Here is a 57,671-nt window from a genome sequence, read left to right as displayed (position 1 = left end):
ACGCCCTCGGCCGAGGCGGCCGCCCTCCGCGGACGGCGCCGGCGGGGGTGCTGGTGCCGGGCTCCGCAGCGATGACCTCCGGACGTCAACCCGGACCAGGCCGCCGCCCTCGCCCGGCGCCGTGACCCGGCCGTCCTCCTCGACCGGCACGTCCGCTTCAACTCGGACCAAGCCGCACGGCCTCTCCGGTCCGCCGCCGGAGCGGGCGGGCATGAGCCCTCGGGGGAGCCTCAGGTGGGTGGCGAGGCGGGGCAAGGTCGCGGGGAGTTCGGCGAGCGTCGTTGTGCGCACCGCAGGGCGGCCACTGCAGCCGGGGCGCGTGGCCATGGCTGTGATGCAGGCTGCTGTGGCCGCCAGCCCCGGCCCCGTCGCCTTCTCCGCCCGCTCCGCCCCCGCCCCGTGCCTCGACTGATCCGGTGAAATAAATAGCTTGCTGATCCGGTGGGCCTATGTCACTGTCCCACCTGGATATGCAGCCTGACAAGAGAATTGGCGCCATGGAGAATCAGTACGAGGATGAGTGCCGTCGGTCGTTGGCCGAAGAGCAGGCGAAGAGCCTTGCCGAGACCAACAACTGGGAGCACGTCGACAGGCCTCAGGTCCACCAGGACTGGGACGTTCTCTACCGAGAGATCGCGGCCTGCCTGGACGGGTCCCTGCCTGGGGATCCCCAGATCCAGGAGCTCGTCCGCCGGCATTTTGGCATAGCCTGCCGATTCTACGCCCCCAGCAGGCAGGCGTACGTCGGGATGGCACTCTTCTATGCCGAAGACGATGCCATGAGGGACTTTCACAACTCCTACCATCCCAGGATGGTGGAATTCCTGGGCGAGGCGATGAGGATATTCGCCGAACGGGGAGTCGGCTTCACCGCGTAGTACTCCAGACGCAGATCGTGATCTTGCCGGTTGAGGCATGGGGAGAGCCTCCGGAGCCGGCACACGTCAGGACAGCGGTCCTCGCCGGTCCCTCAGCCGCTCGGCGAACGCCCGCGCGGCCGGCAGGTCTCCGGCGTTCGGCCGCTGCTTGATCCTGCGAGCCGACGGCGGCGCGTTCTCGCCGAGGCGGGCGAGGAGGCAACCCGAGCAAGCGCCGTCGGAGAGAGGCAGGGCCTGATCGGCGAGGGCATCGGCGACGCCGAGCGACGGCCCCCTCGTACCCGGCGGCGACTGCCGCCCGCCCCCGTGCCCACACCCGTGCGCCCGGATTCGTCGGCGGTGGTGGCGGCCATCCGGTGCCGGCGTACGGCCGCGCCCGTCGGAGCCGGGGAACGTCTTCGCCCGGCGCTGGATGTCGGCCGTGCCCATGGACGTCGTGTCGGTCCCGTGCACCGCGAGCCGGTGTCACCCGTTGCGCAGAACCACCGGCCCCCGGGCGATCAGGACGTCGGCTTCACGGTGCCAGCCCAGGGAGGAGTAGAGGTGCTGGCCCTCCTCGCTGGCGATGAGGAGGCCGGTACGGGCGCCCTGGGCCACGGCGGCTTCCGCCAGTGCGCTCATCAGGGCACGGCCCAGGCCGCGACGGCGGTGCGCCGGGTCCGTCTCGATGCGGTCGGCGATCGCGTCGGCGCCGACCACGGCGATGGCGCCGCGCGCCGCAACCTCTCCGGAGGGGCCGTGGAGGGAGACGACCGTGACCGGTCCCTGCGTTCGGACCTCGCCCTCGTACGGCGCGGCGGGCGCGTGCCGCGGGTGCTCGGTCAGATCGGTCGTCATGAACCACTCGGACCGGTGGAGCAGCTCCAGTCCGGCCGTGGTGACGACGGCTTCGACGGCGCGCGGGCGCAGCGTGGCTACCGTGAGCCAGGTGGTCTGCCTCGCGGCGGCGACGGCTGCCGCCAGCCGTGCCAGGGACTCGGGCTCCTCGTCCGCGCGCAGTGCGAACACCTCGACCTCACGGCCGGGTTGGCCGCACCGGGACCGCAGGCCGTCCCCGGCGGACTCGACCGGCTCGGCCTCGGGCAGGGAGCGGGCCACGGTCCAGCCGCTCAGCCAGCGTCGTATCAGCTCTGATTCGATCTTCGCCATCCGGGGATTAGAACATGACCGGCAGCGGTGGACGGGCGAACAGCCCGATGTGGTGCTGTCCGCTACGGTGGCGGTTCGAGGTCTCGCCGCATCCCCCGTCGGTGAGACCTCGATCTCTCCGCCCGGCCTTCATCGGCCGGCCGAGGACGCCGGTCTTCCCGTGAACCCCGTTGGCAGGGGGCGGCGACTGTGCCGAGGCGTGGGGCTTGGGGGACTGCGTGCGACTGGTGCCCAGGGGAAAGATGTTCCGCCCCAGGTGGGGTGCGGGTTACTGCCCCTGTACGCACGATCCCTTGAGGCGGAGCACCACAGGCACGTCGTCGAATGTGAAGCCCGGCCTGGGTGCCCACTCGGTGTCACCAGCCCGGGCGGATACCGCGTGGGCTCTCCTGTGCGACGGGACGGTTGCCTTGCTGCGGCTCAGGGCGCGTCTACGGGCTCGTAGAGCACGTCGGTTCTGAGAATTGTTTTCGTACCCTCTAGAAGCGGGGCCGAGTCGTGGAGCGTCCGATGCCAGAAGAGGAGCGCATCGCCCGGTTCGGGGTGGTGGGCGCTCAATATTTCCTCAGGCTTCGCGAGCCGGGGCCAGTCCGAGAAGTCGCGTTGCGCAAAGGGAAGATCGTTCTGCTGATCGGCGATGAACCGAGTTTCTCCGCCCACTGCCTCGTACGACAGGTAGACGACGACCGTCAGGAGGGTTCGCCGTCCGTCGGGGGCAAAGTAGGGCGAATCGTAGTGCGGGACGATGAATCCGCCGTGTTCGTACGTGACGAAGCGCATGCGCGGATTGACGGCCGCCGGTTTCCAGGCTCTTCCGTCTGAATCCGTCGGAGCGTCCGAGCCCACTTCAGGCGACAGGAACGTCCGCAGCCTGCGGTAGAACTCTGCCGCCAAGGTTTCGGAGTCGGCGGTGGCGCGGAGATGCGCGACCGGATCTCCCTCCGCATAGTTGGCGGCAACCCCGTCCTGGCCCACCGGTGCAAAGCGCTGGGCAGCCAGTTCGGCCGCGAATGCCTTCACTTCGGCCGGAGTGAGGAAATGGCGAATCACCCTGGCGCCGACCTCTGGTATCTCCGACTTGATCGGGGCCCACGAGTCATCGGCGGATATTCGGCTCAGCGCTTCTTCGGAGAGCTCGAAGGGATTCACCGGCATTTCGAACATGCTCACTTCTCCGTCCCGAGGTCACCGTCGATACCGACGTGGCCGTGGACCCGACCGACCGGAACGGCCGGGGGCGGCACATTGAGGTGAACGGTGGGCGTGCGGGCCGCGTACTTGAGCGCGTCGGATCCGCGGAGGGGCTCGAGGTTCCTGGAGTCGATGTGTGCAGGGGGCGGAGACCACTGAGCTGTTATCGTCATGGTGACGATATTAGGTCGGGGCGAACCCACAAAGCAAGCAGGGCGTACCCAACGCGGCGGAGGGGGCCGGGAGACGGGGCGGGGACCGGCTCGTGGGACTACCGCTGCGCGGTGGTCCGACGCAGCGCTGGGCCGCTCCGTACCGGGTGACCGCACGTGCGGTGGGGGAACACCGCTCTTGACGCGGGGCCAAGCCGCCCGGCGCCGGGGCCTGCACCTGTCCAGCGTGCTCATGCCCGGCCATGACAACGACGCCACCGCGTGCGCCCAGGTCCTCGACGGAGCCGCATCCCACGCATCGCCAAAGGCCGCCCGCGCACGGCACTGGTGCGGGTCTGGGTGACAAGGCCTACTCCAGCAGGGCGATCCGGCACCTGCTGCGGCGTCAGGTATCGCCGTCACGATCCCCGAGTGTCGCGACCAAGCGGCCAACCGGCGCCGAGGGCGCCTCGGCGGCCGGCTGCCCGCCTTCGACAAGGAGATCCACCGCGACCACAACGTGGTCGAACGATGCTTCGCACGTCTCAAGCAGTTCTGCGCGATCGCGACCAGGCCGCAAGGCCCCGCTGACCGAGACCGGGCGACTTCGCCTGGCCCGCTGTGTCGTCGATGACGGCTGGCCCGTGCGGCGGGCCGCCGAGCGTTTCCAGGTCAGCCACACCACCGCGGCCCGCTGGGCCACCCGCTACCGAGAGCCCGGCGTCGCCGGAATGAGTGACCGCTCCAGGCGCCCGCACCACCAGCCCCGCAGGACTGCGGCCACCGTCGAGGAACAGGTACTGCGGCCGTGGCGCGAGCACCGGATCGGGCCGCTGCGGCCGGCCGCCCGCTGCGGCATCGGCCTCTCGCCCGCCCACCGCATCCTGGTCCGCCACGGCCTGCCGCCCCTGGCGTCCCTGGACCGGGCCACCGGCGAGCCCGTGCGCCGCTACGAACGCGCACGCCCGGGCGAGCCGCTCCTCGACCTTCATGAGTACGCCCTGGGGACGGTGTGCGCGGCCGTGCCCATCCGGACCGGCACCGACCCCGAGTGTGTGGCCCCGTCCCTTCCGACCCCGGACCCGCTCAAGCTCGCCCAGGCTGCCCGGGTCCTGCGCAACGAGGCGATCGCCGTCGTCCTGGCCCTCCTCGTCGGAGGCAGCGACCCGCCACCGCCCATCGCGCCGAACATCCCCTGCGTGGTGATCCCCCGATAGCCGGCAGGCCGCAGGCTCGCGCGGACAGGCGGGCGGGAGAACGCCGCCCGTCCGCGCGAAGCCAGACCAAGGCCGAGCCGTGAAGATGTCGGGGGCTAGCCCCCGGTTCAGCGGACTTCGGCCGTTCGTGCGCGCCAGCGGCCGCAGTCAGGCGATCGTCTGCCCGGGCCGGCGACCGCAGAACGGTGGGAGAGCCTCTTGGAGGACGACGAGACCCGGACGTCCGACGAGTACGGCACCTCGCGCGAGGGCCGAGTCGGGGTGCACCTCGCGGACATCCCACCAGGCCGTCTCCTCGGGCTCTCGCACCCGGACGGCGAGGTGGACGCGGTCAGCGGTCCTGGAGCAGGGCGACCGCTTCGGCGAAGTCGGCGTGCGCCGGTTCGAAGGTCCGCGCCGCGACGAGGAACATCGCCCGGTCCGTGAGGGCGCGGGCGAGGCGTGCGGGGTCGTCGGGCAGGCGGCGGCCGAGGGTCACGCCCTCGTCGAAGTACGGCCTGAGCCGCTCCTCGAACAGGTGGTGGTGGTCGCCGTGGCGGACGACCGCGCGGATGGCGATCCTGCGCAGGACGTCGACCAGCTCCGGCAACCGGTCGGCCCCGCGCAGTCCCGCCGCCTCCGCTTCGAGGCCGGGCAGCATGCCGTGAAAGCGGCCCCGCGCGTCGCCGGACCAACCGTGCTCCGTGCCGAACGGCGGCATCGGGGAGCCGGGGCTCGCGGCGGGCTCGGCGGCCCGCCCCGACAGGGTGAAGAGCGTGCTCCACCACCCGAGGATGCTGCTCCAGTTCTTCGGCTCGCCGGTCGTCGCGAGCTCCTCCAGGACGCCCAGGGCCTCGCGGCGGGCGGCCGCGGCACCCGCCCCGTCCCCGGCGGCCTCCCGCATCCGGGAGAAGTGGACCAACTCCCAGGTGAGTATCGACAGGGAGGTCCGCTGTTCGGCCGTCCTGCGCCGGGTCTCCTCCAGAAGCTCGCCGAAGACGGCCGCTGCGGCATCGGGCAGCCCGGCACCCTCCAGATTCGCCGCCCACCGGACCATGTCCCAGAAGGAGTGCTCCGGGACTCCGTTCCGGGCGGCCACTCGGTTGAGCTCCGCGGCCTCCCTGAACCGCCCCTCCTCGGCCAGGACGGTCGCCAGCGGCCCGCCCCAGCCGGCTTCGGCCAACTCCTCGCAGACCGCGCGCCCTTCCGCCCTGCGTCCGAGTGCGAACAAGGAAACCTGGAGGGCGTTCAGGGCCCGTCGCAACCGCTCCGCCCGGTCGGGCGCGTCGGTCTCCATCCTGCGGGCCGCCCGGGAAGCCTCGGCGGCCAGCGCGAGGTCCACCTCCGGATCCCGGCTCTCGTAGCCCAGCGAGAGCAGGGCGTCCACCAACTTCGGCCCGTACGCCTTCGGACTCGCCTCGGCCAGAACCCGGTACGCGCCCACCAGCTCGGCCCGGCTCTGCCGACCGGACCCCAGCAGCAGCACACGGGCCCGAAGCACCGCGTCGTGATCGATCGTCACCATTCCCCCTGTCTCCGGATGACGCACGAAGGAGATTCTGGGAGGCGGGGAACGGATCGGACAAGCCTCGCGAACTGTGCGTTCCGTCCTACGAAAAACGGCGCTGACCTGTCATGGTGGACATGCTTTCGTCCTGGATCCGCGAGCGGCCCGCGGGCCGTGGCCGGGACCCTCCGGCCGAACGGGCTGCTACCTTCGGCCGCATGAAAGCGCTGGTCTTCGACAACGCATTCCGCGAGCGCGCCCGGCGCAAGCAGGCCTGGGGATTCTCTCTGCTGGCCGCCTCCGCCGGCATCTGGCTCTGGATCGCCGCACAGCTGTTGCTGCCCTACTCCGTGACGGGACGCGACGCGGAGTGCCAGTCCCGGGTGTTCTACACGAAGGAGGCCGAACGGGGCCGCCCCTACCAGGGCTACGCCGACGCCGAGGGCACCCGCTGCGCCGCCGAACGCGACTGGGCGGGGCTCCTCGCCCTGCTGTTGCTCTCGCTCCCGACGGCCGTGGTGGGCACGGTCCTCTACACCTCGGGCGGTACCGGGCATCGACTCAGCGAACACGCGGCAGAGGTCAACCGGCTGAAGGAGTTCTCGGCCTAGCGCTTCAGGCGGCTGCGGACGGCCAGGGCGGCGAGTCCGAGGAGGGCCGGCTCGGTGAGGCGGGACGCCATCTCGGTGTAGGTGCCGGCCGTGGTCAGGTTCTGGCCGGAGGAGCGGAAGACCACCGAGTTGACGACCACCCGCAGGGACTTCTCGAACCGGTCGGTCGTCAGGCGTTCGCGGTAGCGGCCGTCCGGGTTGGCCGGGCCGGGTACGTCGGTGGTCATCGTGATGCTGCGGCCGGCCACCGTGCCGGTGGTCCTCGGCTTCGGGTCGTTCTGCGGCAGGCCCCACAGCATCATCGCCAGCACGGTGACGGTCATGGCCGCCAGGAGCCAGCCCAGGGCGCGCGAGGCCCGCTGCCCGTAGCCGGACAGCGCCCAGTACGCGGTGAGCAGGCTCCGCTCGGACCGGGGGATGTCGCCTGCGTGGCGGCGCATCTCCATCTCGCCGTAGTAGAAGTCGGCGGCACCCGGTTCGTGCTTGCCGTCCTCGAAGGCCTTGCGCAGCTGCCGGTACACCGGGGCCAGTGCGGCAGCCTCCTGCACCTCCTCCCCGGCCGGCGCGGGCGTCCAGCCGTCGGCTGCCCGGCCGCGGGTGGCCCGCCAGTGGTGCTCCTCGGCCAGCGTCCGGCGCGGGGTCCATCGCGCGGGCCGTATCCCCCGTCGGCGCAGGCCGGCGGGGGCGGCGGCGAAGGTGTACTTGCCTTCGAGCCGGAGCTGGTCGAGGTGGACGGTTCCGGCGAGCAGGCACTCGGTGAGGTCCACGCCGGTCAGCACCAGATGCGCGGCGTCCACTCCCCGTAACGACATGATCCGCACGCCAGGGTCCGGGCGGCCGGCTCCGCCCGGCCAACCCCGTTCGTCCACTTCCCCGCCGTCCACGGCGAACGGCCGGGCTCGGGCGGTGATGCTCAGCGGGCTCTCGACGACCGCGTCGCAGAGGTCCACGGCCGCGTACCGCAGCCGCAGCGCCGCCGTGGAGGTCCACCGCGTCCGCCGGCACCACAGCGTTGGCGCGGCGGCCTCCAGCGTCATGGCGGCCCCGAACACCGCCTCGGACAGGTCCAGCGTCCCCGCGCAGACCAGCGGGCCGACCCGTGCGGAGCCCTCGAAAGCCACCCCGGCGAACGACACCCGGCCGCTGGCCGTCAGCCCGCGGAGCGTGGTGGCGAGGTTGATCCTGGCCCGGTCGAAGTGGCCGTCACCGCCGATGCGGGCCCGGTCGAGGGAGAGGAAGCCGCCGACCTCCAGCCCCTTGAAATCCGCGTCCCGCCCGGTCCTCAGCCCGTCGAAGACGGCACGGCCGTCCACGCGCATCCGTTCGAACGAGGCACTGCCGCCAACCTGCGCTCCCTCGAACACGGCACGCCGGCGGACCGTCATCCGCTCGAAGCCGGCGTCCCCGCCGATCCTCACCTGCCGGAAGAGGGCGCGGCCGCCGATCTCGGCCCGGTCGAAGGAGACGTTGCCGGCGATCTCGGCCCCGTCGAACAGGGCGTCGCCGTCGATCCGCACCAGGTCGAAGCGCACGGCGCCGTGGAACAACGCCTCCTCGAAACGGGCCTGGCCGATGCGCGGCCCGGCCGTGGAGGGCTCCGTGAGCGCGGTGAGGAGCTCCCTGAGCAGCCCTTCGGTGAAGCGGGTGCCGCGGTGGTCAAGGTCGGCGCCGGGCCGGAGTCCCGCGAGGTGGGCGGCGCGTTCGGCGTCGGGGAGGTGGGCCAGGCATACGGCGTACGGCTCGACCCGCCGGCCCCTGCAACCGGCGCCGCCCGGCGGGGCTTCGGCGCAGTGCGGCCATGACGGTACGTCCGGTGCGGTGCGGCGGTACGGGGCAGCGGTCATGTCCATGAGACGTGGCACGGCAAGCGACCGGTTGCGGCAAGCCCGTGACGCGCCCACCGGGGGCCGGGGCCGGGGGCCGAGGACCAATGACCGCGGTCGGCCCCGTCGCCAGAACCGGGCACCGGAGTCCGAGCCGGAGCCGGGGGCCAGGGGGACCAGAGCCAGGGCCGGAGCCGGAGCCTGGGCCTGGGCCTGGGCGGGAGCCGGAATCGGAGCCGTGGCCGTGGCCTACGGGCACCCTCACCACAGCCGCCATCAGACGCTGTGGCCCGTGCTCGGCGGGCGTGGCCCGCTGGGCCCGGTCAGACCGGAACGGTGGGGGCGCCGATGGCAATGACCTCGTCGTCGGCGATGACGCGGATCGACACGTCGGTGAAGTCGCTGATGGTCGCGTCCTCGTAGCCGCACAGGAACGGAGACGTCACCGGAGCAGACGCCTGCGGGGCCGGCGTGGTCCCGGGAGGCCGGGCGCGCCCGGAGGCGAGGAGCAGGGGCCACGTCACTCCAACGGCCGAGCCCCGGGTGCCCGGGCCTGGGGCCGGAGGCAATCCTGGGGAGGCTGCCTGTCCGCCGGAAGGGGTACTGCCGTGATACCGAGGAACGAGCGCATCAGGCCCAGCTCCAGGACCAGGCCCCGCCACGCGTACACGCACGTGCACGTCACCGTGACGCGGAGGCCGTCGGCCACTCGGATCGAGGGTGAGCACCCGGGCCTGTGCGACGTCGACGGGGGCGCGGGAGACGTCTCGTTCGCGTTCAGTCTTCCCCATGCCCCGGAAGCGGTTCCCGTAGTGGGGCCGGACGCACGAGGCGCGGACCTGGTGCTGGAGCATGCCCGTCTGGTGGACGAGCTGCTCGGCTGCGCCGTCGACGCGCCGCGTGCGACCGTCGCCCACCTCCTGGCGAGCCAGGACTTCCATACGGCCAGGCTGGGCCGGGCCGTACGGGCCATACAGGAAGAATTGCTGCGGGCCGAGCGGAACACCGACGGCTCCCTCCACTCCCCACCCTCGCGTTCCGGTACGACCGTGCTCGACCCGGTGACCCACGACCCCGCCTGGTGACCCCCCGGCAGCTTCCCAACCGGGGGGCGCTCAGGAAGGTTCCGTCATGTGCGCCACCGACGCCGTTCCGGTGAAGAAGGTCCTGGTCAGCGACCTCGACGGCACGCTCCTCGGAGGCGACGAGGACAGCCGCCGCCGGCTGCGCCGCGCGTTGGACCGCCATCGCGACGTCACCGTCGTCTACGCGACGGGCCGCTCCCTCGCCTCGGTCCGGTCCCTGCTCGCCGAGGACCTCTTCGTCCCCTGGCCGCAATGGATCATCGCGGACGTCGGGGCGAGTGTCATCGACACAACGGACATGTCGCATTGCGAGCCGCTCGAGACGGCGCTGCGTACCGGATGGCCGGGGGAGCGCCGAGTCCGGCAGGCACTGCGCCGCTTTCCGCAGCTCGTCTACCAGGACGCCGTCGCGCAGGAAGGCCGGTGCTCCTACTACCTGGCCGCCGGCGAGCCGTCGGACGAGATCACGGCGGCCGTCAAGGCGCTGGGATGTTCCTGGACGCATTCCGCCGAGCTGTACTTCGACGTGCTTCCGCCGCGTGCGGGCAAGGGTCCGGCCCTGCAAGAACTCATGCGCCGCCTCCACTGGCCGCAGGCGGACCTGCTCGTGGCCGGGGACTCGCTCAACGACCTGTCGCTCTTTCGGCTCGGCGCGCACGGAGTCGTCGTCGGCAACGCCGAACCGGCACTGGTCGCGCAGGTGGCCGGCGACCCGCTTGTCCACCGCCCGGCACTGGAGGGCGCCGCGGCCGTGCTGGACGCGCTGGAACGGCTCGGCTGGGTGCGCTCGCCCAGACGCGTGGTGATCGGGTACCACCGCCCGCCGTGGCAGCGGTACGAAGGCCGCTGGCTGCCGCCGGCGAGCCCCAACGGGATCCTGCCGACCCTGGTGTCCGCGCTGGGGGCCGGCACCGGTGAGCTGGACGCCGTATGGGCCGCCGCCACCACCGAGGACGCGGCCACGGCTGCCACGATCCCGCCGGGACTGCCCCTGAGGCTGCTTCCGCTGCCGGCCGGCCAGTGGGCCGGCTACTTCCACCGCGCCTGCAAGGAGACTCTGTGGCCGGCCCTGACCTCCCAGGCGCACCTCATCCGCCACGACCCGGCCGCCTGGGCGGACTACGAAGCTGTCAACGCAGCTTTCGCGCGGCACGTCAGTGCCCACGCCGAGTACGGCGGGACCGTGTGGCTGCACGACTACAACCTGTGGCTGGTCCCCGCTCTGCTCAGACGGCACCGACCCGATCTGACGGTCGGCCTGTTCCACCACACTCCGTTCCCCGACCCGCCGACGTTCCGGCGGCTCCCCGAGGCCGAGCAGCTGTGCGCCTCCCTCGCACAGCTTGACTGGGCCGGCTTCCACACCGCAGGGTTCGCCGGGAACTTCCGCAGCCTGCTGGCCGGCGCCGCCCGCATGCCCCGCACCGGCGTGCACCCCCTGGGCATCGACCGCGAGGCCGTCGCCTCCCTCGCCCGATCCCGAGCCCGAGCCCGGACCCGGGCTGCTGCCGCGACCGGGACGGACGGCGGGGAGGACCGGGTGATCCTCTCCGTGGAGCGACTCGACTACGCCAAAGCCCCCGTGCACAAGATCCACGCCCTGGGACACATCCTGGACAGGTATCCGGCGTTGCGCGGACGAACGCGCTTCCGTCTCGTGTGCCCGCCGCCGGAGAAGGGGATCCACGCCTACGACACCACCCGCGCGGAACTCGAAGAGGCCATCGCCGAACTGAACGGGCACTGGCGCAAGGACGACTGGGAACCGGTCGAGTACATCACCACGACGCTGCCCTTCGAAGAGGTCGTCGACCATTACCTGGCGGCCGATGTCTTCTGGGTGACGTCCCTGGCCGACGGCATGAACCTCACCGCTCAGGAGTACGTCACCGCCCAGGCGGCGACCGGCGGGTCGGGCGTGCTGGTCCTCTCGCGCTATGCCGGTGCCGCCGACTACCTCAAGGGCCATGCCCTCCTCACCGACCCGCACTCCCCGCACGACCTCGTGGAGAAACTGCGCGCCGCCCTGGCGATGACCCCCACGCAGGGCCGGGCGCACACGGCCCGTCTCGCCGGTCTCCTGGCGGCACCGGCTCCCGCCGAATGGGCCCGCGGCATCGTTGCGGCCATCGGCGAGGGGGACGACTGCCGGTCCGCGTCAGCCCGGTCGTGAGGTGTCCGCCCGTGGCGGTCCTCCCGGGCAGCCGCGAAGGCGCAGACGGCGGCTCCGGGGAGGGAGGGCGTATGGGGCTCCGGTGAATCCGCTGCCCCGGCGGGGTGAGGCCGCTGCCGTTCAGGCCTTCTGATGACGGCCGGGACGGTATCCGGCCTTCCGGCAGATCCCGGCAGATCCCGGCGGGCAGCGACGGCCGCGGGAGCGGATACGGGGGCCGCGAGCGGACGGTGCGCGGCCGACCGCGCGACATCAGGTTCTTGATCGCTGGCCGGTGATACCGGGATCCGCCGGAAGCGCCGCCCGCTCCGTGCCGCTGCCGGACGAGACCCGCGCCACCGCACACGGCCGCGATGAGATCCGCCGCGTCAAGACCGCCACCGTCATCTGTGGCCTCGACTTCCCCCGCGCCGCCCAGGCCGTGCAGATCGTGCGCCGCCGCCGGACCGCAGCCACGTCCGCGACACCACCTTCGCCGAGGACGCCCCGCGCGTGCGCCCTGGGCGCGCACCCCGGACCATGGCCGCACTGCCCAACCTCGCCATCGGCGTCCTCCACCTCACCGGCTGCGACGACTTCGCCGCCGGCCTGCGCGAACACGGCCGAGACGCCGCCCGCCCCTGGCCACCCTCGGCAGCACATGATCGGTGCGGGAACGGCCGGGCGGCCGGGGCGGTGGGGTCGCCTCAGAAAGCCGCTGCGGGAACGAGGCGGTCGAGTCCCTGCGCGCTGCCCGCCGCGGCCTCGTTCGAGCGCGGCAGCATGATGCTCTCGTAGGCGCGGACGGCGTCGTGGATGCTGGATCCGGTGACGAGGGCGTGGGCGAGGTCGGAGCCGTGGAGCATGGCCAGATTGGCGCCCAGCCCAACCGGGGGCATCAGGTGCGCGGCATCGCCGAGCAGCGTGACGCCGGGAACGTGCTCCCAGGTGTGCGGGGCAGGCAGGACGTACAGGGGCCGGTTGACGAACCCGCTGTCGTTGTTGCTCAGGAGGTAGCGCAGGCTCTCGTCCCAGCCGTCGAACATCCTCAACAGGTGTGTCCGCACGGCCCGCTGTTCGCCGAGGTCGATACCGGCAGCCACGTGCCAGTCCTCCGGTGTACGGAGCGCGATGTAGGCGCGGATGTGACCGTTGCTGTTGCGCTGGGCGACCAGGGACCTGCCGACGCCCTTCGCCAGCATGGATCCGTTGCCGACCAGCCGCGCGAGGTCGGGATGACGGGTGTCGCAGTGGTCGAATCCGGTCTCGACGAAGGTGACGCCGGTGTAGGCGGGTGCGGCCTGCGACAGGGCAGGGCGGACGCGCGACCAGGCGCCGTCGGCGCCGACCACCAGGTCGAAGTCCTCGGCGGTGCCGTCACCGAAGAGCAGTCGGCAGGTGCCGTCCGGCAGCGGGGTGACCCCGGTGACGGCGCGGTCCCACCGCACCGTGCCCTCGGCGAGCGAGCCCAGGAGCAACCCGCGCAATTGGCCTCGGTCGATCTCCGGGCGGCCGCCGGCGGCGGACGGCCCCTGATGCATCAGGAGGGCGGCGTTGGCGAAGTCGAGCACGCGCCACTCCTCCCCTTCGGGGCGGGAGAGGGCCTGGAACTGCTCGAGGAGCCCCGCCGCACGCAGGGCGGCCTGACCGGTGTCGGCGTGCAGGTCGAGGGTGCCGCCCTGGGGGCGGGCGTCGGCGGAGGCCTCGCGTTCGAAGACGGCGACGGAGCGTCCGTGTTGCTGCAGGACTCGGGCGCAAGTGAGGCCACCGGGGCCGGCGCCGACAATCGCGATGCGGGAATCACGAGCAGAGTTCATGGGAGTGTCCCTCGGGAGGCGGGTGAGCCGCCGGGAGGCCCGGCCGTACCAAGAAAGCACGCTCGATAAATAAGTGCAACGACTCAACTTTTACAGTTGCTTCACCTTGAGGTACGGTATGCGGGTGACCGAACCACCGACCGGGCGCCGCGAGCGCAAGAAGGCCCAGACCCGTCAGTCCCTGGCCGACGCCGCACTCGAGCTCTTCCTCGACCGCGGCTACGACCAGGTCGGCGTCAAGGACGTCGCCGACGCCGCCGACGTCTCGGTGACCACCTTGTTCAAGCACTTCTCCGGCAAGGAAGCCCTGGTCTTCGACCAGGACGACGACCTGGAGGCGGCGCTTGTCGCCGCCGTGCGCGACCGCGTCCCCGGCACGTCGATCCCGCAGGCTCTGCGCGAGCACATCCTGCTGAAGCAGACCCAGTTCGCCGTGCATGCCACGGACCCGCGGTTCGCCGATTTCACGCGCATGGTGCAGGAGACTCCTGCGCTGCGCGACTACGCCCACCGCATGTGGATGCGCCACGAAGCAGCTCTGGCGCGGGCCATCGCCGAGGCCGTCGGCGCCCCCGAGGACGACATAAGCTGCACCGCCCTGGCTCACTTCGCCCTTGAGGCCCGCGGCTTCATCCTGCGGCACGCCGAGCCGCACCGCGCCGCCGACGAGGCCTTCGCGTTGCTCGAACGCGGCTGGGCCGCCTCCCACCCGGGCAGCTGACCCGGCCTGCGCGGAGCCCTGGTGCGCGTGGACGCGTTGCGAGCCCCCAGAGGTTCAACCTGAGTAACTGCGCCGCCACACAAGCCACCTGAACCGGCATCCAGCGGGACAAAACCTCTGAACGACACCGCCCCGACTCATCAGTGGTGCCCACCGAGTGGAGGCCATCGGACGCACGGTGCGCACCAGTGAGCCTCCGCCAACCTGAAGTCACATGTCAAAGGGCTGGTGTGGCCCGCGCTCGGGGTGCTCACGCTGGTCGTGGGCGGCGGTCTGCGGAGAAGATCGTCTGTCGCCCGTACAGCTGCGGCGACAGTTTCATGCGCGGGCCGAACGGTGCACTGGCCAGGGCCGGACGGCCCTGGGCGGTCCTTGCGCCCGGAGAGAAGCTGGAGAGGACCGACCCGCGTCCGGCCGGCCGGGCGGTCGGGACAGGAAACGGCCCGAAAGGGTGATGACCATGCCCAGGACGAGCAGGCGGACCGCCGCCGTGCTGGCGGCTCTCGCGCTGGCCGGCACGCTGGCTGCCGGATGCGCGGCAGCCGACAGCACCTCCAGCGGCACCTCACTCCGCCCGGCCGCCGCGCCGAGCCCTTCCGGCAGCGACTGCTGGAGGTCGGGCACATCGGGCGACGACTGGGACGACTGGGATTCGTGGGGGCCCGGTATGGGGCCGGGAATGATGGGCCGCGATGACTGCTCGTGGGGGACGGGCATGGTGGGCGGGCAGTACTGGCAGCGGGGTGACGGCGCTCCGGTGAAGACCCTGGACCAGGCCCGGCAGCGGGCTGATGCCTTTGCCGACCGGCTTGACCTGCGTGTCGGTGAGGTCATGCAGTTCTCGAAGAACTTCTACGCCGAACTGGAGACCCCTAGCGGGAAGCCGGCCACCGAGATCCTCGTCGACCCGGCCGACGGTGACACAGGGATCGAGTACGGCCCGGCGATGATGTGGAACACCGACTACGGCATGCACGGCGGCGGCCTGACCCAGACCCGCATCTCCCCCGACCAGGCCCAGGACCGTGCCCAGCAGTGGCTGCGCGGCCGGGACGGCAACCTGGCCGCAGGCGAGGCCGAGGCGTTCCCCGGCTACTACACCCTGCACACCCTGCGCGACGGGAAGATCAACGGCATGCTCTCGGTCAACGCCTCCACCGGTGCCGTATGGCCCCACACCTGGCACGGCACGTACATCGCCACCAGCGAGCACTGACAGGCACGGGAGAAGCCACGGCGGTCCCAGACCGGGACTACCAGCGCATCATCACCGCCGTGCGGCAGGCCGCCGGACCGGTCATGGCCCGCGAGGTCGGCGAGGTAGTAGGGGTGGACATCAGTGTGAAGGCCAACCTGGAACCGCTACGCAGCAAGCTGGTCAGACTCGTCGATCGCGGCTGGCTGCGGAAACTGCCCGACGGCCGGTTCGCCACCCGCCTTTGACCAGCAACACCGCCACTCGGAGCGGCTCAGAACGCGCGTAACCGGGTCGCCCCCGGTGCTCGTTGGAATCGTGTGACGAATGCCAAACAGCTCGCCGAGGACACCCGCCCGCTTGTCCACCAGTGCCGTCTGCCGCTGTCCACGCGCACCGTCAACCACCTCGCCGAGCTGCTCAGGCCCCATCTGAAGGCGATCCGGTCCAGGTGTCCTGCCGCCGGGGAAGATCGCGGTGATCGTCCTGGCCGTACTGCGCCACGACCAGCGCCTGGCCGACATGGCCGGCGGAAATGACGTGTCCGAGTCCACCGTTCGCCGCTGGCGGGACGAGCTGATCGGACTGCTCGCCGCCCAGGCTCCGCGCCTGGACCGCGCCCTGAAGAAGGTCGCCAGGCAAAGTGGGGAGGTGGTCCTGATCGACGGCACTCTCATCCGCACCAGGCGCCGCACCGGCAAGGCCGACCGGCGGAACTATTCCGGCAAGCACCGCAGCCATGGCCTGCACTTTCTCGCCCTGACCGACGAGAACGGGCGCCTGATCTGGATATCCGCCGCCCGGCCCGGCCGCACCCACGACAACACCGCCGCCCGCCACGACCACCTCCTGGCCCACCTGCGCGCCGCCGGCCTTGGGGCGTTGGCCGAACTCGGCTTCCCCGGCCTGGACAACGACATCCTCGACCCCGTGATCGTCACCGGCTACGCCGCCAGTCGCACCCACAAGCTCACCCCAGGCCAGAAGGAAGCCAACCGCGTCCTCGCCGTCGGACGCGCGCCGGTCGAGCATGGCTTCGCCCACCTCAAGAAACTGGCGGATCCTCACCAAGCTCCGCACCGATCCCTCCCGTGCCACCCAAGTCCTGCGGGCTCTGCTCGTCCTGACGAACCTCGAAGTCAACCGCTGACGGATGATCTTCTCCGCGGGCTCCCGCCCACGACCAGCGTGAGGCCCCCGAGCACCGGTCATACCAGCCCTTTGACCTGCGACTTCAAGAGGGCGGCAACTCAGTGATGGCGACTGTTCCGGCCCTGTGCGCATGGTGCTTCTCTCCATGCGCCGGGAGGCCGGCTCCGTAGTGGCTCCGTGTGCTGCTGGCGTTCCACCGCCCATCTGCAGGGCAGTGGCCTCCTCGTCGCCGGCGCCCTTGCCGGACCGGTGGCCGGACCTGGTGGCGGCCGCAGCCGGGCAACTGCCGCACGGCCTGGTCTTCGACGGCGAGCCGGTCGTCTGGGACGCCGAGGAGGGCCGACTGTCGTTTGAGGCGTTGCAGCGCCGTGCCGCCGCCCGCGCCCGCGGTGCTGTCGGCCTGGCCGCCCTGCGGCTGCCGGCCTGCTTCGTGGCCTTCGACGTCCTGCAGCTGCACGGCGAGGAACTGCTGCGACGGCCGTACAGGGACCGCAGGACTGAACCGGAGAAGTTGTTCACCGACTACGCCCTGATGGCCCCGTGGACGCTGTGCCCGATGACGACGGACCTGGCCAAGGCCCGGGAGCGGCTTCAGACCTGGACCGGCGCATCCGGGGTGGAAGACATGTTGTGCACATAGCTCAGCGCTGACCCGATGACCGCTGGGCTTCCACGTCATCGTCTTGTGACGGTCGGATCAAGGGAGTACCCGAACAGGCCTTGATCGCCCCCGGCGTACAGGGAGCGGCTGTCCGGTCCGAACGCGAGGGTGTGGACGGCGCTGCCGGTGCGGATGAGAGTCAGTGCGCCGTCCTGGCCGGGATCCCAGATCCGCACGCTCATGTCGGCGCCGGCCGACGCGATCACGGTGCCGTCCGGGCTGATGGCCACCGCGTTCACCGGACCGGTGTGCCCGCTGAGTGTGCGGAGCGGCCGTCTGTCTCGGGTGTCCCAGATCTGGATCGTGCCGTGTCCCTGGGCGGCAGCCAGCCACGTGTCGTCGGGGCTGATCGCCACACCGGTGACCTCCATCCACTCACTCCTGTTGCGAAGGTGGCGACGGTCGTCCGAAAGCCATCCGTCCCCGGTTTGAATCGTGATGCCCTCACGGGCCCCGATCACGAACCAGGAACCGTCGGAGTTGACGGCCACGGAGCTGGGGGAGGTGATGCCGCCGATCTCGCGTGCGTGCGAGTAGCGGCAGAGTTCTACGGTGCCGTTCTGACTGATCGTGATGACCGCTGTGTTGTCCGGTCGGACGGCCAGTGCTCGAACGCCGCCTCGTTGGTGTGAGACCGACTCCTGCTGGGTGAAGCGGTTGAGCAGGCGTACGGATCCGTCTCGCGCGCCCGTGGCGATCATGCTGCCGTCCGGGCTGATGCCCACTGCTTCGAGATGGCCGCGATGGCCGGTCAGTATCCCCGTTTCCTCCCCTGTCACGGGATTCCATGTGTGAGCCAGCCCGTCGTCGCCGGTCGTCGCGAGCCAGGTGCCGTCCGGGCTCACTGCGAGGGTGCGTACGGCGAGGCTGGACCGTGTTCCGCTGGTCGGTGCCGTACCGACGGACGTGTCACAGATGTGTACCGCACCGGATTGCGTGAGGGCGGCCAGCCACGTGCGGTCGGGACTGATGGAGAGGCTCCGCACGTGTTCGATTCCGGGTGGCGGGTCGAGTTCCGCACCGGTCGCGGTGTCCCAAAGTCGCAGCGTGCCGTCTGTGCTGCTGGTGGCCAGCCACGTGCCGTCGGGGCTGAAGGAGAGGGAATCCACCGCGCGAGGTGTGGTCAACGTCCGGATCTCGGTCCCGGTGTCCGTCGCATACAGACTCACCGTGCCGTCGCTCCCGGCGATGGCGAGCCACCTGGCGTCCGGGCTGACGGTGGCCGCGCTCACAGAACCTGTACCACAGGTCAACGTGGCCAGTAGGGTGCCGTCCGCGGTGTTCCAGGTCCGCGCCGTACGAGCGGCGTCGACTGTGGTGAGCCGAGCGCCGTCAGGGCTCGCGCCGGCCGCGCGTATGGCGTTCAGGGACCAGGCCTCCGGTGCGCCGCTCGGCGGGGCGAGCGTGCGAAGCGGTCTCCAGGAGGTGGTGCTCCACAGTTGCACGGTGCCGTCGCGGTTGACGGTGGCGAGCCATGCGGCGTTCGGATCGGCGATCAGTGCGGTTACCCAGCTCGTGTTGCCGGCGAGGGCCTGCACGTGAGCTCCGGATGCCGAGTCCCAGACACGTACGCTGCCGTCTGTGCCGGCGGTCGCCAGCCACGCGTCCGTCGGGCCGATGACCAGTGTGTCCAACGGGCCGTTCCGTGCGCCGCCCAACACCCTGATCTGCGTGCCGGTGCTGACGCTCCGGATGCGAACGGTGCCGTCCCGGCCGGAGGTGGCGAGCCATGTGCCGTGCGCGCTGACGGCAAGGGCTGAAGCTCCGTGGTCCGTATCGGAATGGCTGCGCAGCAGTGAAGGGTCGGGGAGGTCGGGCGGGGCCCACTTGTTCACCAGGGTGCGACGGGAGGCGGGGAGGGGGATGTGGTCCGTGTTCCAGTGGGGAAGCGGCCCGAGTCGGCTGCGGAGCACGCAGTCGAGGGCCTCGGGCGGCTCGGTCGGTGTGAGCAGGTGCGCCGCACGGGCCAGATCTCGCGCCATGGTGCGCGCGGCAGGGGTCCGGACCCGGTCGAGGTCTCGGATGGCCGCGTTGGGACCCAGCCGGTCGAGGTGCGCCCTGATCCAGCGCAGGTCACCGGCCAGCGCCTCGGCGAGGTCGGTCCGGTCGGCGTCCACGAGGTGCTCGATGAGGTGGTCCTGCACATAGCGGCTCTCGGTCTGCCACCAAGCTCTGATCACGAGCGTTGCGCGGTCCGAGGCGGAGGCTGTCCGGGGAAGGTCCACGGCCAGGGAGTCCACGAACGCTCGATTCACTACGGCCAGCTCGCCGGCGAGTTCGGCGCGCTGGTAGTCCCGTACGACGTCGTGGACCTGGACGACACCTCCGGCCACGCTGGTATCGAGAGTGAGCAAGGACAGGTCCGCCATCTGCTTGCACAGGGCTCGCGCCTGTGCTTCCTCCAGATGCCCGGTGGCCTGCCACAGCCGCAGTACCAGTGGCACCGGTACAGTCTCGTCCTCCGCGAAAATGCCGAGTTCGGAGAAACGACGGGCGCCGTCGGGCGGTAACAGCGTGGTGGCGGCCTCAATGCTCGCGCGTACGGCGGCGTTGCGCCGCCCGGGGTCATTCAAATCCAAAGGGGCATCAGGATCGTCCGCGCCGGTCGGCCCCTGAACGCGCAGCCGGGTCAGGAGCTGATAGGCAGCGGCGGCAGGGTCGGCACCGGTGGCGGCCTGAGCGACCAGACGCTGATTGGCCATGCGCAGCAGCAATGCCCACCGGCCCGTGGCGTCGACCAGGGCCCGTGAGATCGACTCGGGCAGATCCAGACCGTGCTCCAGGACCGCGAGTGCCTGCCGAGCGGACATCCGGTCAACGGTGACGGGCCTGGATCCCGACGGCAGCACACCGGGGTTGCGCGTGGTGACCAGCCTGACGCACGTGCGCGAAGCGCCCTGCAGAAAGGGCGCCAGCTGCTCGGCCTCCCAGACATCGTCCAGCACGAGCAGCATGCGGGGCCGCTGCTCGAGAAGGCCCGCCAGATGCCGACCCGCCAGGTCGGGATCCTGACCGATGTCGCGTGCGTCACCGGTGAGATACCGGGTCACCTCCGCCACCTTCGCCGCGATCGCCGACCGGCCGCGCACCTCGCGCCCGATCGTGACGACGTAGACATGACCGCGGAAATGTCGGCGGACCTTGGGATCTGCACACACCAGGTTGGCCAGCACGGTCTTCCCGAAGCCGCCCGCCCCATGGAGACCCGTGGTGATACCGACCGCCCCACCACCCTGCCGACGGCACACCGCGGTGACGACCTGCCTCACCTCCGCCCTGTCCACCACCCACTCGGGCACCACCGGCGCCGCGGATGGCGGAAGCCCCGACTCTGGGGGCTGACCGGTGAGAGACGTACGCAACGTCACGATCAGTGCGGCGATCCCGGCCGTGGCTCCCAGCACACTGGCCACGGGGTCAGCCTCACCCCAACCGTCCCGCACTGCCATCACGCCCAGCCAGACGGCCGCGGCCACGCAAACAGCCACTCCCGCACGGACGCCCCAGTTGCTTCCCCCACCCATGGGGGTGATCCTCGCCGCCCGCCCCGCAGCACGCCACCCCTTCGCCGCGGCCGGTGGCACCGCAAGCTGTCCATCAACCGCGGGCGTGCTCCAGTTCCTCCGGACCCGGACAGCTGTCGCTGACCCATGCCGCGGATGCGTCGGACGTCATCCGTTCACGGGCAGACATCCCGCCTTCCCCCTAGCCAGGCACCGGGTTGGTCGTGCCGGCGGCGACCATGGCACTGATGTCGGCGAGCCTTTCGTCGGTCTGGCGGAATCCTGGCTGGTGAGTGACGCTCTGGGCATGGCGTCGGTAGAGGTAGACCTCTTCGGGTACCCATACGCCGCGGAAGCGGCTGGTCAGAACGGCCCACAGGCAGGTGTCCTCCGCGCGTCGGCGCCTGTCGCCCGGCCAGCCCCCCACCGCGCGCACTGCTTCGGTATGCGCCAGCGTTGCGGTGCACAGGAAAGGCAGTCCCCCAAGGCGTAGTTTTGCCTCCCAGAAGGAGTGCGTCACCTCGATGGGTCCCGGTGCGAAGTAGTCTGGAGGGCCGTTCCAGGTGCGCCGGCCCTCGCGATCGGTATGGGGTGCCCGTCCTGCCGCCCAGGCTGCGGCGGGCGTGGATTCCACTGCTTGAAGCAGGGCGCACATGCCTTCGGCGGCGATGGTGTCGTCGCTGTCCAGAGTGATGAGCCACGGTGCGTTCACGTGCGCGAGCCCGGTATTGCGCGCCGGGCCGGGCCCAGGGGGCCCGGGGTTGCTGAGCACGGTGACGGCCACGTCGGCGGCCCTGGCGATGCTTCGCACGCGAAGGGTGTGATCGTCGACGGAGCGTTCCATACCGTCCAGGACAACGAACCACTCCACCCCTTGACGTGCGCCCCGCCTCACGCAGGCAAGTCCGGAAAGGGAGTCCGCAGCAAGCTCAAGGAGGTCGTACTCGGGTCTGCCCATCGCGGTGATGACGCCGAAGAGAGGCGCGGTCACCGGGAAGTCCCCGCCCGGGCCGACGTCGGCTCGAACAGCGCCTGGTGTCCGCGCAGCCAGGCTAGGAGGGCTTCCAGGTAGACGTGTACCTCGGCCAGGCCGGGGTATGGGTAGTCGATGGCTGGTCCGGCATCGGGGAACCGTCTTGTGAACGTCTCGTGGGCCATCCGCAGCCGGTCCTCGGGCATGCCGCTGAGATCCAGGAGCTCCATGAGGCACAGCGGTACCCACTTCTGGTACTTGACGAGCCAGAATCCCTCTTCGTGGGCTTTGGTGGCATTGATGACGACCAGGCGGACTCGCTGGCACAGGTGGGTCAGCCGTGCGACGGCCTCGGAGAGGGACGGACGGGGAAGGTGTGTCAGGAGGTCCGGCCCGTACAGGCGCACACCGGCTCGCGCGACGTTGGTGTAGAAGTGCCGGCTCCATCCGGGGTGGAGTCCTGCGGTGATTTCACCGTGCTTCAAGATCGTCGCTTCCACTTCCGGCAGCCGGGTACGCATCTGTTGGGCACACGACAGCAGGACGGGCGTGGGGATCGTGTCCCGCACGGCGACGAGGATGTCGATGTCGCTGCGGCCGGGAGCGTAGTCATCGCGCAGCGAGCTGCCGTACTGCCAGGCTGCGAGTACGTCAGGGATCGCGGAGAACAGGCCGGTGAGCCGCTGCCCTTGCGGGCCGTGGTCGTGAGTGGCGACGCGGGCAGGGTTGGCGGCGTTCGTCATGTGGGATTGAGCCGGCGCTGGACGTCCGACCAGGGCGGCGGTGTCGACGTGCGGCGTTCGGTCGCCAGGGCCCCCCAGACGGTGGCCACGTCCATGGCCCGCGGGAGAGAAACGCCGTGAGTCCACTGATGTACGAGGCCGGCCAGGTAGGCGTCGCCGGCGCCGGTCGCGTCGATCGGGGAGGCGGCCGCGGCAGGCCGGACGTGTGTGTCGCCGGTGGGCAGGTAGGCCCGGGATCCCAGCGCTCCCTCGGTGACGACGATGGCGCCGAACCGGTGGAGTTGCGACCTGAGGGTGGAGGGATCCGCGACCTCGGTGCTGGAACCGATTGCCAGGTCGGCCTCGGGGGCTGCGGGATCCTGCAGGGCCCGCAGGCCGACGACGGTTCGGCATCCGGCGGCCCTCGCACGCGCCAGCTCGTCGCCAAATCCGGGTCGCCACTGGGGGAAGACCACTACGTCGTGGCTGCCAAGGCTGATGGACGCCATGTCGATCTCGCTGAGCAGATCGTCAGTCAGCCCGACGATCGTTCGCTCACCCGAGGGCTCGACCATGATCAGGGAAGCGGGCGTGGCACCGGGTACCGCGCGTATGCGCGTCTCCAGCCCCCGCTCTGCGAGTTCTGTGCGCAGCCACTTCCCCCGCGCGTCCGTGCCCACACACCCCACGAGGACGCATGCGCACCCGGCGCCCGTCAGACCGGTCGCGATGTTCACCGCGCACCCGCCGATCCTCTCGGCCGTGGCCGCGGCCTGCACGAACCCCCCGGGCGTGAGGGGGCGCGGCAAAGAGGTGACGATGTCCACCGCGACGCCGCCGACGACGATGACCGAGGCAGATGCGTGGAAGTCTTGCCGAAGGGTCGGCCGCGTCGTGGCGCAGACCTCCGGGCTCCCGGACGCCGGCCCATGGGGAGAGCCGTCAGTCTGTTCCCGCCCGCCATCTGGTATAGGGCCTGGGGTCATGGCGCCATGGTGGCAGCGCCGCTCGTCCGCGACAAGGACGCCTCTGGCAGGCAAGCCACCAGCGTCTGCCGCGAAGTCACCAGGGCCGTCCTGCCTCAAGGCTTGCCGTTTGCGCCACGTGGACGGCGCCGACCAGACGGACGCACCAGCAGGCAGAGGCATCGTCCGCGTCGGCACGTCGTCGGGGGCCATGCCGCCGCGTCTTTTCTCTGGCGGCCCGTGCCCGTTGGCGCGCGGGGCGGGCCGCTGCTTCTCTGACGGTCGTGACGGACCAGGCAGCCGACTCCCTCAAGTGACCTTTCGAAAATGACGGCAATCGTGAAGTGCGTCAGAGCGCTTCGTGAAGTGGGTCAGAGTGCTTGGGGATCGGCGGTGGGAGCGACCTCGTGTTCGGCCGGTACGACTTCGGTGGGGACCGGGCTGTCGACTGGGTGGACTTCGAGCGCCCGGCTGCCGGGACGGCCCGTGAATGCGGGCGGGACATCGCCTCACCCCAGGTCGAGGTCCTGCTTTCGGCATACGGGGAGGCGTGGGAGAAGCTGCGCTGGCTGGACCTCGCCCATGAGGGTGGGGTGACGCTGGCGCAGTGGCGGGAGGGACTGGCCGACCGGCCTGTGCGGGAGCGGATCGAAGACGTTTTCGGCAGCGCCGCGGACGCGGAGTTCACTCTCGCCGACCTTGATCAGGACCACGAACTGTCTGTGGACGAACTCCTCGACCTCCTGTCCGGTGCCGCGCTCCATCCACTTGACGCCGTGGAGATGGCGCGGCGGTGCTCCGCCGCCGACTCGGGGATCACCCGCCGGGTCTACCGGGAGGCCCGCCTGCGCCTCGACGCACTCTGAAGCACTGTTCTGGGCGCTGGCCCCTGCGCTGTCGGCACGACATCTGGTGGGGCGCTTTCCCGGTCCCGCCGTGGGCGGTGGGACCGGACGGCTCGGTTCGGCGCTGGCGTGGGACCTGGGTTGAGGGGTAGCCGAGCATGCCGGGGGTGTCTGTGGCGGGGCGCGGGGCGGGTAGTGGTGCTCGTCTTCGGCAGGTGTCCATGCCGCCGGAGCTGTCGCCGACGCGACACGCGAGTTGCCCGGCGTCGGTTCGAGGCCGTGTACCAGGAGTCATTGAGGCCGGCGTCCTCCTTCCGGGTCTGACCTGCGACCTCCGAGACCGCCTGCGGTCACCCTTGTGTCCAGTCCGCACTACGTCACGGCAGTCATCTGTGAAAACAGGCCGCACCCGGTCGTTTCCCGTCGGCCGGCGGCGGAGAGGCACACCTGTGCCGGCCCGTCCGGGCAGGCATGCGGAAAGGACACTCCCATGGGAGACCGACCCGAGGACCGCCCTGTCCTTCAGGACGTGATCGCCAACGTCCACTCCACCGTCGCGGGCGCTCTGGCGTACGCGGCCACCGGTAGCGAGGAGATCGGGGGCATGGTCAAGGAGGGTACCAAGAACCTGATCAACAACACCCTCGACGAGAACCGGCGCACCATGAGCGACGACGAGATGGACGAGTACGTCAAGTGGCAGGAGATTGCCACACCGTACATGGGCGGATGACCCCGGCTGCGCAGAGCAGGCGTGTTTGCGAGCTCCATTCGCTCTGCCCCCGGGCAACGGCTTAGCCGAGGATCAGCGCGGCGGCGTGGGGGGCCGGCCGGCCCCCCACGCTCCGATGCGTCGCGCTCGCGCTCGGCGAGCGCCTCGGGCGGCCCGGCGGGAGTCTTGGGCCTCAGCGGTCCTTCCGGGCCTGGGGGCCTGGACGTGGAGCTGGTCGGCCAGGTCGCCCCGGAATGGTGAATGGCGTCCGGCCCGGCTGGCGCGGGGTGATGGCCGTCGGCGATCGGGCAGGTCCGTCGTCGTGCTCGTGGGCGGTGACCCCCGGTCAGCGGTACGACCGGCCTGGTCCCGTTCCGCCCACCCCTCCTGCGGGGCCACGACTGTCAGCCCCAGCGGTGACGCCTCTTGCCCTGAGGGCCGGTGTGGGGCCTGCCGCCCGGTGTTGGGGCCCCGGACGCGCTCTCGAACCTCCGAGACGCGGTCTGCCCCGCTCGCCTGCCGTCACCGGTCGCAGTCCTCCCTGTGTCGAAGGCTGGTCGGAGGACGTCCGGCGGGCTGCGGCTGACACGCGGGTCCGCATCCGGTCTCGGCCGGCCTGACTACGGGGCGGGCGCCTGCTGCGTTGCGGCGGGTGTACGTTGCCTGCCGATGCCTGCCCGACGCGGCTGAGGCCCCGGAGCGCCGGCTTCGTGCATCTTCTTGCCGGTAGCGAGGACGTCCTTGGCGATCTGGGCGAGGAGCTCGTCGCGCATGGGCGGCTCGAGGCGGTCGACGACGCGCTCTGCCGACAGGAAGTACTGATTGAGCACCGGTTGGTTGAAGTACTGGTTGAGCTGCTGGAGCGAGCGGTCGTAGACGACCATGAAGGTCTTGCTGAGGTACCCGACGAAGGCGGTCGATACAAGCGCGAGAGATCCGATGAAGATGCGTTCGCCCAGGGCGTTGAAGTGCATCGATGCGATGAACGCGACGACGAGGACGAGCAGGCCGACGATCATGGCGGCGATGCTGCTGTAGAACGACTTGTTGGCTTGCTTGGTGGCGATGCCGTGGTACCGCTCCAGGAGGATGCGGTTGAAGTTGACGAGGCTGGCCAGCTCCATCTTCTCCTGTAGGTGTTCGGCTGCGTTTTCGAGTCGCTCGCGCTCTTCTCGTCGGACTGCGGCCTTTGCGCGCTCCCGGACGACCAGTGCCGCGACGAACGCGATTGCCAGCAGAAGCACGACGGCTCCCATGACCGTCAGGAACCAGACGGGAAGCGGATCGTGTGCCTGGTTCTTGTGGTCAGTGGCGACGATGACCAGTCCGCCGGACGCGGCCATCATCGCCACTGACCCGGCAAAGATGGCGATCCGCCCCAGTGTGCGACTTGTGATGATGCCTTGTTCGACGGCCGTCACTAGCGATTCCGCTGCCTCAAAGGCCATGTATCCCCCACGTTCTCGGTCAGGGGCGTCAGGCTGGCCAAGCCCTCGTCACGATGCGGGTCGTTCCGCCACAGGGGGTGTCGAGCCACGACGCTGCCTGTCGCCTTGGAGTTCCGTCTGCCGGACGGCTGGGACGCTGTTGAACCGGACAAGGCTGGCCGGCCGTCCGCGGCCCTCGTCGCCCGTCGGCTCCGGCCCGGAGATCCCCTTGCGAGGGCTCCGGGCGGTGTCGCGCTGCAGCCGGCTGCTCCTCTGAGGCTGTTCCCGCCGCGCCGGCCGGGTCTCCTGCCGCCCGCTGCGCCCGTCGCGTCCGAGGCACTGACGCCCGCTTCGATTCGGCCGGACCGTCACCGTCGCCTGCCTGCGGAATCCGGGGCTGGGGCCGACGCAGCCCCTGCCCCGGTCCGGGGAGCGGCTGCGCGGTGGCGGTGGGAGGTGGGCGCGGTCTGTGGCCACGGCCGGGCTGATGTCCGCTGGCCCCGGGTGCCGGCACAGCCGCGGGGCGTGGTGTTGGTGGCCCCCGCCTTCTCGGTGATCTGGCGTGTGGTCGCCCGTCCCCGACCCAACCGCGCCGATCGGGCGGGTGCCTGCTGCCGCTCAGCTGTTCGCCGCCCGCCGGCCTGGGGCCGCCGCCACCTGCACCAGCCCGCATGGAAGGGGAGTATGCGATGTAGCAAATTGCAGAATTTTGCAATTTGCTACTATGGCTCCTCCACTGCGTGGATGCCTGTGGGTCGGCCGGGCGGTCGCACCCCCCGGTCTCTCGCGTCCCGACGTCCAGAAACCCGCGTGAATGAGCGACAACCTGCCGCCGTGTCCGCAGTGCTCCAGCGAGTACACCTACGAAATGAACGCTCTGATGGTCTGCCCGGAGTGCGGCCACGAATGGGTACCCGCCGCGAGTGCTGAAGGCGACGCCGGCGCCACCGCGGAGCGGGTGGTCAAGGACGCCGTCGGCAACGTGCTGTGCGACGGCGACAGTGTGACTGTCGTCAAAGCACTGAAGGTCAAGGGCAGCCCCTCGGGCATCAAGGCGGGCACCAAGGTCCGTAACATCCGCTTGATCGACGGCGTCGACGGCCACGACATCGACTGTCGCATCGAGGGTTTCGGAGCCATGCAGCTCAAGTCGAGCGTGGTCAAGAAGGCCTGACCCGCAGATCGTGCACGCGGGGTTGCCCACCTCGTGAAGGCCGGCCTCCTGGTCCACCCCGGCGGCGAGGTGCAGTTCCCCGACGCCACCCGGACCAGGAGGCAGTCCTCGCCCGCCGCCGGGACCTCCCTGCCGTCCTCGACCGGCACGTCCCCCTCGGCCCGGGCCGGGCCGTGCGCCGGCTCGGGGTCCGCCGAACGGACTTCAACTTGATCACCGGCCGCTTCGGGTGGCTGTCCCGGGTCGCCTCCGTGACCGTCGACCACAAGCACCACGGCGGGGTGTGACCGGGGTCCCCCTCTACGACGCCCAGCAGATCGCGCTCCTGGAGGTGGTCCGCCCGTCGGTTTCGTCAGGTCCCCGGTTGAACGGCCTTAGGGAGAGGCCAGGAGGCCGGTGAGTGTGTAGTCCCCGGAGTTGTCGATCTGGTAGACCGAGGACGCCAGCCAGGCTGCTTCCCCGGAGCTGGGGGTAAGGCTGCAGAAGTTTTGGTAGACGTCTTCGTCCGGGTTTATTTCGCAGCTCCAGTGGTAATTTCCTGCGGCGAGGTAGATTCTCCTCGATGCGTTTCCATAGCTTGTTCCGTATGTGTTATGCGTAATTTTCACCTGCCAGGTGTAGGTGCCGGCGTTGAGCCAGATGTCCCGATCGGCGAAGGCTGAAGCCGAGTATTTCGAAGGGAACTTGCTGAGGAAGACGATGCGGTCTACCGTGGCTGTTCCTGCGTGTGCCGGCCCCCCGGCGAGGAACACCATCGCCATACCTGCTGCGATCATTCCCGCAATGCGTGTGGTCAATTTCTGCCCGGACACTTCATCCCCCCTCGGAGTGACGGCAACCGAACAGACTTTATGATCCTGCATCGTTTCGGTCAAGTACCGGTAAGGAATCCGGCTTACCTCGTCTCGGTTCGCATGGCTTTGAGGCAAGTCGTCCGAAGCTCGTGTGCGGAATTTCTATCGGTCGATCGATTTCGTCTACGTCCGCCTTTTTGCCGGTGGATTGATGGGCGTCTCTGATTCTTCAGGGTCGCCGTCAGAGGGGGACCGGGGGTGACCGGAGAGAGGCCCCTCCCGCATCAGACATGGCCTGTTCTCGCAGGTCAGACCCGAGGGCTTCGCGCACCTGTCAGGCATGGCCGTCCGCGGAGCCGAAGCCCGCGCCCTCATCACGGCCGCCGTCGACGCCCTGGGGTGCCCGGCCCGTTACGGCCAGCCCTCCCCGGCCCTGATCGAGCGGGCCAGGCGCGGCTGGCAGCGGCTCGACAGCCTCCACGAGCGGCTGCGCCAAGCGGATGCCCGCTGAGAGACGTCAGCGATCAGCCGTCGCCGCCCACCTCTCGACGGGTTGCGCCTCGGACTCGACAAGTGGCTGCTGACCCCGGTACCAGGAGATCGAGGCCGACACCGAAGACGCCGTCCGGCGATGGCCAACCGCCCGGGCCGCGACCGCGCCGAGCCCTCGGGCGGGAACACCACCGCCGCTACGCCCGCTGCGGCATCAACTCCCGCTGCGGCATCAACTCACGCCCCCGCACTGCTACGGCCTGGGGCGGGCTGCACCACCCGTGCACCACTCGAACCGGCCCGTCGAACCGGCGGTCGGCCGGTACCGCCACCCGCGCGACTTCGTGAAGCCCGAGGTCTGGGACCGCGAGATCCAGCGGCTCATGCGCGACTACCGGTTCGACGAGGTGATGGCGACCCGGCTGTTCCACGCCGCGGTCTCCTACCTGATCACCGCGATGAAGAAGGGAGAAGTGGGACGAGCCGGTGCCGCTGGAGATGGGCTGCGGCCGGATCGTGGACATCGCCGTGCACGTGTTCATCCTCGACACCAAGAACTACCGCGAGTTCTACGCCGAGCACTGGGACAAGTACCGCCCCCACCGCGGCGAGGAGCCCCAGCAGCGGCCGGCGGCCGACGGCTTCGACTGGACGGGCCTGCCCGGCAACGGCCCCGGCGCCGAGATCCTCGGCGCCCCGAAGACCGCGCTGGACCTCGGCCCGGCGGAAGGCCCGCCTTCCTCGCCCGCTCCGGCATCGAGGTGACCGCGGTCGACTTCTCCCCGATCCAGGTCGACCGCGCCCGCGCGTTCTGGCAGGACTTGCCGAACCTGGAGTTCGTCCACGCCGAAGCCTGCGCCTTCCTCGAGCAGGACGTCCGGCTGTGGGACGTCGTCTACTCGACGTGGGGAGCCGTCTGGTTCACCGACCCCGAAGAGCTGTTCCCCCGCATCGCCCCTCGCCCGGCTCCCGGCGGCACCTTCGCCTTCTCCCACCGCGAGCCCATCGCCGGCCAGTACGGCGCCCAGCGGATGGGCGGCAAGTGGCTCGAAGGCCGCGCGTGCCAACGCCGCAGCATGAGCGAGACGTCCTGGGCGAAGTGAGGGCTGTTCCCCACCGCCGAAGAACCCTGGGACCGCGACTACCGCCCTGGGGGCAGTACCACCGGGCCGCCTACGCCATGACGACGCCTGCGGACCCAGAGGCGGATTCGGTGCCGGCTCCTGGGCCCTGAGCATGGGCAAGCAGGCCCGGGGTGTGGGGACGGGCCCGGTGTGGACCAGACCGTTGCCGTCGTCACCACGGCCCGCAGCCGGAAGCACGCGAAGACCGAGGCGGGCCAGACGTCACCGACGATCACTGCGTCGTTGGACTTCGGGGGTGCGAGCAAGAGCCTGACGACGCGTGCGGTGCTCATGGCCCGGCCGATCGGAGGCGGAACAGCGTGTCAAGGGACAGTAGAAGTTCCCCGCTCGCAGACAGTTGATCTTCCCGCTTGTGGGTCAGGCGAGTGGGACGACGCCTCGCCCGGTGGTGGCCTCGGCGAGACGGTGGCTGTCGCCCTGTGTGACGACGACGTGGGCGTGATGCAGGAGCCGGTCGACGGTCGCGGTGGCGAGGGTCTTGGGCATGATCTCGTCGAATCCAGATGGATGAAGGTTGCTGCTGACGGCCAGACTCCGCCGTTCGTAGGCCGCATCGACCAGGCGGTAGAAGTCTTCGGCGGCGTCGGGCGAGACGGGCAGGAGCCCGATATCGACAGCGATGATCAAGTCGGTTCGGGTGATCCGGCCGATGGCCTTCGAGACGGAGTCGTCGACGCGGTGACGGCGGATCAGGTCTCCGAGGTCCTCGATGGGGAACCAGGCGACGGTCATCCCGGCATCGACCGCCGACTGGCCGAGGGCCTCGCAGAAGTGCGACTTTCCGGTCCCGGAGGGGCCGACGACGCAGAGGTTCTCGCGTCGGCCGACCCATTCCAGGGTCCGCAGTGCGGACTGCGTCGGGACCGGGATTGAGGAGGCTTCCTCGTTCCAGATGTGGAAGGTCTTGCCGGTCGGGAAGGCCGCCCGGGTGCGGCGAATGCGGAGGTTGGCCGCGTCCCGGAGGGCGACCTCCTCGGCCAGAAATGCCCGGACGATCTCGGCGGGATCCCAGCGCTGGGCCCTCGCGGTTGGGATGATCTCCGTCATCGCCCGGCGGATGTGCGGCAGCTTCAACCTTCGGGTCAGGGCGATCGCTTCGTCGAATGCGGCGCCGGTCGTTGCCGAGACGGCTGAGGCCGGGGCAGCCATCCTGGGCCGGGCGGGTGCGGTTGCCGTGTCAGTCATCAAGGGTTCCTTCTCTGCGTTGGCTAGATTGAGCGAATGTTCGAACGAGTTGGTGATGAAGAGTCCGCGGCTCTGCAGAAGCTCGCCAGGAGGGTCCGCGACGAGCTGGCCGCCGCGGGCCTGCCCGTGGTCGCGCCGGAACTCGCCCCGGTTCTGGCCGGCGGCGCCGAGGTGGACATCGACGACGGTGACGATGCGGCGGGCGGTGTGTTCGTGGGCTGGCAGGCGAGCCCGCGCCTGCGGGCCTGCACGAGCCGCGCGTTTCGGCTGAAGCAGCTGGACGAGCCGGTGCTGCGGCATTCCAGCGCGGTCCGGTCCGCGATGATGCAGGCGATGGTTCAGGTTCTGGCCTCGGCCGGCTTCAGCGTTGAGGACGCGCGCGACGAATACCGCCCCCAGCAGTTGCGGGTCCTGGCGGGACCGCCGTCCGGGCAGGGGCCGGTGTGGGCACTTCGTGACGACGAGCTGGAGTTGCCCGGCTGGTAGGACGGCCCGACCGGTGGTGCCGGCTCAGACCACGGCGGATCACGGTGTCGTGAACCCGGACCAGGCGGAGGTGCCCGGCTGCAGGCTGTGGGTTCACTGCGTCGGATCGGCTCCGCGCGGTCGTTCTCGCCCTGGTGGTCCAGGATCGACAGCAGGTCGCCCTCGGCGAACCGACCGACCGTCGCCGCGGTGCCAAGAGCGCGGTCGACATCAGCGGTCCCGTGGAGCTTGGCGAGCGCGACCGCGTCGGCCATCTTCGCCCGGATCCTGCGGACGCCGGTCGCCGCGGCCTCGACCAGCCAGGCGGCCGCCCCAGGTCCGATCGCCAGGAACTGGGCCTCGGCCGGGTTCGTCGGCTTCGGCGTGCGTTCGCCGCGCGGGGCGTCCGGGTCGTGCTCGTCGGCGATCCGCGGCCTGCCCGGCGTCGAGCGCGGGTGGCGGGCGACCTCGACCGCGCTACCCGCGGACATCGCGGTGACGATCAGCTCGTCGCCGTGGAAGCGGACCCAGACGCGCTCGTCGACGAGCTGGTGCGGGACCGAGTAGCGGACCGACTCGACCGAGATCGTGGAGTCCTTGCCGACCCGGGGGGTCTCGCCGAACGCGGCGGTGACGGCTGCTCGGGCACCGGGTGCAGCCGCAGCCGTTCCTCGGCCGGCAGCTCGGCCGGGATCCGGCGGGTCTCGCGGTGGATGCGGCCGTTCACTTCGGCCATGAAGTCTGCGCAGGCCTCCTGGAGTTCGGCGAAGTCGCCGTAGTCGGGGCGGAGGTTGACCGCGGTGGGGACCAGGTCCCGCTTCGCGATCCGGACCGTCGCCTCCGTCCCGCCCTTCGAGGCCGGGTCGGCCGGCATGCACGACCTGACGACCGTGCCGTAGTAACGGGCGATCGGCACCAGCTCGGGGTTGCGGACCGCGATCCGGGCCACGTGCTCGACCGTGACGGTCTTCTCGTTGTCGGTCAGGCAGTAGGTCGGGACTCCGCCCAGGGTCCGGCACGTTGCCTCCAGGCGGGCAGCGACCGTGGGCAGGGTCTTGTCGAGCACCGGGATGACCACCTGGAAGCGGGACCAGGCCAGCCACGCGCACCACAGGCTGGTGCGTCTGCCGTCGATGCCTGGGCCTTCGCCCCAGTCCCATTGCAGTCACATCGCCGGCTCGGGTATCCACGGGCGGAAGACCCTGTGGTCCCCGCCCCGGTAGGACACCTTCGCCGCGGCGACGGCCCGACGGGTCGTGCGGTCGGTGCCGCTGAAGCCCATCGCGGCGATCTTCTTGTGAACAGCGTCGGCGCCGACCCTGCCGCGGGACCGCTCGACCAGTTCCTCGACCTTCGGCAGGAAGCCGTCGATCAGCTTCGACCGCACCGCCCGCTTCGTCGGATCGACCCCCTGCCCGCGCAGCTGCACGTAACGACGCACCGTGTGGTGGTCGCAGCCGGCAAGCTCGGCCGCCTTCCGGTAACTCCCGGTGAGGTCGTAAGCCTCAAGAATCTTCATGATTTCCTCATCGCTCTTCACCCCGCCCACTCTGTGTCATGGGCTGGGTGGGTCTGCGGGGAGACCAGCTGTCCGCTACCGGGGAGAGATCATGTCCACCGGTGGGGAGGCCAACTGGCCGCCAACGGGGAGTCTTCCGTGTCCTCTGACAACAGCGGTGGGCGGGCGCCGCCGTTCCTGCTGCGCCGGGTACCGGCAGGTGAATGCGGCACGTGCGTCGTCCCCTTCGGGCGGGCAGCCGATTGCAGGGTCGCGTAGACGAACGCGTGCTCACGTGGCACGAAACCGTCGGGTCGCGCGTTCCCGGCGAGCGGGACCCGTCCGAGACCGTCCGTACCCACCGTGGTGTGCGGTCTGAGCCACCGTGGACGCGCGGTTTTCGGAACGGCCGTGCGAAGAGCGCCCTCGCCCGGCCGGGCGAGGGCGCTGTTGGGGCTTGTGGGCGGGCGGTGTTCAGAAAGTGATGGTCTGTCCCTCACGCTCGGCTTGTCGCGCGGTGTAGGCGACGCCGTGGACCTTGAGGCCGTCCGGGTCGAGGAGGGTGATCGTGCCGCCTTGGCTGTCGAGGTGGAATCCGTCGCGTCTCGGGACGGTGAGGGTGGTGCCGGGCTGGAGCAGGCCGGCGGGGAGCGGGAGGGTGTGCTGGTTGCGGTCGGCGAGGTGCCAGCCCTGGAGGTCGATCGGCGTGGGGGAGGCGTTGAGTACGGTGACGGTTTCGGCTTCGGGCGCCGGGCCGGCGGGGTTGACCAGTGCGGCCATGATCCGCAGGGGTTCCTCGCGTTCACGGGGGCGGGGTGGTGCGGTGTCGACGGGGTCGCCGGTGGTGTCGTCGGTGTGCCAGGCCTGGGACTGGAAGGCGAGGAAGACCGCGACCCAGCGGTTTTCGGCGGGTAGGTGTACGAGCAGTGCACCGTCCTGCCAGATTCCGTTGTCGGAGCGGAACTTTCCGCTGTTGCCCTGGTTCATGTGGATGTCGTGGACGCCGTTGCCGGGCCGGAACCCGAACACCTTGTCGGGGATGTTCGCCTCGGGGCCGAACCGTTGCCCGAAGATGTACAGGCCGGCGGTGGGGTCGGCGATGGCCCGCTGCACGTAGTGGTCGAGCAGGTCGGCCAGGTCGTTGTCGGCGCCCGGGAGATCGGGCGGGAGCAGCCGCATCGCGGAGGGGTCGAACAGGTTGCCGCGGATGAAGTCCAGGCCGGCCTTCCCGGGTTGCGATGCCAGGGCCGTCCATCCACTGCCGGCCGGCGGGAGCACTGCGGTCATCGGGTGGCGGAAGTCGTCGTCGGCCAGGTACAGCAGCTCCGAGGGTGCTTGCTGGGACTCGACGTTGACGGCGGCCCGGTAGTGGGTGCCGGCGTTGTCGGTGAGGTGGATCTGGTAGTGCGGGGTGTCGCTGGATCCCTCCCGGCGCCGGTCGAGGGCGCGGGCGGCCAGGACACCGTACTTTTGGATCGGCAAGGGTCGTCCTTCGGATGCGGTGGAAGCGGCACGGCCGGGGTTGGTCGTGCCGATGGGGGCAACGGCCGGGCCGGGGCACGGTCGGAGGCGGGCTGTCCCCGGCGTGAGGTGGGGCCGCCGCTGACGGAGGGCACGGGCTGTCCGGCCCCGGTGGAGGTGTGCTCGACGCGGGCCGGCAGGGCGCGGCCGGCCAGGATGCGGTCGACGGCTCCTGGTGGGGTCGAGGAGGCGTTCCGCCGCGTCGCGAGGGCTGAGCAATCGTCAGGGGCGCTCGGCCGTCTGCACCCCGGACGGCACCACCACGTCCAAGGGGTGACCGGGGGGCGGGCCCGACAGGTACCGCGAGGGCGCTGCTGCCGTTGTGGATGACCGCCATGTCCCACCCCCGTCGCGCGCGGGCAGCCCTGCCGGCTGCCGCTCCTCCTCAGCGTTATCCCCCGACCACGCCCAGGCGGGACGCCGAACCACCCGATGTTCACCCGCCTTGCCCTGCGGCCCTTCTCGGCCACCGGCGACTCGGTCGAACCAGCCTGTGATCGCGGCGGTCAGAGGGGTCGACAGCCTCGACAGCCGTGAAGGTTCAAGTACCTCAGCCGGAGATCATCCGGGGCCGGCGGCCGACCGGCCGTTGCTGTGCATGGGTGCGGCGGTGGTATCGAACGGGCGTCGGCGAGGGCGGGAGGGCTGTTCCTGCTCATGCTGCTCAGCGATGGTGATCACGGCTGCCTGAGGTGACCAGGTTGCTGCCGTCAGACGCCCATCGGGGGATGGCCGGCCGTCATGGGCGCGCCTGTTCACGCCTCGGCCCTTGCGCCTGAACCCGGCTTCGATATTCAGAACGTGTTCAATTAACGTGCGGGTGGGGAAGGACATGTGGTGGCCGAGGATCGGAAGGTGTCAGCCCGGCAGCGGGGTTGGGCCGTGGCGGGGGCGCTGGCGGCATGGGGCCCGTGGCCTTGTGGTTCGCTCGCGGTGTCGAGCCGAACCGGGCGTTCGTCGTCTTCGTGCTCACCGCGATCGCGGGCACCGTCCCGCTCCTGCTGCAAGACGGACCCCGGACCTTCGTTCGAGCCTGTCTCGTCAGCGGGTTGGTCCTGGCGGCGTGGGGACCGCTCGCTCCCCGGCACGGCATGTTCCTGTTCGCTCCCGCCGCTGTCCTGCTGCTCGTCGCCGCCTACGGGCACGTCGGCAACCGTCCGGGGGCGTGGTTCTCGGTGATCGCGCCCTTCACCGCCGTGGTGGTCACGGCGCTGTGCCTCGCGCCGATGTAGGCGATCGCGCGGCCTCCCTCCCCGCTCCCGCCTCCCTCCACGCGATGCCCGCAGTCGACGCGGAATGCCGGTGATCGCCTGGGCGCACGCCGGGTCGCCGGGGAGCCCGGACGATGAGCGCTTCCGGTCCCGGCCAGGACGGATCCTCCTCGGTGCGCACGCCGCCGGAGCGGGTGCCGACCAGGCCGCAGCCGCCGTCACACCGCGGCCGGGCCCGCGCCCGCCACCGGTGTGCCGGCCGCCCGGCCCGCGCCGAACCCGGCCCCGGCCGGTCCCCCTGAGGAGCCGGTGGTGGTGAGCGCGGACGCCCGCGCGATGTGGGGTCCGCTGAGCGAGGGCCTGGCCGTCCCGAACGACCGGGACCTGTCCGACCGGCCCGCCGCACTCGAGCGACTCGGCGTCGGCGCGGCGGCGGGCAACCAGCTGGTGGCCGTCACCTCCGAGCACGTCGGCTCCGAGCGGGAGGCGGCCCTGCTGGTCTTCTCCCGGGCCTGGCCCCTGCGCGCGGCCCGCACGGCCGACACCGTCCGCGGCCCGGAAGACGAGCAAGGCCTGCGCGCCCGGTTGAAGTGTGCGGTCGGTGCGCTTCGGTGTGCGGGCCTCTGCGGGGCCGGTGGCGGCCGGGGGGAGCGTGCAAGCCGCTGTGGTCGCCTCGGCGGCTGCGCGGGGTGCCTTGGCCGGCCCGGCGGGTGCTCGGGTGGCGTGACGCCGTCGCGTTCGGTGGTTGCCACCCGGGCATACAGGTGCTGCGGTCTGGTGTCCCTGCGGAAGCGCCCGTGGAGTCGTGGGGTGCCGGGCCGGGCTGGTCTTCGTCTTCGACGGGAACGTGTGGTGGCTGGGCGTGGCCCTGATCATGGTGGGTGGGATGCTGGCGAAGGAGCTCCAGGCCCGCCCGTGATCCGGGCCACGCCCGGCCCCGCGGTCAGCTGAAGAGGGCCGAGCGGAACTTCTGCTGCGCGCTGCCGCGGCCCGTGAGCGGGCGCAGGGTGAAGAAGTCGCCCTCGCAGTCGGGATCGGCGAACAGCGTCCGTTCCGGCCGGCACGCCACCGCCCTGGGCCAGGCCGTCACGGGGCTCGGCCCGACCGGAGCTGACGCTCGCCGCGAACTTGCGCGGCTGGGGTGCTGGAGCCCTTACCAGCCCCATCCGAGCTGTCTCCAGTAGTCGCTGGACGTCGGCCGTAGCGGCAGGGTGACTGGTGTGTGCCAGTGGATTGGCCGGGATGCCTCTTCTCCAGGTGTCCCTCCCCTCTCATTCTTTGACCTGACCATGGCGAGTGCAGGTTTCAAGGGGAAAGACGGAGGATGACATGTCCGTTCGGAAACGTCTGGCCGGCTCGGCGGCGGCTCTCGCGCTCGCCGCTGCCGGCCTGGCGGCCGCGCCCGCGACAGCTTCGGCCGCACCGGTACCTCGCGCAGCGGGCTGCTACGGCAACGACCTGCTGGGGTCCGGGGGACACAGGGGCATGGCGATCTGGTGCCTAGGAGGCACCTACAGCTACTACGGCCGGATCCTGTGCCAGAAGACGGACGGCACCTACTTCAACTACTGGCACTACGGCCCGGCAGTGGGCCCTGGGCTGACGTCCACAGTTTGGTGCGACAGGGAAGCCAAAGTGATCGACTGGGGCATCTCCGTCGTTTAGCCCTGGCCACCGCACCCCGCAGCGCCCCTCCCGCACGCGCGGGGAGGGGTGCTGCGGGGTGCGGACGGGCATACATGGCTCCGGCGCCATACGGTACGGGCCTCCACCTACCGGTGGAGCTACGACGGTACGGATTGCCCGGCCCCCTCGGGGCCGTCAGGGGGCGGCGGCCCACTCCACGCCGAGGTCGGCGAGCGCACCCGGTTGCCCGGCGTCGAGCCGGTCGCGGCGTTGGCGCCGGTTGGCCGGCCACACCCCCGTGCGGTGCTCGCTGCCGTCCGGGATGCGCTCGATGTGCGACCGCCCCGGAGCACCGCCGCCCTCCCGCGCGAGGTGCGATGTGCTGGATTCGTGGCAGGGGCCGCAGTCATTGACAGCGCATCAGGTGCGGATCCTTCTCCAGCGGGCCGACGAGCCTGAACCCCCGATCGTCTTCGGGTCCGCCGCGCGCAGCCCACTCCGACTCACCCGGCTCCCTCTGAGACGTACGGTGGTCGCGGACCGCGGCGCCCCGGCGGTCCTTCGCCCGCGGTGCGCGCCCTCCTCGATCCGGCTCAGGATCAGGGTGCCGGCGCGCGACTCGGTGGGTGCGCGATCCGTTGTGGCCGACACCGAGCTGTGCCACCGGAGCGGGCGACCGCCCGGCGCGCAGCGGCGGGCGGGCGGGATCGGCAAGGGGTTCGAGACGTGTGGAGGTGAGGGGAGTGCGCTGTCAGTGCACCGGGGCCGGTATGCCCGCCGGGTCATGTCCCCGGATCCTCCGTCACGGGCAGGCACTCGGCGAGCAGGTCCACGACGTCGCGCCAGGCTCGCTGCGCGTGCCGTGGGTGGTAGCCGACGCCGGGGACCGTGGGGTGATCGACCGGCGGGTGGTGGAAGGCGTGCAGGGCGCCGCCGTAGACGGTGAGGCGCCAGTCGACGCCCGCGGCCTGCATCTCGGCGGTGAAGGCGTTCCGTTGCGCAGGCGGCATGATCGGGTCTTGCGACCCGACCCCGGCCCACACCGGGCAGCGGATGCGCGCCGCTTCGCCCGGCCGGCCCGTGGTCAGTGCGTTGACTGTCGCGATCGCGCGCAGGCCGACGCCGCCGCGCCCGAGTTCCAGCCCGACGGCACCCCCCGTGCCGTAGCCGACGGCGGCGATCCGGTCGGGGTCGGTCCGCGGTTCGGCGCACAACACATCGAGCGCCGCATGGCCGATGCCCCGCATCCGCTCGGGGTCGGCGAGCAGCGGCATGCAACGGTCCAGCATCTCCTGGGGGTCGCCCAGATAGCGCCCGCCGTGAAGGTCGAAGGCCAGCGCCACGTATCCCAGCTCGGCGAGGGCATCGGCCCGGTGGCGCTCGACGTCGCTGAGCCCCATGCCCTCCGGTCCGAGCAGCACCGCGGGCCGGCGGTCGACACCGGCCGGGAGCGCGAGGTGCCCGATCATCGTCAAACCGTCGGCCGGATACTCGACCGTGCGCATCGTAATCGTCGTCATGAGACCGGACTGTAGTGAGCGTCGAGCCCGGCCGGGATGGAACTCCCAGCGCACAAGTTCAAGCCGGGCTTCTTCGGCCGGGAAGCAGCTGGTCAAGGCGGTGGGAAGAGCCTTGTCATCCCGGATGCGAGATGAGTATCGGGCCGTTATCGATGATCCGGTGGCAGTGGCAGCACCACGACCAGTACGGGCATGAAGTCTGAGACGTCATCGCAGCTGCCTGCGGGATCGGTGCGGCGGATGCGCTCACGGGCAGCAGCACGCTACCGGCGGCAAAGGCCCCGAAGGCAATGGTCGTCGCGACACGGCGCGTCCAGTTGATGCAGTTCATGACGAGTGTCCTTTCTTTGCTGGCCGTCATTTATGGTCCTGCGGTAATCAAAACAGTCGCAGGCCGTGGCTGATTTCAAAAGGCGCGCATCTTCGTGCCTTGACGAGCCGGACATCACGCAGTAGCGGTCGGCGACCGCGACCACCTTGGTACGGCGGGGCCGTGCGCGGTGTGCCGGCTGGATCCCGGTCCGACGGACCGGCGATCGCCCGACCCCGGGCCAGAGGGCCGTCGACCGTCGTGCCGCTCACGGCCTTTGGATATCCAGCGGCGTGACGTATTTCGGGTTTCGGGTGTCAATGGAGAAACGGTCGGACACGGAGCGGTCAGCGCACCCGCATCGTCCGGAACGACCCTGGTGGTGAGGTGTGCCGGGTATCCGTCCCGTTCGAAATACTCGTGCATGACAGGGCGTGTCCGCACCATTTCATGCTGTTTATCGGAGGAGATTTCCCATGGCTCTTGAGTCCCCGATCGCGCCCTCCGATACCGGTGGCGGAGTGCTCGGCGGCGGCCGAGGGGGCCGCGGGGGAGGTGGGATGGACGGGGGATTCCTGCTGTATCACAGGATTACGGGCCGATCGTCCTTCCGCGACGTGTGGTCGGGTTGCATCTTCTGCGGTGTCACACCGGCTCGCCCTTGACGGCAGGCAGGGGCGGCAGGGGGGCCACGGGCTCTCGAGTGGCGCCCCTGTAAGGCCTCCCATGGGTGCCGGCCCTACTGCGCCCAGTCCACGCCCAGCTCGGCGAGCGGCGGCGCGCTGACCGGTGTCGTTGCTCGGCCCCGTCGGGCAGCACCTGTACGACGGCGCGCCCTGGCATGCCTCCCTCCCGTGCGACGTACTGCGCGAGGGCCGGCAGGCCCTTCTGGAAGGCTGCAGCGCCCCGCCCGGACGTGGTGGTCGCTCTCGTCTTCGCGGGTGTCTGGCGGGTACGGTCCGTGCCGGGGTGATGCCGAGCGCACCGAGCCGGGCTGCTGGTCGGCGTTCAGCCGGCCCCGTCCCGCCATGGGGTGGCCGGCCACCGGCCGACGTACTCGCCGTGCCGGGTCACCCCGGCGGTGATGGCCTTCAGGCGGGGGCCTTCGTCCAGGATCCGGGTGAGGCAGGTGCGGTGCCGCTGGCAGGCGACCGTCCACCCGCGTTCGCCCGGCTCAGTCCCGGTCACGCGGCCAGCGCCGCCGCCCGACGTGTGGCGCGCACCGGGGTGGCGCGCAGCGCGGAGCCGCTGCTGGAGCAGGTGCTGTGTTCCGCTGCCTGCCGCACCTTCCGCGCACGGAACCGTAACGGCGGGCGGGGTGCGGCGGTGCGTGTGAGGGAGGCTGCGGCCGCCTCGTTACGGCTGGCCGTGCGGGATACCCGTTACCCGTTACTGCAGCGGGGCGTGTCGGCGGAGCGCCTACCGCCGCTCCCGCCCGCCCCGAACCTGATCCCGGACTCAGCCTCTTCAGCCCCTTTGGCTCCGTGATGAAGGGAGGACGGAGGGGCTGGGACGCCGCCGGTCCCCCTGCCTGCGAGGGCCGGCAGCGGATGGCCGACCGGCTCCAGTCGGCCTGCCCGCCGATTCCCACGGCCACGCCACGTCCGCCGCAGGCCGGACGGGTTGGACGGCGTTCTTGCCGGTCCCGCACGGGCCCGGCAAGTCGGCATGTTCGGGCCCATCGGTCGGTCCAGGCCCTGGAGGGCTTGGACGTGGGGCCTGCCTGGGTGTGCCGCGCCCCGGCAACGCGCGTCCTGGTTGGCCCTCTTCCGCTCGCGGAGACTCGGTCGGGCAGGACGGACCTGCGACCGTCGTCGAGGGGAAGGGCAGCATGACCGAGGTCGTGGCAATCACCGGAGCGAGCAGCGGGATCGGGGAGGCGAGCGCCAGGCGGCTCGCGGCCGACGGGCACCGTGTCCTCCTCGGGGCGCGGCGCACCGAGCGGCTCCAAGCGCTGAGCAAGGAGATCAACGCCGCCGGCGGTGCCGCGTCGTACCGGCGGCTCGACGTAACGGACGCCGTCGACGTACGGGCCTTCGTGGCCGCGGCGGGTGAGCGGTACGGGCGGCTGGACGTGATGATCAACAACGCCGGGGTGATGCCGCTCTCGCCGCTGGACGCGCTCGCGGTCGACGAGTGGGACCTGATGATCGACGCGAACGTACGGGGCGTTCTGCACGGGATCGCCGCCGCCCTGCCCGTGATGCGGGCCCGGGGCGCAGGGCACATCGTGAACATCGCCTCGGTGGGTGCCTACGAAGTGTCACCCACCGCCGCCGTGTACTGCGCCGCCGAATTCGCCGTACGGGCCGTCTCCGAAGGGCTGCGGCAGGAGTCCGGCGGTGACGTACGGGTCACCCTCGTCTCCCCGGGGGTGACCGAGTCCGAACTCGCCGACCGCATCGGCGACCCGGTGGCGCGGGAGGCCATGCAGGCCTACCGCGCCGTGGCGCTGCCGGCCTCCGCCGTCGCGGACGCCATCGCGTACGCGGTGTCCCAGCCGCCGGAGGTCGACGTCAACGAGATCGTCGTCCGTCCCGCCGCGAGCGCGCAGTGACCGCCCCGGCCGACCGCGACGACCTGGCCCGCCGGTTGCGGGTACTGGAGGACAAGGAGGCACTGCGCTGCCTGCTGGTCCGGGGGTGGCGGGCACTGGACCGCAAGGACTGGGCGGCCTGGGCCGAGTGCTGGGCCGAGGACGCGGTGCTGGAATTCGGGCCATGGGGGGAGATACGCGGCAGGGAGGCGATCCGGGAGCAGGTGCAGCAGGCGGAGGCGCCCTTCCCGAGCATGCAGCACCACATCCTCAACACGCACTTCGAGGTGGACGGGGACCGGGCGACCGGCATCGGCTACATGTGGTTCGTCGCCGTCACGGGCAACGGGGCGCCCTCCGCTCCGTACTCCATGGGAGGCCCCTACGACTGGGAGTTCCACAGGGCCCCGGACGGCGGCTGGCGCCTGGCCCGCCAGAGGCTCGGAGTCTGGTGGACCTCCGGCGGGGAAACCGGCCCCGAAGCCTTCCGCTGAGGCGTGTCGACGCAGCGCCGGCCACCCGAAGGGCGGGCGCAGGGCAGGCGGGACTTTGCGGACATGGCCCAGAGATGCGCCGAGGGCTCCGCCCATCACCTCGCGGCTCGGCTCGGACCGGTGAGGGCAGACAGCACCTGGCCGAACCCGGTGTGCGGACCGCGCCGTTGCGGATCGGCGGCAGCGTACCGGCGCAGTCGGACGAGCATCGCCCGCTGTCGGAGTGGGGGCAGGTCCTCCGCCAGGGACCGGGCCTGCTCCACCGCCTGGGTGGTCCGGCCGGCCTCGGTGTCCAGGAGGAGCCGCAGCAGCGGACCCGCGTCGTCGTGGTCCAGGAGCCGGGGGTGCAGGTCGGCGAGGTTGCGTACGGTCGCGGCGTCACCGTCCTCGACTGCGGCGAGTACCGCAGCCGCGGCGCGGGCCGTGCTGCTCGCCAGCTGTCGCACGTGCTCGGCACGATGACCGGTCGTCAGGAGGCGCAGCACCGCGAGGTGCTGCCGGGCGACGGGGTCGGTGTGGCGGCGGACGAGGGCTTCTGCGACCGCCGGTGCGGTCAGCCGGTCGGCGTGGCGGGTGAGGTGGGCGAAGGAGGCGGCCCAGGTCGGAGCGGTCAGCCAGGTGTCGAGGAGGACGGTGCGTTCGTGGTCCTCGTCGAAGGCGGCGAGGGTGTCGGGCAATCCGGTAGCGCGGATGCGGGCGAGCAGGGCGGCGACGGCGCCCCGGCGGGGGTGGCCGGGGTCGAGTGCGGCCCGCACGCGCAGGCTCGCGGTCCAGGTGTCGCGCTCGGCGGCCGCGGAGTTGGCCAGGAGGGCGCTTCGGGTCCGGGGCCAGTCCGGGGCGGCCAGCAGGGCGTCGATCAGGATGTCGTCCTCCGGTGGGACGGGCGCGAGCGCCCACTCGGGCAGTCCTCGGGGCGGCGGCCGGAGGATGCGGGCGACGGCCCGGATCTCGCGGCGCGCGCGGGTGGCCGTCGCAGTGGTGTCGGTGTCCTGCACGGACCGTGCGGCGGCGCGCAGGAAGGCGGCGGCCCAAGGTGATCCGCGCTCCGCGCACCAGCGGGCGCTCGCGGCGAGGACGTTCCCGCGGGCGGGAGGGTGCACGGCCCACGCGCTGCGGAGCCAGCTCACGGCGGCGATGCGGTGCGCCGGTCGCGGGCCGAGCAGCCGGACGCGGTGGGCGCTGATGTCGGCGAGCCCGCCGGTGGCCCGTACGAGCCCGGGCAGGGCGCGTTGCGGATCGACGGAGGCTGCCTTGCGGTGGAGCCGGACCGAGGCTGCTGTCCGTCTGGCCGCCGTACGGTGGTCACCGTCGGCCAGGCTCCACCGGCCCGCCAGGTACAAGTAGCGGGCGCAGTTCGCGAGGCGTTCGGGATCGCGGTCGAAGGCGCGGACGCGGACCAGTCGGACGGCCTCCTCGATCGTGGCGCGGGCCGAGGCCCGGTCGTCCAGACCGGCGTGGACGCGGGCGGCGACGTTCAGGGCCTCGGCGAGGTGCGCGGCCGCCCGGGGGCGGCCGGCGGCGTGCACGCGCCGCAGCAGCTGGACGGCCTCGGCTGCGCTTTCGCCGGCTTCGGTCCACTCACCGGTGCGGGCCTGGCACTCCGCAAGGACGTCGAGTGCGTCGGCGAACTCGTACGGACTCCCTTCCGGTGCCTCCCCCGTCGGCGTCCGGTGTGCTGCCACGGCCCGGGCCGAAGCCTCGTAGGCTCCCTCTGTGTCGTCCAGTTCCAGGCGCAGGCGCGCCAGGGTGGTGAGCGTGGTTCCGAGATCCCTGCGGCCGGCGGAGTCGCCCCACAGCTCCAGCGCCTCGGCGAGCGCCTCGGCAGCGGTGTCGACGTCCCCGTGTTTCACCTGCTCATGGGCGAGTTCCTGGAGTGCCGTCGCCAGCCGGATCCTGACGGCCGGTTCGCTGGCCGGGGCCTCACGCAGCAGCCGGACGGCTTCCGCCAGCAGTTCGGTCGCGGCGGCGTGATCGCCCGTCCGGGCTCGTACGAGGGCGAAGACAGTGAGGCTTTCGGCGAGGTCCTCGCCGTGGACGTCGGTGTTGTGTGCCGCGAGTCCCCGGTACAGGGTGCAACTCTCGCCGGCCGCCGCCAGGGCCTCGGTGAGCTCGCCGCTCTCGGCCCGGACGGCCGAGAGCTGGCGCAGGGCCCGCGCGAGGCGATCCTGCGCATCCGGTTTCCCCGCCAGGGCGGCGGCCCGGAACATCCGCACGGCCTGTTCCACGGAGTGCGCCGCGCCCTCGGTGTCGAGCTCCAGGGACCGGATCTGGGACAGGGTGAGGTGGGCGTCGGCCAGGTCTGCGTCGTACCGCTCCGGTTCGGATGCGGCCCGTGGTGCCAGCACGGCGACCGCCTCGTGTGCGGCGGCCGCAGCAGAGGGGAGGTCGTCGTCCTCGGCAGCGGCGATGGCGGTGGCGATCAGTGCACGGGCGTGTGCGCCGGCGAAGCGGTCCGGCAGGCCGGTCGCGAGGTCTGCGTAGAGCCGGGCCGCTTCGCCGGCGGCCGTTCGCGCGGCCGCGGCCTCGTCCCGGCGGTTGCGGGCGCGGGCGAGGGTGAGCAGGACCCCTGCGAGGTCCTCGGCGTAGGCGGCCGGCTGCGCGGTGTGCAAGGGCCGTACGAGGCGGAGTGCCTCCTCGGCGGCGTCTGCCGCGCCCTGGTCGTCGCCCATGTGCCGGCGTCGGTTGGAGAGGTTCCACAGGGCCCGTGCCAGGTCGGCCGCGAGGCCCGACGGGTTGTCGGCGGTGAACTCCCGGCGCAGGGTGACCGCGAGCTCCGAGGCCGTGAGCGCGCCCGCGGGGTCGTCGGCCGCCGCCCGGACGGTTCCGAGGTTGGTGAGGGCGGCGGCCCAGTCCGGGGCGAAGACCTCCCGCGCCCGGGCGGCGAGGACGCGGTAGTGCTCGACGGCCTCCTCCGCCGCGTCCAGGGCCTGGGGGATGCGTCCGGTGTCGCACCGGGCGGCGGCGAGGTTGGTGAGGGCGTCGGCGAGGCCGGGCCGGTGCTCGGCGGGGTCGGCGTCGTACATCCTGCGGCGCAGGGCCACGGCTTCGGCTGCGGTGTCCGCGGCGGCGGCGTCCCGTCCGGCTTCGGAGAGCCAGGCGGCGAGGTTGCTGAGCGCTCCTGCGTACGAGCGGGTGCGGGGGTCGGGCAGCGGGGCGGCGGTCTGGCGGAAGTACGCGACGGCCTCGGTGGCGGCCTCCAAGGCGCCCAGGCGGTCGCCGGTCTGTGCGCGCCGGACCGCCTGGTCGTTGAGGGCCTGGGCGAGATCGGCCAGGTGGACCGCCGGTTCGGCCCGTGCCAGGGTGCGCCGGAGGGCGACGGTCTCGGTCATGGCGGCCAGCGAACCGGTCAGGTCGCCCTCGTCGGCCCGCCGTTGGCTCAGCTCGGCCAGCAGGCGGGCCCGTTCGGCCGGGGTGGTGTCCCCCTGCCCGGCTTCGGCGAGGCGTCGGGACGCCGCCTTCCGGGCGAGGGTGACCAGGCCCAGCCTGGTGCGGGGCAGGGCGTCGGCCAGCTCGGCGACCGGCAGCGGTCCCCCGGGAACATCGACCAGGTTCTCCAGAGCGGCGGCGGCGGCACCGCGCTCGTTCATGGCCAGTTCGAGGACGGGCCGCCACCGCGCCGGTTGTGAGGTGAGGGCCGTCTCGATGAGGCCGGTGCTGCGCAACGGGCCGCCCTGGCCGGCCCGGTTGAGCCGGCCGAGGGCTGCGGGGGTGCCGCTCGGGCCGGTGTGGGCGAGGGCGCGTTCGAGCAGCGAGTCCGCGGCCGTCGGGGCAGCGGCCAGGTCGCGGTGGAGCACCGTCACCATGAGGTGGTCTCCGACCCGGTCGGGGCGGACCGCGAGGCCTTCGCCGGGTGCCGGGCGCAGGCATGCGGTGAAGGTGTCGGCCAGCAGTCGGCGCCGGTCGGCGGCTTCGGCGGCGGCCAGTTCGGGGACGGCCGTGAGGGCGTCCGCGGCGGCCTCCGGCGGGGGCGCGAGCAGGGTCAGGCAGGCCGCCGCGGACTGCAGGAGGCCGCGTCGGGGCTCGGTGCCCGCGAGTCGGCGGTGGACGGCGGCCCAGTAGCGCTGCTCGTGCCGCAGGCTCTCCCGGTAGAGGCGGTCGGGGTCGGTGGGGAGGTCGGTGCCGCCGAGCGCGACCAGCCGGGCGAGCAGGACGAGGTCCAGGGTGGACCAGTGGGCCGAGCCGAGGTCGGGGCGGGGCGCCGGGGCACCGGGGGGAAGGGCGTCGGCAGGCGCATCGGGGGGCCCGGCGCCTGTGAGGGTTTCCAGGGTGGTGTCGTAGAGGTCGTCGCCGTGGGGGTGTCGGAGCGGGAGGGCGAAGCTTTCCATCAGGTGCGGGTGGCCGTCGGTGATCAGCCGGTCGAGTACGGCACGCAGCCAGTCCGCCTCCTCCGTGCCCATCGGTGTCTCCTGGTAGGCCGAGCGGGAGGTGAGGAGGACGGCGGCGGGTGACCTGGCCCGGCCGCGCAGGACGCTCAGCAGCGCCGTCACCTCCTCGACCCTGGTGTCCGCGTAGTCGACGACCACGCAGAGCGGCGAGGTGACGGTGGCGAGCCACGGGAGGGCGGTGGGATCGGCCCGGTGCAGGCCCTCGCGGAGCGGTCCCGCGTACCAGCCGCGCTGCCGAAGCCAGGCGGCGGCCTCCAGGGCGAGCCGGGTCTTCCCGGAGCCGCCGTCGCCGTGCAGGACTACCAGCCCGGTACTGCTGCCGCGGGCGATGCCTTCGCACAGGTCGGTGAGGACGGGCAGTTCGTCGCGCGGCTGGAAGGGCGTCAGCCGGTACTCGGGGCGCAGCAGGCGCAGCGCGGGGCCGCCGGTCTCCGTGTCCCGGCCTTCCGGGACGGCTGTGGCGCCCGGTGGATCCGTACCCGTGGGGCGTGCATCCCGTGCGGGGTGGATTTCGCCGAGCGGGAGCACGGCGGGCAGCGGGGCGGGGCGGTACCGCTTCCGGCCGGCGGGGAGCACGGGCGGTCCGGCGACGCGGAGTCCGAGGCGCCAGCCCCAGGCGTCCGAGGTGAGGTAGCGGTGTCCGGATGCGGTGGCCTCGTCGGTGGTGAGGGCCGTATGGGCCGTGCGGGCGGTGCCCAGCGAACGGGCGAGGCCCACCGGGTCGAGGGCGGCGAGCGGGCGGGGCCGGTCGAGTTGCGGTCTGAGGTGGTCGTCGGCGCCCGGGGGTGCGCTCGTCAGGGGTTCGGCGGTGTCCCAGCCGGGCGGCCACTGTCCGGCGAGGGCGACGACCACCAGGGCGTGGCGGAGCGGTGTGAGCCGTCCGCGTTCGACGATGACGACGGCGGCGGGGAGCCCGGCGTGGCCGCAGGCCGCGGCCAGTACGAGGGCCAGGTCGAGGCAGGTGGCGTTGGCGGGCGCGACCAGTACCTCGGCGGGAGGCCGGATCGGCTGGCCGGCGGCGCCGGAGCCGGGTGGCTCGTGGGCGTAGCGGATGCCGGCGCCGGCGATTTCCGCCCAAACCGTCCGCAGTCGGGTGACGGCCGACTCGTCGGATCCGGCGGGCAGCCGCAGGTGCCGGGCGACGGTCTCGGGGAGCACGTACGAGGCCAGGGAGGCGGGGTCGTCCTCCAGGGACCAGAGCGGCCAGTGCACTGCGGAAGCTGCGGGCTCGGAGGCCGGGCCGTCAGTCGAGGTCGGCATCGTCGAGTACCTCGACGGTGGCGAGGCCGGCGAGGTCGCCGCCGCCCGGGACGCCCTCGGCGGTGACCCGGACGTCGTACAGCCCCGGTGGCAGCGAGGCCAGTTCTCCGGTGAAGGCGCGGCCCTCGCCGTCGAGGTCCAGCGGCACCTCCTGGAGGCGCCGGCCGGGTTCACCCGCCGGGGTGACGGTCGCCCACACCGGTACGTCGCGCAGGTCGGGGTCCGCTCCGGTGACGGACGCGGCCAGCGGCACCGCCGTTCCGGTCAGTTGGAGTTCCTCGATGTCGAGGCCGAGGACGACGGGCCGTTCCTCTCCGCGGATGGGGAGCTGCCTGGGCCGTTCCTCCAGGCCCTGGACCCAGTCTGCGGTCCCGGCGAGGTCGGCGATGGTGCCGTGCCGCTCGGCGACCAGCAGCCCGGTCTCGTACTGGCCGCGGTGTTCGGCGGGCTGCCCGCTGAAGGCGGGGACGGTGCCGTCGCCCAGGTCCTCGCGCCAGGCGCCGAAGTCGACGTTGTCCGGGGCCTTGCGGGACGCCCGGAGGCGGCGGCCGTCCCAGGACGCGGAGCGCACGGTGTGGTGCCCGTATCCGATCCGGGCGAGGACCTGCGGTCCGTCCCGGGGGATCGTGCGCCAGCCGTCGGCGATCTTCTGATGGAGGAGGCGCCCCTGAGCAGCGGGTCCGGCCAGACCGGGGACGGGCAGTGCTTCGGGCCACAGCCATTGCGGTCCGGGGTCCTGCACCGCGGACACCGGACCGGTGGTCCGGGCGGCGGGGCCCTCGGCGCGGACGGCGGCGTAGGCGGGCAGCAGGTCGGCCATCGACGTCCAGGTGCCGAGCACGGGGCCCAGCCGCTCGCGCAGGATGTGGCCGCCCAGCAGTGGCACGCCGTTCACGAGGACGTCCAGGGCCTTCGGAGCGCCGGCGTGCGGGGTCCCCAAGGTGAGCAGGGCCCGGCAGCGCTCCCAGTTCTCCTTCGCCCCCGCCAGCCAGTACCGGGCGACGAGGCCGCCGAGCGAGTGCGCCACGATGATCAGCCGCTTGTCGTGCGCACCCCGGTCGGGCCAGAGCGCGGTGAGCCGCTCGTCGACAGCGGCTCCGAACCGCTCGGCGGCGTCCCGTACGCCGAGGCGGAAGTCGTAGCCGAACCCGACGACGGTCGCCGCGGTGGTGCGTCCGGCCGGTGTGCCATCGTCCAACACCGCCCCCGGCAGTGCGCCCAGACGTGCCAGCAGACCGTTGTAGCCGTGCACCGGTGTCCAGAACGGCATCGCCTTGCGCGTGGGCACCAGTCCGACCGGCACCAGCCGGGGGTTCACCTCCACGCTGAGCGGCTCCGGCCGGCGCAGCAGCCGGAGGTCGCGGGTGGCGGCCGACCAGACCGGGCGCTCCGGCTCTCCCCGCTCCGCGAGGAGACTGCCTCCGATGCCCGGCACGACCATCACCAGGTGTTGACGGTCCGGCACGTTCCGGCCTCCTCCCCGAGCCTGACCCGGACGCCCAGTATGCCGGAATCCCCTTCCCTCCGGGACTCGTTGAGCCCCTCCGCGGCTCTCACCTCCGGTGGGTGACGGCCGAGGGCAGGTGGCCGCCGGGGGCGGGAGCTGACCGGGTGTGAACGTGCGGGACGACCATGATCCCCGGATCCCCGGATCCCCGATACGCCCGGCCGAACGGCGCCGGGTGCGGGCAGCGGGCCCGGCCGCGTGTCCGACGGTGTGGGCCTTGACTGCCGTGCGCCCCTCGGAGAGCGTGGGCCGTGCGCGCGGTCCATGTTTCTGCTGTCGTGCCGGGGAACGGAGGTCACCCACGTGGGAGAGAACGAGCGGCGGATGTCGGCCGGTGAGTGGTTCCTCCCCGACGATCCCGAACTCGCGGCCGCCACCCTGCGCCGGATCGAGCTGTGCGCGCGGTTCAACGATGCCCCGGCCGCGCTTGTGCCGGAGCGGCGGGACGCCATCCTGCGGGAACTGCTCGGTTCGGTGGGCGAAGGGGTCCGGATCCGGTCGCCCTTCCACTGCGACTTCGGCCGCCACATCCGGATCGGCGACGGAACCTTCGTCAATTTCGGCGCGGTCTTCCTCGACACCGCGCCGATCACCATCGGCGCGCACACCCAGATCGGCCCGAACGTCCAGCTACTGACCCCCACGCATCCCCTGGACCCCGCCCTCCGGCGGGCCGGATGGGAGCGCGGGCTGCCGGTGACCCTCGGCGACAACGTGTGGCTCGGCGGCGGAACGATCGTCTGCCCAGGGGTGACCATCGGCGACGACACGGTGGTCGGCGCCGGTTCCGTGGTCGTCAAGGACCTCCCGGCCGGCGTCCTGGCCGTCGGCAACCCGGCTCGCGTCGTACGTTCCCTCGGCCGCGCCGGGACCGACCCGGGCCTTCCGGACGGAGACCTGCCCCTCACCCCGTAGAGAGGGCACCCCGCCACCCGCGCCCCCCAGGGCTTCGGCCCCGACGGGGACCGGGCCGTCGACATCACCGCCGCCGTCCTCCGCCCCGAAGCCGGCCGCAGCCCCACGAGGGACCTGCACGACCTCGTCGGCGAACTCACCCGCGCCCACGAGGGACTGGAGGAGACGGACCGTGCCTCGGTGCGGGTGAACCGGGCGGCGTGAGCCTCGATGGTCCACGGCCGACCGGTCACCGTGGGTCCTTCCACCCGACCAGGCTTCGCCTGCTGGCCTCCCCGCCGGGCTGTGCACCCGGGGAGCGCTGTGCTGACCTGGGCCGATACCCTCGGGCGCCGTATAGCCGTACCGAGGGGAAAGGGGCCGTCATGCCTGGCCCGCAGACCGAAGAAGCGCCACCCGCAACAGCACGAGTCCCACAGCACAGGTCCGGATGGAGCAGGTGGTGGCGGACCAACCCCGGCCGCCTCACCCTGATTGCCGCCGTGCCCGTCCTGGGCCTGCTCGAACTGCGCCTGGGCGCGGTCGCGCTGGTCGTCGCACTGGTCGCGCTGTGGCGGGGCACCGCTTGGCCCGCCGCGGGCAAGGTGGCGGCTTCAGTGGCCGCCCTGGCCCTGCTGGGCGCCGCAGTGCCTTCTGCCCCCGAGAACGCCGCAGCCCACAAGCACACGCCGCACGCGACACCCCGGCTGCCGACGGCCCCCGCGCCCAAGACCTCACCGACGCACACCGCGGCACCGCTGGCCGACCTGCGCGGACAGTCCCTGCAGGCTGCCTCCGAGCAGGCTCTCCACGCCGACTTCCTGGTCCGCAGCCACGACGCCTCCGAGAAGAACGCGTTCGTACGAGACACGTCCCGATGGACCGTCTGCTTCCAGCAGACCGGCTGGGACGGGCACAAGCCCACGGCGGAATTCGGCGTCGTGCCCACCGGCGCGCCGTGCCCCGCCACGGACGGCGATCCCATCCCCTGGCCCGGGATGCCGGATCTGGTGTGGAAGACGTGGTCCGCGGCCCGGACCGAGGCGCTCGCACTCGGGGTGCGCGATGACCACGTCCAGGCGCGTGCCGCTTACCTCAACGACACGCTGCCTGCCGAGGGCGAGTACGACGACTGGCGGGTCTGCCGCCAGGATCCCGCAGCGGGCACCGCCGTCCAGCCCGGCGCCCGGGTGGAACTGCGACTGGCCGCCCAGGACAACGGGTGTCCCGAGCCGGACCGCGGAACGGGCACCGGCGCACGGCTTCCCGACCGAGACGGTGACGGCGACCCCGACTACCACGATCCGTTCCCCTCTGACCGCAACCGCACCCGCGCCTTCCCCGACGGCTTCCCCGACACCAGCCGCTCCGACGACTCCTCGACCTCCGGCGGCCACGGCTGGAACCCGTGCCACCACACCCGCCTGTGCTGACGCCTCAGCGACCGCTCCAAGCCCAGAAGGAACCCGACGTCTGAGTTCTCCATCCCCGCGTGGGCCCTCTCTCCTCTGGGCGCCGGCCGTGCCGGCCCCGCTCCCCACGTCCTCGACCGCACCGGCACCGGCGCGGGGCCGGCACGGCGGGTCGCCGGGTTGCATCCCGCGCAGCAGCACCTCGGTGATGCAGGGGCCGCCGGTGGTGCAGGCGTGTCCGGGGTGTCGGGGGCGATCCGGTCCGCGTCGGCGGGCGAGTGGATCACGGCCGTGTGGTGCTGTCCGCTACGGTGGCGGTTCGAGGTCTCGCCGTTTCCCCCGTCGGTGAGACCTCGGTCTTTCGGCCCTTCGCCTTCACCGGCCGACCGAGGAAGCCGGTCTTCCCGTGAACCCGCTTGGCCGACGGCTGCGATGTGCTGAGGAGTGGGCCTCGAGGGAGTGCGTGAGACGCCTGCCCGGGGGATCGGGCGCAGCCGGCCGGGGCGATGAGGCGCTGTGGTCGAGCTGGTCGGTGCGGCGGGCGGTGAGGTGGACGAGGATCTGCGGCAGGAAGTGTTTCAGGACCGCATGCCCCCGCGTGCAGGACTTCTCCTGCCCTTGCGCTCGGGGGGCATCCAGAGGATCAGCAGGCGTGCGGTCCTGCGGGGGACGGCCCGGTCGTCCGCAGCGGTGGTCGACCTGGTCCGGCTCGAAGACGTCACCCGACTCGACTACGTCCGCCGGTCGCTCGACGGGCTCCCCGCCCGCTGGGGAAAGCCCGCATACACCGCGACGGCCGCCTCGTCGGCTACGCCCAACCCGGCTCCGACGCGAAGCCCTCGCGTTCCAGCGGGACCGGCGGCCAAGTTGATCACTGAAGGCTCAGGGGGAGCTGGCCGACGACCTATCGGAGCGAAGCAGGGCCCGCAACCCGTCGGGGGTGACAGGCCCCGGGTCGCGAACGGGCTGGCCGACGTCGGCAGGCCAACTGGGTCGGAAGCGTTCGACGAAGTCTGTGAAGTCGGTCCGCAGATACCGAGAGTCGGACGGCTTCAGCCGGATCTGCCGGCGGCTGTCTGCCCACCAGATCTCGAAATCGGTAACCGTTCCCTCCGCCGGCCAGTCTTCGCCCTCGCTCGGCAGCAGCAGAACGTCGACGAAACCTCCGACGCCCAGGCCGATGTCCACGAAGATCCCGATCGCACCAGGCCGGGGAACTTTCACCACGGTGCCCTCGAAGACCTGCCCGAAGCACAGGTCCCTCCGAATCCGCGCCCACTCGGCATCTATCACCACGAGCAGATCATCACACCTTCGTCCGTCTGTCGCAGTGGCACGTCACCGCCGTCAATGCCGGCGTCGGCCTTGATCCTCGATTCATCCTCAGAACAGCGCCAGCGGTGCGACAACCCGCGCGCACCTGGTTCGAGATCCCTTCGAAGACCGGGATCCACATGCCGGCCAAGTTCAGTGGGACGTCCTTCAAGAACGGCCCGGGAGGCACCATGGTGCTTCGGGTGGAGAGGTCGCGGAAGGTCCTGCGGGAGGTCAGCGCGGGTGGTGAGGTCGGGCTCAGCGACATCGTCGCGAAGGCCGAGGTCTCCACTGACCACGGTCGTGGCCCTCGCCCTCACCTCCTTCCTCACGGCCGGCTGCGGCGCCGGAGTCACGCCGGCGTCGGCAGCCGAGGAACCCCGGGAGATCCGCGCCAAGGGCCTGCTCGAACAGGTTCCGCCCGACTCACCGGAGTTCGTGGAATCCGGCCTGGAAAGGCTCCGGGACGGCGTACACGCCCGCTCCACCCTCACCCAGGACAGGGGTACAACCTTCAGCCGCTGATCGCTGCCATGCCCGAGAAGGCACCTGGGATCCTCCGACTGCGCTTCACCGAAGAGCTGATCCAGTCGGTCATCGCCGGACCTCTCGGCATCCTCAGGCCGCTTTGCATACCGGCCCGACCGACCGACCCGCGGCCGCCCGGACGCCTATGGGTGGTAGAGCGCGTGGGCGGGCCTCAGGTCGGCAGGCCCGTCCTGGCCGAGGCTCAGGAAGTACTGCACCTGCCATGCCTGGGTGCTGCGAGCCTGTCGGCCGGCTGTGGTCACCCACGGCGGATAGACGCGGAATCCGCGCTTCCCGCCGGACCCGTTGCGGGAGACGACGCCGCGCTCGCACAACACCTCACGCGGGAACACGAACTGCCCGAAGTGGTCGTCGACGCGGCAGCTGATGACGAAGAGGTCCACGCCGTCGTCGGCGTCAAAGGGGCGGATCGGCCCGTCCTCGGACCGCTGCCACACAGTGACGAACTGGCCCGCCTTCGTCGGGGTGGTCTTGGCCACGCGGAACCGAACCGAGCGGCCATCGAGCATGAACGAGCAGGCCGCGTACTCGCCACTCTCCGGTTCGGGCACTGGCAGCGAGCACGCGAAACCGCTCGGGTCGTACACTGACGCCTTCGCCGCCAGCAGGTCGCCATGAAGCCCGGTCCACGGCCGATTGGTCACCATGCTGCCATCCTGCCATCCTGCCATCCGGCCATCGCGCCGTGGCCAGTGCCTTGGCGGCTCCCCTCGCGCCGCCAGCCCTGCTGTGCCCGTCGTCGATCCGTTCGCCGAGTCGATGGCCGAGGCCGCCCAGACCGAAGGGGCGGCCTTCCGGCTGCTGCTGACGATCTCCGACGCCGTACGCCCGCCGCCCGGAAACGGCGCCAGGACAAGGAAGACCGGCTCACCGGGGCGGAGGAGGAACACGCGCCGGGCTGGGCCGCCGACGCACTGCACCCGCCCCTGGACCGTGGGCCGACCTGCTGTGCAAGACGATGCCCGAGGGCTTGGTCCGCGACGCGATCCTCGCCTCACCCGCGTGGCCGGACATGGCAGCCCAGATGGCCCTCCTCAACACTTCGGGGGTGTGGCGATGCGGGTGGTGAGTCCGTCGAGGAGAGTGGTGAGGCCGTGGTGGAGGAGGGATTCGGGGGAGAGGGCGGAGCCCGCTCTCGCAGTGGCGAACGCGGGGAAGGCTCCGCCGTCCACCATGGCTGCCAGCCGCGTCTCCCGGGCTCGCATCCACTCCTCCCCGCTCACCCCGCTGGACCGTTCCGCCACCGACTCCGGTTCGAGGTCGACGGCGTGACCGCGGACGTATCCGAAGAGGGTGATGGCGGTGTGCATCCGGGTGTCGTTGTCCAGGCCGAGTCCGTCCAGGGCGGCGAGGGCCCAGTCGATGTGGCGGATGCCGTTGGGGATCAGCAGGGGTCGGCTGAGGTTCATGGCGCCGGCCAGCCAGGGGTGGGCCCGGTAGAGCCGCCATTGCAGGGCCGCGGACAGCTCCAGTCGTTCCCGCCAGCCGGTCGGCGGCCGCTCGGGCAGGGCCTGTTCCCCGAAGGCGGCGTCGGCCATCAGCACCACCAGCTGTTCCTTGTTGCTGACATGCCGGTACAGGGACATGGCCGAGACCCCCAGCTCTGCCCCGAGCCGGCGCATGGTCAGTGCCGCGATCCCTTCGGCGTCGGCGATGGCGACCGCCGCGCGGATGATGAGGGCGCGCTGCGCGGTGTCGTCCTCGGCGCCGGCGCGTCGGCCCGGTCCGCCGCTCGAGGGCCGGGCCGCGACCACGGTCCCCACCCCCGGCACCGCCCGCACCAGGCCTTCCTGCCCGAGTGCGCCCAGGGCCTTGCTCGCGGTGGCCATGGCGACCCCCCACCGCTGGGTGATGGCCCGTGTCGATGGCACCCGGTCCCCGGGCCGTAGTTCCCCGCGCTCGATGCGCCCGCGCAGCTCGGCCGCGATCCGCACGTACGGCGCCTGCGTCCGCTCCGTCATCCCGCCCTCTCCAGTGCACTAGTACGGGTGAACCGTAGTGCACTAGCTCGGTTTCCTCAATTTCCCTGTTCCACAACGGGATTACCGTCCGTACGTTGTACACATCACCCCGAGAGAGGACAGAGAAATTGAACAAGACCCAGACTCAGACCCAGAACCGGACCGTGCTGATCTCCGGCGGCAGCGTCGCGGGCCCCGCCCTCGCGTACTGGCTGCACCGCCACGGCTTCACCCCCACGATCGTCGAGCGGGCCCCCCCGGCTGCGCGACGGCGGCTACGCGGTGGACTTCCGCGGCGAGGCCCTGGATGTCCTGGACCGCATGGGCCTCCTGCAGCAGATTGAGGCGCTGGACACGGAGATGGGCGACGCGGCCGTGGTGGACGCCGAGGGCAACCGGTACGCCACCCTGCCCGCCGCGATATTCGCCGGGGACCTGGAGGTCCTCAAGGGCGACCTGACCCGCATCCTGTACGAGGCCACCCGCGAGAACACCGAGTACGTCTTCGGCGACTCCATCGCCACCCTGGATCAGGACGACGAGGGCGTCCTCGTCACCTTCGAACACGGCGCGCCCCGCCGCTTCGACCTGGTCGTCGGCGCCGACGGCCTGCACTCGCGCACCCGCGCCCTGGCCTTCGGCCCCGAGGAGCAGTACGTCCGCCACCTCGGCATCTACACGGCGATCTTCAACCTGGACAACTACCTCGGCCTGAAGAACACCGGCCGCCTCTACGCCGCCCCCGGCAAGGCCGCCAACGTCTTCACGGCCCGCGACAACACCGAGGCCCGCGCGGCCTTCCACTTCGCCGCCGACCACCTGGAACACGGCCACCGCGACCCCGCCGCGCACAAGCGGATCATCGCCGAGCGGTTCGCCGGTGAGGGCTGGGAAGTGCCCCGCCTGCTGAAGGAGATGGACGCCGCGCAGGAGTTCTTCTTCGACTCCAACGCCCAGGTCGAGATGGATCGCTGGTCCGCCGGCCGCGTCGTCCTCCTCGGTGACGCGGGCTACTGCGCCGGCCCCACCTCCGGCCGCGGCACCTCGCAGGCCCTGATCGGCGCCTACCTCCTCGCCGGGGAGCTCGCCGCCCGCGAAGGCGACCACACGGCCGCCTTCGCCGCCTACGAGCAGCAGATGCGCCCCTACGTCGCCGAACACCAGGCGCTGGGACGTGAGGGCGCCGAGCGGTTCTTCCTGCCGGCCCCCACCCAGGAGGTGCTGGACATGCTGGCCGCGAACGCCCCCGAGGACACCCGCACCGAACCGATCCGCCTCCCCGACTACATCCCTGCCACCTCCGCCTGAGAACGCGACGGAGCATCCATACGAGGAGAAGACCGCCCGGCCGGCATTGTGGCCAGGCGTGGCTGCCCTACTGCACATGCTGCGGGGAACCGAGAACCAGAACGCCGACTGACCGGATCTGCGGGATCGCCGTGGTGTGAATCGCCTGGTCATGGTGCACGGGCAGTCCCGTTACCAGGAGGGCAGCCAAGGACTACTGACCGGCAGCACTCTGCTGAACGTGGGTTCGGGCGCCGAGGCGCGAGAGCCCGGGTGTGCCCGCAGGCGGCGTCCGCCGATCGATGGCCGCCACGTCCGCACCGCAGCTGAAGCGGTTCCTGTGCGGGTGAGGATGGCCGCCTCCGCAGTATCCCTCCGGCGGCCGTTGCCGAGGGAACGACAACCTGCCCGGACATCCTCCTTGGCCGAGCAGTGAGCGAAGACCGGCTCGACCCGGCTTAGCGGGCCGCGCTCGCCGGCCTCGGCATCGGCTGGGCGTCACAGCCACACGGCAGGGTCTTCCTGTCTCGGGCAACACCACGGCAGCACGAGGGCCCGTACCGGGGAAGTGCACCCGGTACGGGCCCTCGCGGTGCTGCGGGGTCAGTCGTTCCAGACGTCGCCCTTGAAGTCGCCGCCGGTGCCCCGCTCGTAGTAGTGCTGCCCGTACAGGCCGCCCACGCAGGTCTGCTGG

47 protein-coding genes and 5 pseudogenes are annotated in these 57,671 nt (G+C 71.5%); 28 read left to right on the top strand and 24 right to left on the bottom strand.

Annotated features, from left to right (window positions below):
- Positions 1–497 precede the first annotated feature (497 nt).
- Positions 498–878 (top strand): TipAS antibiotic-recognition domain-containing protein, encoded by a 381-nt coding sequence (locus AB0469_RS14610; protein ID WP_366451721.1) that lies wholly within the window; start codon positions 498–500, stop codon positions 876–878.
- 465 nt (positions 879–1,343) lie between these two features.
- Here AB0469_RS14610 and AB0469_RS14605 read toward each other — a convergent pair whose 3' ends face one another.
- Together AB0469_RS14605 and AB0469_RS14600 are read right to left on the bottom strand one after the other, a co-directional pair.
- The gene (locus AB0469_RS14605; RefSeq protein WP_366451720.1) at positions 1,344–2,027 is read right to left on the bottom strand and encodes a GNAT family N-acetyltransferase; all 684 of its coding nucleotides are present in this window, start codon (positions 2,025–2,027) and stop codon (positions 1,344–1,346) included.
- A 420-nt stretch (positions 2,028–2,447) separates the two neighbouring features.
- Positions 2,448–3,191: a 2OG-Fe(II) oxygenase gene (locus tag AB0469_RS14600; RefSeq protein ID WP_366451718.1), complete on the bottom strand. Its 744-nt coding sequence runs from the start codon at positions 3,189–3,191 to the stop codon at positions 2,448–2,450.
- Positions 3,192–3,596: 405 nt separating this feature from the next.
- On the opposite strand from AB0469_RS14600, the pseudogene AB0469_RS14595 reads away from it, so the two are divergent.
- The 3 pseudogenes from AB0469_RS14595 to AB0469_RS14585 all read left to right on the top strand — a co-directional run.
- Positions 3,597–3,944: pseudogene (locus AB0469_RS14595) on the top strand (transposase); the annotation flags it as partial.
- A gap of 13 nt (positions 3,945–3,957) precedes the next feature.
- Positions 3,958–4,344 (top strand): annotated as a pseudogene (locus AB0469_RS14590) (leucine zipper domain-containing protein); the annotation flags it as partial.
- Positions 4,345–4,587, top strand: a pseudogene (locus AB0469_RS14585) (hypothetical protein); the annotation flags it as partial. It abuts the pseudogene before it with no gap.
- Between the two features lie 331 nt (positions 4,588–4,918).
- Here AB0469_RS14585 and AB0469_RS14580 read toward each other — a convergent pair.
- Positions 4,919–6,091: a hypothetical protein gene (locus AB0469_RS14580; protein WP_366451717.1), complete on the bottom strand. Its 1,173-nt coding sequence runs from the start codon at positions 6,089–6,091 to the stop codon at positions 4,919–4,921.
- A 200-nt stretch (positions 6,092–6,291) separates the two neighbouring features.
- Between AB0469_RS14580 and AB0469_RS14575 the strand changes: the two genes are divergently transcribed.
- Positions 6,292–6,684 (top strand): hypothetical protein, encoded by a 393-nt coding sequence (locus AB0469_RS14575; RefSeq protein ID WP_366451716.1) that lies wholly within the window; start codon positions 6,292–6,294, stop codon positions 6,682–6,684.
- Here the strand turns inward: AB0469_RS14575 and AB0469_RS14570 are convergent.
- Together AB0469_RS14570 and AB0469_RS14565 are read right to left on the bottom strand one after the other, a co-directional pair.
- Positions 6,681–8,528 carry a pentapeptide repeat-containing protein gene (locus AB0469_RS14570; protein WP_366451715.1) on the bottom strand — a complete coding sequence of 616 codons (1,848 nt, stop codon included), beginning with the start codon at positions 8,526–8,528 and terminating at the stop codon, positions 6,681–6,683. The genes AB0469_RS14575 and AB0469_RS14570 overlap by 4 nt on opposite strands.
- 302 nt (positions 8,529–8,830) lie before the next feature.
- Positions 8,831–8,953: a hypothetical protein gene (locus AB0469_RS14565; RefSeq protein WP_366451714.1), complete on the bottom strand. Its 123-nt coding sequence runs from the start codon at positions 8,951–8,953 to the stop codon at positions 8,831–8,833.
- Positions 8,954–9,349: 396 nt separating this feature from the next.
- Between AB0469_RS14565 and AB0469_RS14560 the strand changes: the two genes are divergently transcribed.
- Both AB0469_RS14560 and AB0469_RS14555 read left to right on the top strand, forming a co-directional pair.
- The gene (locus tag AB0469_RS14560) at positions 9,350–9,592 is read left to right on the top strand and encodes a hypothetical protein (protein ID WP_366451713.1); all 243 of its coding nucleotides are present in this window, start codon (positions 9,350–9,352) and stop codon (positions 9,590–9,592) included.
- 46 nt (positions 9,593–9,638) lie between these two features.
- Positions 9,639–11,765 (top strand): trehalose-6-phosphate synthase, encoded by a 2,127-nt coding sequence (locus AB0469_RS14555; protein ID WP_366451712.1) that lies wholly within the window; start codon positions 9,639–9,641, stop codon positions 11,763–11,765.
- Positions 11,766–12,451: 686 nt separating this feature from the next.
- Here the strand turns inward: AB0469_RS14555 and AB0469_RS14550 are convergent.
- Complete coding sequence (locus AB0469_RS14550; protein WP_366451711.1) at positions 12,452–13,561, bottom strand: NAD(P)/FAD-dependent oxidoreductase; 1,110 nt, start codon at positions 13,559–13,561, stop codon at positions 12,452–12,454.
- Between the two features lie 118 nt (positions 13,562–13,679).
- Here AB0469_RS14550 and AB0469_RS14545 point away from each other — a divergent pair, with 118 nt between their 5' ends.
- From AB0469_RS14545 to AB0469_RS14525, 5 genes are all read left to right on the top strand, one after another.
- Entirely contained in the window at positions 13,680–14,282 is a 603-nt protein-coding gene (locus AB0469_RS14545; protein WP_366451710.1) for a helix-turn-helix domain-containing protein, read from the top strand.
- Between the two features lie 460 nt (positions 14,283–14,742).
- Positions 14,743–15,498 carry a hypothetical protein gene (locus tag AB0469_RS14540; protein ID WP_366451709.1) on the top strand — a complete coding sequence of 252 codons (756 nt, stop codon included), beginning with the start codon at positions 14,743–14,745 and terminating at the stop codon, positions 15,496–15,498.
- A gap of 59 nt (positions 15,499–15,557) precedes the next feature.
- Positions 15,558–15,725 carry a hypothetical protein gene (locus AB0469_RS14535; protein ID WP_366451708.1) on the top strand — a complete coding sequence of 56 codons (168 nt, stop codon included), beginning with the start codon at positions 15,558–15,560 and terminating at the stop codon, positions 15,723–15,725.
- A 229-nt stretch (positions 15,726–15,954) separates the two neighbouring features.
- Complete coding sequence (locus AB0469_RS14530; protein ID WP_366451707.1) at positions 15,955–16,734, top strand: transposase family protein; 780 nt, start codon at positions 15,955–15,957, stop codon at positions 16,732–16,734.
- 133 nt (positions 16,735–16,867) lie between these two features.
- Positions 16,868–17,269, top strand: a complete 402-nt coding sequence (locus AB0469_RS14525; protein ID WP_366451706.1) for a hypothetical protein — start codon at positions 16,868–16,870, stop codon at positions 17,267–17,269.
- Positions 17,270–17,304: 35 nt separating this feature from the next.
- Here the strand turns inward: AB0469_RS14525 and AB0469_RS14520 are convergent, their stop codons facing one another.
- The 4 genes from AB0469_RS14520 to AB0469_RS14505 all read right to left on the bottom strand — a co-directional run bounded on the left by AB0469_RS14520 (position 17,305) and on the right by AB0469_RS14505 (position 23,474).
- On the bottom strand, positions 17,305–20,703 hold the full coding sequence (locus AB0469_RS14520; RefSeq protein WP_366451705.1) for an NB-ARC domain-containing protein: 3,399 nt from the start codon (positions 20,701–20,703) through the stop codon (positions 17,305–17,307).
- A gap of 292 nt (positions 20,704–20,995) precedes the next feature.
- Positions 20,996–21,784 carry a glycosyltransferase family A protein gene (locus AB0469_RS14515; RefSeq protein ID WP_366451704.1) on the bottom strand — a complete coding sequence of 263 codons (789 nt, stop codon included), beginning with the start codon at positions 21,782–21,784 and terminating at the stop codon, positions 20,996–20,998.
- On the bottom strand, positions 21,781–22,509 hold the full coding sequence (locus AB0469_RS14510) for a hypothetical protein (RefSeq protein WP_366451703.1): 729 nt from the start codon (positions 22,507–22,509) through the stop codon (positions 21,781–21,783). Before AB0469_RS14510 ends, AB0469_RS14515 begins: the two co-directional genes overlap by 4 nt.
- Positions 22,506–23,474 (bottom strand): carbohydrate kinase family protein, encoded by a 969-nt coding sequence (locus tag AB0469_RS14505; protein ID WP_366451701.1) that lies wholly within the window; start codon positions 23,472–23,474, stop codon positions 22,506–22,508. The genes AB0469_RS14510 and AB0469_RS14505 overlap by 4 nt, the downstream gene beginning before the upstream one ends.
- Positions 23,475–23,860: 386 nt before the next feature.
- Between AB0469_RS14505 and AB0469_RS14500 the strand changes: the two genes are divergently transcribed.
- Both AB0469_RS14500 and AB0469_RS14495 read left to right on the top strand, forming a co-directional pair.
- On the top strand, positions 23,861–24,319 hold the full coding sequence (locus AB0469_RS14500; RefSeq protein ID WP_366451700.1) for a hypothetical protein: 459 nt from the start codon (positions 23,861–23,863) through the stop codon (positions 24,317–24,319).
- A gap of 469 nt (positions 24,320–24,788) precedes the next feature.
- On the top strand, positions 24,789–25,031 hold the full coding sequence (locus tag AB0469_RS14495) for a hypothetical protein (RefSeq protein WP_366451699.1): 243 nt from the start codon (positions 24,789–24,791) through the stop codon (positions 25,029–25,031).
- Positions 25,032–25,630: 599 nt separating this feature from the next.
- Here the strand turns inward: AB0469_RS14495 and AB0469_RS14490 are convergent.
- The gene (locus tag AB0469_RS14490) at positions 25,631–26,431 is read right to left on the bottom strand and encodes a hypothetical protein (protein ID WP_366451698.1); all 801 of its coding nucleotides are present in this window, start codon (positions 26,429–26,431) and stop codon (positions 25,631–25,633) included.
- 820 nt (positions 26,432–27,251) lie between these two features.
- Here AB0469_RS14490 and AB0469_RS14485 point away from each other — a divergent pair.
- Positions 27,252–27,611 carry a zinc ribbon domain-containing protein YjdM gene (locus tag AB0469_RS14485; protein ID WP_366451697.1) on the top strand — a complete coding sequence of 120 codons (360 nt, stop codon included), beginning with the start codon at positions 27,252–27,254 and terminating at the stop codon, positions 27,609–27,611.
- Between the two features lie 374 nt (positions 27,612–27,985).
- On the opposite strand, the gene AB0469_RS14480 is transcribed toward AB0469_RS14485, so the two are convergent.
- Positions 27,986–28,486, bottom strand: a complete 501-nt coding sequence (locus tag AB0469_RS14480) for a hypothetical protein (RefSeq protein WP_366451696.1) — start codon at positions 28,484–28,486, stop codon at positions 27,986–27,988.
- Positions 28,487–28,745: 259 nt separating this feature from the next.
- On the opposite strand from AB0469_RS14480, the gene AB0469_RS14475 reads away from it, so the two are divergent.
- From AB0469_RS14475 to AB0469_RS14465, 3 genes are all read left to right on the top strand, one after another.
- Positions 28,746–28,916, top strand: a complete 171-nt coding sequence (locus AB0469_RS14475; RefSeq protein ID WP_366451695.1) for a hypothetical protein — start codon at positions 28,746–28,748, stop codon at positions 28,914–28,916.
- Between the two features lie 467 nt (positions 28,917–29,383).
- Complete coding sequence (locus AB0469_RS14470) at positions 29,384–29,662, top strand: hypothetical protein (RefSeq protein WP_366451694.1); 279 nt, start codon at positions 29,384–29,386, stop codon at positions 29,660–29,662.
- Positions 29,659–30,000, top strand: coding sequence for a class I SAM-dependent methyltransferase (locus AB0469_RS14465; protein ID WP_366451693.1), 342 nt, complete (start codon positions 29,659–29,661; stop codon positions 29,998–30,000). Before AB0469_RS14470 ends, AB0469_RS14465 begins: the two co-directional genes overlap by 4 nt.
- Before the next feature lie 399 nt (positions 30,001–30,399).
- Here the strand turns inward: AB0469_RS14465 and AB0469_RS14460 are convergent, their stop codons facing one another.
- Positions 30,400–31,191 (bottom strand): ATP-binding protein, encoded by a 792-nt coding sequence (locus AB0469_RS14460; RefSeq protein ID WP_366451892.1) that lies wholly within the window; start codon positions 31,189–31,191, stop codon positions 30,400–30,402.
- Between the two features lie 72 nt (positions 31,192–31,263).
- Between AB0469_RS14460 and AB0469_RS14455 the strand changes: the two genes are divergently transcribed.
- Positions 31,264–31,713 (top strand): hypothetical protein, encoded by a 450-nt coding sequence (locus tag AB0469_RS14455; protein WP_366451692.1) that lies wholly within the window; start codon positions 31,264–31,266, stop codon positions 31,711–31,713.
- A 39-nt stretch (positions 31,714–31,752) separates the two neighbouring features.
- Here AB0469_RS14455 and AB0469_RS14450 read toward each other — a convergent pair.
- Together AB0469_RS14450 and AB0469_RS14445 are read right to left on the bottom strand one after the other, a co-directional pair.
- Positions 31,753–33,232 (bottom strand): annotated as a pseudogene (locus AB0469_RS14450) (IS21 family transposase).
- A 432-nt stretch (positions 33,233–33,664) separates the two neighbouring features.
- The gene (locus AB0469_RS14445) at positions 33,665–34,672 is read right to left on the bottom strand and encodes a DUF2278 family protein (protein ID WP_366451691.1); all 1,008 of its coding nucleotides are present in this window, start codon (positions 34,670–34,672) and stop codon (positions 33,665–33,667) included.
- Between the two features lie 956 nt (positions 34,673–35,628).
- Here AB0469_RS14445 and AB0469_RS14440 point away from each other — a divergent pair.
- Positions 35,629–35,943: a hypothetical protein gene (locus tag AB0469_RS14440; RefSeq protein ID WP_366451689.1), complete on the top strand. Its 315-nt coding sequence runs from the start codon at positions 35,629–35,631 to the stop codon at positions 35,941–35,943.
- 922 nt (positions 35,944–36,865) lie between these two features.
- On the opposite strand, the gene AB0469_RS14435 is transcribed toward AB0469_RS14440, so the two are convergent.
- Positions 36,866–37,012, bottom strand: coding sequence for a hypothetical protein (locus AB0469_RS14435; RefSeq protein WP_366451688.1), 147 nt, complete (start codon positions 37,010–37,012; stop codon positions 36,866–36,868).
- 239 nt (positions 37,013–37,251) lie between these two features.
- On the opposite strand from AB0469_RS14435, the gene AB0469_RS14430 reads away from it, so the two are divergent.
- A complete protein-coding gene (locus AB0469_RS14430; protein WP_366451687.1) occupies positions 37,252–37,587 on the top strand; it encodes a hypothetical protein in 336 nt (111 codons plus the stop codon).
- A gap of 743 nt (positions 37,588–38,330) precedes the next feature.
- Here the strand turns inward: AB0469_RS14430 and AB0469_RS14425 are convergent.
- From AB0469_RS14425 to AB0469_RS14415, 3 genes are all read right to left on the bottom strand, one after another.
- Complete coding sequence (locus AB0469_RS14425; RefSeq protein WP_366451686.1) at positions 38,331–39,068, bottom strand: dienelactone hydrolase family protein; 738 nt, start codon at positions 39,066–39,068, stop codon at positions 38,331–38,333.
- A 115-nt stretch (positions 39,069–39,183) separates the two neighbouring features.
- On the bottom strand, positions 39,184–39,399 hold the full coding sequence (locus AB0469_RS14420) for a hypothetical protein (protein ID WP_366451685.1): 216 nt from the start codon (positions 39,397–39,399) through the stop codon (positions 39,184–39,186).
- A 987-nt stretch (positions 39,400–40,386) separates the two neighbouring features.
- Positions 40,387–40,566 (bottom strand): hypothetical protein, encoded by a 180-nt coding sequence (locus AB0469_RS14415; RefSeq protein ID WP_366451684.1) that lies wholly within the window; start codon positions 40,564–40,566, stop codon positions 40,387–40,389.
- A gap of 643 nt (positions 40,567–41,209) precedes the next feature.
- On the opposite strand from AB0469_RS14415, the gene AB0469_RS14410 reads away from it, so the two are divergent.
- Together AB0469_RS14410 and AB0469_RS14405 are read left to right on the top strand one after the other, a co-directional pair.
- Positions 41,210–41,935 (top strand): SDR family oxidoreductase, encoded by a 726-nt coding sequence (locus AB0469_RS14410; protein WP_366451683.1) that lies wholly within the window; start codon positions 41,210–41,212, stop codon positions 41,933–41,935.
- Positions 41,932–42,408, top strand: a complete 477-nt coding sequence (locus AB0469_RS14405; protein ID WP_366451682.1) for a nuclear transport factor 2 family protein — start codon at positions 41,932–41,934, stop codon at positions 42,406–42,408. Before AB0469_RS14410 ends, AB0469_RS14405 begins: the two co-directional genes overlap by 4 nt.
- 95 nt (positions 42,409–42,503) lie before the next feature.
- Here AB0469_RS14405 and AB0469_RS14400 read toward each other — a convergent pair whose 3' ends face one another.
- Both AB0469_RS14400 and AB0469_RS14395 read right to left on the bottom strand, forming a co-directional pair.
- Positions 42,504–48,053, bottom strand: coding sequence for a tetratricopeptide repeat protein (locus AB0469_RS14400; protein ID WP_366451681.1), 5,550 nt, complete (start codon positions 48,051–48,053; stop codon positions 42,504–42,506).
- Complete coding sequence (locus tag AB0469_RS14395; protein ID WP_366451680.1) at positions 48,037–49,518, bottom strand: hypothetical protein; 1,482 nt, start codon at positions 49,516–49,518, stop codon at positions 48,037–48,039. The genes AB0469_RS14400 and AB0469_RS14395 overlap by 17 nt, the downstream gene beginning before the upstream one ends.
- 345 nt (positions 49,519–49,863) lie before the next feature.
- Between AB0469_RS14395 and AB0469_RS14390 the strand changes: the two genes are divergently transcribed.
- From AB0469_RS14390 to AB0469_RS14380, 3 genes and pseudogenes are all read left to right on the top strand, one after another.
- The gene (locus AB0469_RS14390) at positions 49,864–50,475 is read left to right on the top strand and encodes a sugar O-acetyltransferase (protein WP_366451679.1); all 612 of its coding nucleotides are present in this window, start codon (positions 49,864–49,866) and stop codon (positions 50,473–50,475) included.
- Positions 50,476–50,957: 482 nt separating this feature from the next.
- Positions 50,958–51,887: a PASTA domain-containing protein gene (locus tag AB0469_RS14385; RefSeq protein WP_366451678.1), complete on the top strand. Its 930-nt coding sequence runs from the start codon at positions 50,958–50,960 to the stop codon at positions 51,885–51,887.
- Between the two features lie 639 nt (positions 51,888–52,526).
- Positions 52,527–52,723, top strand: a pseudogene (locus AB0469_RS14380) (DUF6009 family protein); the annotation flags it as partial.
- Between the two features lie 25 nt (positions 52,724–52,748).
- On the opposite strand, the gene AB0469_RS14375 reads toward AB0469_RS14380, so the two are convergent.
- Positions 52,749–53,162 carry a hypothetical protein gene (locus tag AB0469_RS14375; protein WP_366451677.1) on the bottom strand — a complete coding sequence of 138 codons (414 nt, stop codon included), beginning with the start codon at positions 53,160–53,162 and terminating at the stop codon, positions 52,749–52,751.
- Between the two features lie 321 nt (positions 53,163–53,483).
- Here AB0469_RS14375 and AB0469_RS14370 point away from each other — a divergent pair, with 321 nt between their 5' ends.
- Complete coding sequence (locus tag AB0469_RS14370) at positions 53,484–53,705, top strand: hypothetical protein (protein ID WP_366451675.1); 222 nt, start codon at positions 53,484–53,486, stop codon at positions 53,703–53,705.
- A 146-nt stretch (positions 53,706–53,851) separates the two neighbouring features.
- On the opposite strand, the gene AB0469_RS14365 is transcribed toward AB0469_RS14370, so the two are convergent.
- Entirely contained in the window at positions 53,852–54,376 is a 525-nt protein-coding gene (locus AB0469_RS14365) for a MepB family protein (RefSeq protein ID WP_366451674.1), read from the bottom strand.
- 387 nt (positions 54,377–54,763) lie between these two features.
- Entirely contained in the window at positions 54,764–55,690 is a 927-nt protein-coding gene (locus tag AB0469_RS14360) for a GntR family transcriptional regulator (protein WP_366451673.1), read from the bottom strand.
- Positions 55,691–55,972: 282 nt separating this feature from the next.
- On the opposite strand from AB0469_RS14360, the gene AB0469_RS14355 reads away from it, so the two are divergent.
- Entirely contained in the window at positions 55,973–56,998 is a 1,026-nt protein-coding gene (locus AB0469_RS14355; RefSeq protein WP_366451671.1) for an FAD-dependent monooxygenase, read from the top strand.
- Positions 56,999–57,671 lie beyond the last annotated feature (673 nt).

The sequence above is a fragment of the Streptomyces sp. NPDC093801 genome, from assembly GCF_040701585.1.
GTDB lineage: Bacteria > Actinomycetota > Actinomycetes > Streptomycetales > Streptomycetaceae > Streptomyces.
Note: the sequence above shows the minus strand (reverse complement) of the source record. Positions and strands in the feature narration are given on the sequence as shown.

Coding starts and splice junctions, on each gene's coding strand:
- AB0469_RS14505 (WP_366451701.1), bottom strand. CDS start 23,474: ATGACCCCAGGCCCTATACCAGATGGCGGGCGGGAACAGACTGACGGC.
- AB0469_RS14485 (WP_366451697.1), top strand. CDS start 27,252: ATGAGCGACAACCTGCCGCCGTGTCCGCAGTGCTCCAGCGAGTACACC.
- AB0469_RS14430 (WP_366451687.1), top strand. CDS start 37,252: ATGTCCGTTCGGAAACGTCTGGCCGGCTCGGCGGCGGCTCTCGCGCTC.
- AB0469_RS14570 (WP_366451715.1), bottom strand. CDS start 8,528: ATGACCGCTGCCCCGTACCGCCGCACCGCACCGGACGTACCGTCATGG.
- AB0469_RS14605 (WP_366451720.1), bottom strand. CDS start 2,027: ATGGCGAAGATCGAATCAGAGCTGATACGACGCTGGCTGAGCGGCTGG.
- AB0469_RS14545 (WP_366451710.1), top strand. CDS start 13,680: ATGCGGGTGACCGAACCACCGACCGGGCGCCGCGAGCGCAAGAAGGCC.
- AB0469_RS14425 (WP_366451686.1), bottom strand. CDS start 39,068: ATGACGACGATTACGATGCGCACGGTCGAGTATCCGGCCGACGGTTTG.
- AB0469_RS14610 (WP_366451721.1), top strand. CDS start 498: ATGGAGAATCAGTACGAGGATGAGTGCCGTCGGTCGTTGGCCGAAGAG.
- AB0469_RS14580 (WP_366451717.1), bottom strand. CDS start 6,091: ATGGTGACGATCGATCACGACGCGGTGCTTCGGGCCCGTGTGCTGCTG.
- AB0469_RS14575 (WP_366451716.1), top strand. CDS start 6,292: ATGAAAGCGCTGGTCTTCGACAACGCATTCCGCGAGCGCGCCCGGCGC.
- AB0469_RS14550 (WP_366451711.1), bottom strand. CDS start 13,561: ATGAACTCTGCTCGTGATTCCCGCATCGCGATTGTCGGCGCCGGCCCC.
- AB0469_RS14460 (WP_366451892.1), bottom strand. CDS start 31,191: ATGGCTGCCCCGGCCTCAGCCGTCTCGGCAACGACCGGCGCCGCATTC.
- AB0469_RS14420 (WP_366451685.1), bottom strand. CDS start 39,399: ATGAACTGCATCAACTGGACGCGCCGTGTCGCGACGACCATTGCCTTC.
- AB0469_RS14495 (WP_366451699.1), top strand. CDS start 24,789: ATGGGAGACCGACCCGAGGACCGCCCTGTCCTTCAGGACGTGATCGCC.
- AB0469_RS14555 (WP_366451712.1), top strand. CDS start 9,639: ATGTGCGCCACCGACGCCGTTCCGGTGAAGAAGGTCCTGGTCAGCGAC.
- AB0469_RS14510 (WP_366451703.1), bottom strand. CDS start 22,509: ATGACGAACGCCGCCAACCCTGCCCGCGTCGCCACTCACGACCACGGC.
- AB0469_RS14540 (WP_366451709.1), top strand. CDS start 14,743: ATGCCCAGGACGAGCAGGCGGACCGCCGCCGTGCTGGCGGCTCTCGCG.
- AB0469_RS14410 (WP_366451683.1), top strand. CDS start 41,210: ATGACCGAGGTCGTGGCAATCACCGGAGCGAGCAGCGGGATCGGGGAG.
- AB0469_RS14400 (WP_366451681.1), bottom strand. CDS start 48,053: ATGCCGACCTCGACTGACGGCCCGGCCTCCGAGCCCGCAGCTTCCGCA.
- AB0469_RS14360 (WP_366451673.1), bottom strand. CDS start 55,690: ATGACGGAGCGGACGCAGGCGCCGTACGTGCGGATCGCGGCCGAGCTG.
- AB0469_RS14475 (WP_366451695.1), top strand. CDS start 28,746: ATGGCCGTCCGCGGAGCCGAAGCCCGCGCCCTCATCACGGCCGCCGTC.
- AB0469_RS14455 (WP_366451692.1), top strand. CDS start 31,264: ATGTTCGAACGAGTTGGTGATGAAGAGTCCGCGGCTCTGCAGAAGCTC.
- AB0469_RS14365 (WP_366451674.1), bottom strand. CDS start 54,376: ATGGTGACCAATCGGCCGTGGACCGGGCTTCATGGCGACCTGCTGGCG.
- AB0469_RS14600 (WP_366451718.1), bottom strand. CDS start 3,191: ATGTTCGAAATGCCGGTGAATCCCTTCGAGCTCTCCGAAGAAGCGCTG.